This window comes from uncultured Stenotrophomonas sp., from assembly GCF_963519125.1.
In the GTDB taxonomy this organism is placed as follows: Bacteria; Pseudomonadota; Gammaproteobacteria; order Xanthomonadales; family Xanthomonadaceae; genus Stenotrophomonas.
This window is the reverse complement of the sequence record NZ_CAUQLJ010000011.1, coordinates 1-56,513: the sequence shown is the minus strand read 5'-3', so window position 1 is coordinate 56,513 and position 56,513 is coordinate 1. Positions and strand designations below refer to the sequence as shown.

Here is a 56,513-nt window from a genome sequence, read left to right as displayed (position 1 = left end):
GTCGTGCTGGTAGCCATAGGCACGCATCTTCGCTGCGATTCCGGTGCCGCGACCTTCCTGGTCCAGGTACAGCAGCACGCCGCCGCCCAGCTCCTTCAGCTTGCGCAGGCCGCGCCGCAGCTGGTCGCCGCAATCGCATTTGAGCGAGCCAAACAGGTCGCCGGTGAGGCACGAAGAATGCACGCGCACCGGCACCACACCGGAAAGGTCCGGCGACCCGACGATTATCGCGACCTGGTCGCGCTGGGCGACCCCGCCGCGGAACACCGCAAATTCGGTCATGCCCACCTCGCGCAGCGGCACCGGCGAGCGTGCCACCAGTTCGTAGGCGTGGGCAGCCTGCTCGGCGCCCTGGGCCAGGTCGCACAGCGAGACCTGCGCGCAGCTGTCGAAGCGCTCATCGCCGGGTGCCAGCAGCACCCCGACCATGGCCGGCAGCAGCAGCCCGAGCCGGGCGATCTCCACCGCACCGTCGTCCAGTGCCTGGCCGGCCGTCCACCCGGCCGGCATCGGCTCGGGTTCGCGCAGGTAGCTCAGCGAGGGCAGGGCATCGAAGTCGATCCCGGCCAGCGGCACCCGGGCGCCATGCTCGGCGGCCACGCCCAGCACCCGCGCGCGGGTGGCGGTGAGGAACAGGTAATGCTGCCCGGCGGCGACCTCGGCAAAGGCGGAGTAGCTGCTGCGCGTACTGCTGTCCAGGGCGATGAAGGCCAGGCGCTGGCCATGGCTGTCGTCGATCACCACCGGGCGGCCGGCGCGCAGTTCGGCCACCGCGCGCTCGCAGCGGATCGCGGCCGGATCGCCGAACGGGGAAGGTGCAGCTGGGGACATGGCGGGGGCCGTGGGGGACATCGTGGTTTCACAGTGGGGTCGGAAGGCGCCGATTCAATTGCGCGCGGCGCGACACAGCGTCGCAATCGGCGGGGCGGCTAGTGCGGGTGTTCCTCGGTGGCGTACGGGTCAACTTCATCGCTGTGTGGCGGGCGCAGCGTGTAGCGCTTGTAGGTCCACTGGTACTGGGCGGGGTCGCGGCGGGCAATCGCCTCGATCCCGGCGTTCAGCGCACTGGCGGCGGTACGCGGGTCCGGGTCGGCCACTGCCGGCGCGGCCGGGGTGATGTGCAGCGCGAACTGCATGCCCGGACCCACGCGCTCACACCACCCGTACAGCACGGTGGCGCCGGTGCGTTCGGCCAGCCGGTTGACCAGGGTCATGGTCAGCGCTTCCACCCCGAAGAACGGCGCGAACACGCCGTCGCCGGCCTTGGGCTGCTGGTCCGGCAGGATCCCGGTGGCGCCGCCTTCCTTGAGCACCTTGAACAGCTGGCGCACCGCCGGGCCTTCGGCGCGGACCTGCTGCACGTTGCTGCCGCCGCGCACCAGCTGCAGGAACTCGTCGCCCACGGCTTCATCGGGCGCCTTGTAGACGATGGCGATCGGCCCGCGCGAGGCCAGCCACTGGTTGAGCAGCTCCCAGTTGCCGTAATGCGGGGCGGCCACGATCACGCCCTTGCCGCTGGCCAGGGCCGCGTCGTACAGCGCTTCGCCGTGCCGCTCGGTGAGCAGGGCCAGGTTCTGCTCGCGCGGGCGGGTCCACAGGCGCAGGGTTTCCACCGCCTGCAGGGCGGTCGAGCGCAGCACCGCCTTGTGCAGGGCCGCGCGCTGGTCGGCCGGCAATTCCGGATAGGCCAGCTCCAGGTTGCGCCGGGTCACCCGGCTCTCGCGGGCGTTCAGGGCGATCCACAGCCAGGCGAGCGCATGCGCGAAACCGCGCAGCCAGGACCAGGGCAGGCGGGTGAACAGGGCAGCGGCGCGGTAGGCCAGGCGGGCGGTGGTTTGCGGTTTCATCGCGTCAAAGTCTAGCCGGTGCGCGCGCCCAACTACTAAGGTAGGCCGCCCCTCCCGTGGAATGCCCCCTGCCATGCTTGTCCTCATCCAGCGCGTTACCCAGGCCAGCGTCAGCGTCGACGGGGCCGTGGTCGGCCAGATCGGCCCCGGCCTGCTGGCCCTGGTCGGCATGGAGCCGGGCGACACCGACGCCCAGATCACCCGGATGGCCGATCGGCTGCTTGGTTACCGTGTGTTTGCAGATGACAGCGGAAAAATGAACCGATCCCTGGGGGAGACAGGGGGCGGCCTGCTGCTGGTCAGCCAGTTCACCCTGGCGGCAGACACCTCCAGCGGGATGCGACCGGGGTTCAGCACCGCCGCGCCCCCTGCCGAGGCTGAACGTGGATTCAACAGATTGGTGGAGATCTGTCGTCAAAAGCATGTTTCGGGGGTGGAAACCGGGCAGTTTGGCGCCCATATGGTTGTCAGCCTGGTCAACGATGGTCCAGTGACTTTCCTGCTCAGACCCTGACCCCGGGACCACCGCCCGGGCGCGAGAGGGCGCTGGGCTGGTATAATGCTAGGTTCTATTCCTCATCCCTGCCGGTGGCGCGAGCACTACATGGCCAACGAACGTCCTGCCCAGCAAAACGACATCAAGCTTCTGATCAGCAAGGGCCTGGAACAGGGCTACCTGACCTACGCCGAAGTCAATGACCATCTGCCGGACGACATGGTCGACCCGGAACAGATCGAAGACATCATCGGCATGATCAACGGCATGGGCATTGATGTCCATGAAGTTGCGCCGGATGTGGAAACCCTGCTTCTCAACGACGGCAACACCGGTAACCGCGAAGTCGATGACACCGCGGCCGAAGAAGCCGCCGCCGCACTGAGCGCGCTCGACACCGAAGGTGGCCGTACCACCGACCCGGTGCGCATGTACATGCGCGAAATGGGCACCGTCGAGCTGCTGACCCGCGAAGGCGAAATCGCCATCGCCAAGCGCATCGAGGAAGGCCTTTCGCAGGTCCAGGCCGCCCTGGGCCAGTTCCCGGTCTCGGTCGAGTCGCTGCTGACCGACTACGAAGCCCACAAGGAAGGCAAGAAGCGCCTGGCCGAAGTGATCGTCGGCTTCAACGACCTGACGGACGAAGCCCCGGCGCCGGCCGCAGCTGCCACTGATGACAGCGACGATGCCGACGCCGAAGGCGACGAGGACGAGGACGATGATGTCGAGGGTGGCGACGAAGAAGCCGCACCGACCGGTCCGGACCCGGAGGAGGTCGCTGCGCGCATGCAGGCGCTGAGCGATGCCTTCAATGCTTTCAAGAAGGCCGCGACCAAGGGCGACAAGAAGAACCTGCCGCGCCTGCGCGAAGAGATGTCGGCGGTGTTCGTCACCCTGAAGCTGCCGCTGCCGCTGACCGACGTGCTGACCAAGCAGCTGCGCGACACCATGGCGTCGATCAAGGCCCATGAGCGCCGCGTGCTGAACCTGGCCACCGTCACTGCACGCATGCCGCGCAAGGACTTCATCCGTTCCTGGGAAGGCAACCAGACCAACCTGGAGTGGGTGGAAGACGCACTGAAGCGCAAGCAGAAGTGGTCGTCGGCCCTGCGCGAAGTGAAGGACCAGATCATCGCCGAACAGCAGGCGACGATCGACATCGAGAAGCTGACCCAGCTGGACCTGGAAGAGCTGAAGGAAATCAGCCGTGCCATGGCCTACGGTGAAGCCAAGGCGCGCAAGGCCAAGAAGGAAATGGTCGAGGCCAACCTGCGCCTGGTGATCTCGATCGCCAAGAAGTACACCAACCGCGGCCTGCAGTTCCTGGACCTGATCCAGGAAGGCAACATCGGCCTGATGAAGGCGGTGGACAAGTTCGAGTACCGCCGCGGTTACAAGTTCTCGACCTACGCCACCTGGTGGATCCGCCAGGCGATCACCCGCTCGATTGCCGACCAGGCGCGCACCATCCGTATTCCGGTGCACATGATCGAGACGATCAACAAGTTGAATCGCATTTCCCGCCAGATGCTCCAGCAGTACGGCCGCGAGGCTACGCCGGAGGAGCTGGCCAAGGAAATGGACATGCCGGAAGACAAGATCCGCAAGGTGATGAAGATCGCCAAGGAGCCGATCTCGATGGAAACCCCGATCGGCGACGACGAGGATTCCCATCTGGGCGACTTCATCGAGGACACCAACGTGGAGTCCCCGATCGAGAACACCACCAACATCAATCTGTCTGAAACCGTGCGCGACGTGCTGGCCGGCCTCACCCCGAGGGAAGCCAAGGTGCTGCGCATGCGCTTCGGCATCGACATGAACACCGACCACACCCTCGAGGAAGTGGGCAAGCAGTTCGACGTCACCCGCGAGCGCATCCGCCAGATCGAAGCCAAGGCCCTGCGCAAGCTGCGTCACCCGAGCCGTTCGGAACAGCTGCGCAGCTTCCTGGACATCGATTGATTCCAGCGTTGTTGCGTTGAACGAAAAACCCCGCTTCGGCGGGGTTTTTTGTGGGTGAGGCCCTGTCACCAACTTTTGGTGCTGCATGCCGTTGGTAGGGTCGGTTCCCAAACGACGCCGTGCATGGATGCACAAGTGCTGCGTTCGCAGGATGCGAAGGAGCAGCCCGCCGACCCGGCCGATCGGCACGGTAACGCGTGACCTCCAAACGGAGAGGGCCCTTCCCCCGAATGCAACAAATTGCGTTCCCCGCCCCGGTGCGCATGTCCCACGCTGCCCACATGGCCGACGCTCCCCACAACCGACATTTCCCGCTCTTTCGCCTGAAAGAAGATGCCACCGTGGAGCGCCTGGGCCACCTCGAATCCCTGCCCGGCGACGCCTTCAAAGCGCATCTCACCTCCACGCGACCCAACCTCGCCCGATGCCCGGACGGCGACACATTCCCCGGCCTGCCCTGGTACCTCGAAGACCTCCGCCCGCAAGGTTTCCTGGGCAGGTTGCACGCGCAGCGCCACGCCCACCAGCCGGGTGTTGGCCTGCCGGGCGACCACTCCCCACCCACGACCCTGCTCAAGCACCTCGCGCTCACCGGTGGAACCGGCGTCGGCGACCTCCTTCCGGGAGAACCCGCGCTCCAAGCCGCACTGGCCGCGCTTGAGTGCCCGCCGGACCACGTGCAGGAAGTGGACCGAAGCCGCGCCTACCCCGAACGCGCGCAAGGCCTGACCATCGGCAGGGCGATAACTTCAGGACCAGGCGGAGAACAACCCAAATTCACCGCCACCGTTGCAGAGGACGGGCAGCGCAAGGCGGTGCTGGTGAAGTTCGCCAGGGCGGCCGACGGCGCCGCGGCCGAACGCTGGGCAGACCTGCTGGTATGCGAGCACCTGGCCCTGCAATGCCTGCGCGACGCCGGGGTGGCTGCCTGCAGCTCCCACCTCATCCAGAGCCGAGGGTATACCTTCCTCGAGCTGGAGCGCTTCGACCGGACCCCCGTAGTCCTTGGCCGCCGCGGCTTCGTCTCGTTGTTGTCGCTATCAAAAGCATTCGTCCGCGAGACCACCCACGACTGGGGCGCGGCGGGCGAACACCTGCAGGAGATGGGATGGATCACCGCCGACACCGCGCTTCGCATGGAGCAGCTGCATGCCTTCGGGCGGCTGATCGGCAACAACCACATGCATCACGGCAACCTGGGTTTCCAGCTGCACGACCATGGCCCACTGCCCCTGGCGCCGGTGTACGACATGCTGCCAAGTTCGCTGGCCCCATGCCGCAGCGGCGCGCTGCCCGCACTCGCGCCGATCCCGCCAGTCGCGCCTGTCCCTAGAGGCAGCTGCGACCCACTCCTCTGGGCCGCCCCACTGGCCATGGACTACTGGAACCGGGTGGCAGCCTCAAGCCTGCTGCGCTCGAAGGCACTGCGCGCGATGGCCAAGCGGAATGCCTGGCGGGCGGCGGCGATCGTGCAGGCGTCGGCATGAGTAGCGAGGCCCCGCTGGCGTCAACTACACTGTGCACCCGCGCAGGGCCTATAGCTCAACGGTTAGAGCAGAGGACTCATAATCCTTTGGTTCCAGGTTCGAATCCTGGTGGGCCCACCATTACCTCTTGTGCGACGCGTAATCCGTGGAAAGGAAACTGCCGGACTTGGTGCGCAGCGCTCTCATTTCCAGCACCCAGCGGCCTATGCCATGAACCTGACCACCATCGCCACTGCCCTCAATGGGCGATTCGTGCCCATCGGGGATCATCACGGCTTTATCGAGTCCAGCCTTAGTATCCCCCGTGATGGGACGCTTCTGGGTGCTTATTTGTTTGACTGCGGAAACGGGCAGCTGCGCATCACGGACGACGGCGACACCCTGTTCAATGTAGCCGCCGCAGGTGCAATTGTGGGCTCGGCAGGCCAGGTCTGCTAGGGCAGTCGGGGGGGGCATCCTGTGGTGGAGACTAACGGGCCAGATCCTGACTGGTTCAATCCTGGTCACTATTCTCCCTTCTACCCGCAATCGCCGGTGCCAAGATGAAACTAGTAATGCCCGTGGTGTTGCTTATAGCTGTTGCATTCGCCCTGGCTGGCTGTGAAGGCGAGCGAGGCGTCCCCGACGATAGTGAGATCATGAGTCCAAGTGATGCGCACATGATTCCGGAAGAGGAGCGTGCATTGGTGGAGGCGGCCGCGAAGAAGGGCGATCTCGAATCCGTGAGGCGATTGATCGCGCACTATGAGGCGCTCTCGGGGAGCGACGAACTTGCCGAGAAGTGGAAGGCAACCGCTCGCGAGCTTGGTGATTCGAACGAGCTGTACTTCTACGCGTCAAGTACTGTTTTGGCGGCAAGGCGGGAGAGCGATGCAGCGAAGCGACATGCAATGCTGCTTGATGCCTTGGAGGCGGCCAGGCGATCCGATGCAAGTAAAGCCAATGCAGCTGCACAACAGCTTATTCGTGAGGTAAGGCGGCAAATGGAGGTCGAGCCGTAGGTCCGCAATAGGCAGCCGCTCAGTGACAATGCGTTGATCACCCTAACTGGCGGTGCGACGGTTAACCTGATTGCGTGGCAGAGGCGATCAAGAGTGCATTGGACTGCGTACATTAGCTTGCGTGGGACCGCCAAAGTTCGCGCAGCGTTCACGAGGCTGGAGAGACATTCCGCCTCAGGAGCGCGGGAGGCACCCATCACCATTGCAGGAAGGTGGCTACAGCTGCACGCAGTGGGGGATGGATCAGCTTTGCGCTCACGTGTCCCTTCTGGAGTTGGACCGATGAGAGGATTCTGCTCAGTTCTCGTTCTGACGTTCTGCCTTGCGCCAACACTGACTGCACATGCACAGTTGCCTGCGGAGACCGCCAGGACGAAGGTGTCGGCGCAGACGTCTGATGGGATGGCGTGCGATAGCCCCGACCAGTCCCAGGCAGGACTCAACCAATGTGCAAGCGACAGCGCCCAGGGCGCCGATGCCGAGCTCAACCGTGTCTATGCGAAGGTGCTGGCAGCCAATGCAGGCGACAAGGTGTTCGTGGAGAAGTTCCGGGCGGCGCAACGTGCATGGGTGGCGTTCCGCGATGCGCAGATCGCGGCGCGGTACCCAGACCCTGCGGACTCCGGCAGCGTGTTGCCGATGTGCCAGAGCGGCGAGTATGAGCAGCTGACACGCGACCGCATCAAACAGCTTCAGCAATGGGTATCTGGCACTGAGGAGGGCGACGTGTGCGCAGGCTCCTATCCCACTGCGGGGGAGTAGGTGGAGCAAGGCGCCGGATCGGCGATCCGGCGCCTCGAACAGCGCTGCGACCCTGTCACATGGCCCAGGCTACTTCTCCTGCAGGAAAGCCAGCAGATCCTGGTTGACCTTGTCCTTGTGCGTTTCGGTCAACCCATGCGGCGCGCCGGGGTATTCGATCAGCCTTGCGCCCTTGATCAGCTTGGCCGACTGCCGGCCACCCACATCGATCGGAACCACCTGGTCGTCGTCGCCATGGATGATCAGGGTGGGCACATTGAAGCGCTTCAGGTCATCGCGGAAGTCGGTGGCGGAGAACGCGGCGACCGAGTCGTAGGTGTTCTTCAACCCGCCGGCCATGCCCTGCGCCCACCAGGCTTCGATCAACGCCTGGTTCGGTTTCGCGCCGGGACGGTTGTAGCCGTAGAACGGCCCACCCGGAACGTCCTTGAACAACTGCGAGCGGTTTTCCAGCTGGCCCTTGCGCATGCCGTCGAAGACCTCGATCGGCACGCCGCCCGGGTTGTCGGCGGTCTTGAGCATGAAGGGCGGCACCGCACTGATCAGCACGGCCTTCTTGACGCGGTCGGTGCCGTAGCGGCCGATGTAGCGTGCCACTTCGCCGCCACCGGTGGAGAAGCCCACCAAGGTCACGTCCTTCAGGCCCAGCGTGTTGATCACCGTAGCCAGGTCGTCGGCGTAGTGGTCCATGTCGTTGCCATCCCACGGCTGGCTGGAGCGACCGTGGCCGCGGCGGTCGTGCGCCACTACGCGGTAGCCCTTGCTGGCCAGGAACATCATCTGCGGGTCCCAGCTGTCCGAGTCCAGCGGCCAGCCGTGGCTGAAGGTCACCACGGGACCGTCTTTCGGGCCCCAGTCCTTGTAGTAGAGCTGCACGCCATCGGCGGTGGTGATGGTGCTGGGGGTGTGCGCGGCGGCAACCGGCGCGGGGCGCGACGGGCTGGCGGCGTCTGCAGAGCTGCCAGCCTGGACAGCGACGGCCAGGGCGGTGGCAGCGAGGGTGCGGGTGATCGTGTTCATGAATCCATCTCCTGCGGAAGGAAGGGAAGGGGAACGACGTGGGGGAGGACTCAGAAGTCCCAGAACACCGGCACCCAACGGAAGGCATCGCCGTCGGCGGAGACGCGGCCCACCGAGGGGAACGGCAGGTGGGTGGCGACCAGCATTTCGCCGGTGCCGGCCAGTTCGTTGAGCAGGGCGATGCGCACCTGGGCGGCACCTTCGGGGTCATGTTCGAAGCCGTTGTGCCAGTTGGGCTGTTCGAAGCCGACCGCGAAAATGGCGTCGCCGGCAAAGGTGAGCGCTTCGCCCTTCGAGCTCAGCCGCACCACGCTGTGGCCGGGAGTGTGGCCGCCGGTGCGACGAGCCGTGACGCCTGGTGCGATTTCCTGCGCGTCCTCGAAGGTGCGCACCTGGTTGCCGTATTCGGCCAGGAAGTGGGTGGCCGTGGCGCGCAGTGCATCCGGGAAACCCCGCGGCATGTTGGTGCGGGTGAAGTCGGGCGACTTCCAGAACTCCACTTCGGAAGCAGCGACGTGGATGCGCAGGTCGGGGCGCAGCTGCTCTTTCACGCCATCCACCAGCAGGCCACCGATGTGGTCCATATGCAGGTGGGTGATCACCACGTCGGTGATCTCGCGCAGGTCGATGCCGGACGCGCCCAGGCGTCGGATCAGCTGGCCGGCGCGGGGCAGGTTCAGATCGGGATCCATGCCGAGGCCGGCGTCGATCAGGATGTTGCGGTCGCCGCTGCGTACCACCATCACGTTCAAAGCCCAATCCAGCGCGTCCGGCGGCAGGTACATGTCCTTGAACCATGGCGCGCGCTCGGCTGCCGAGACGTTGTGGCCCAGCATCTGGGTGGGCAGCGGCAGCACGCCGTCGCTGACCACCAGTACGTCGATATCGCCGACCTTGAGTGCGTAGCGCGAAGGAACCAGTTCGTCGAGCGCGGGGGCCGGTGGTGCAACGGTTTCATCAAGACTGAACATGAGGGAATCTCCTGGAAAAGGGCGGGCTGGCAGGAATGCGTGGCTGGCGCTGCGTGGGCAGGACGAGGCGTGCCGGGCAGGGGGGAGTCGCCGTGCAGGCGCGGTGGGTTGGCCGTGCAGGATCAGCGTAGGAAAGCCGGGCAGCGGGCAGTAGATCCGCGAGGGGGCACACGGTGTTGCCGATCAGGCAGCAATGGCCCCGGGCAACTGGGGCACTGCAGGTTGCGCGATACTGAGGCAAGGCACACGACCCTGCAGGCAGCCCGAACGGTATGCACTGGCTCCGCGTCCACCTTGTTGTAATGGCCCACCGCCATGCGCACTGCCAAGGTCGCGCATAGCGCCGCGTCACTGCTGGGCGCCATGGCGCGCGAGCTGGGTTCGCGCGTGCGCTGGCGTCAGCGCGGACTGGACGAGGTTGAAGCGCTGCTTTCGGTGCTGCTCGCCATCGTGATTGCGCATGCGATCGGCGCAACCAACATCGGCTGGGCTGCGTTCACCGGCTTCATGGTGATGCGCACGCAACTGGCCGAGACCCTGTCCCGCGGCTTGCTCCGGTTGCTGGGCACGGTGGTGGGCGCAGCGATGGGCTGGGCCCTGATTACGCATGTGGCAGACACGCCGGTTGTGGTGGCGCTGGCGCTGCTGGCCGTAGGCGCCGTTACGCTGTACGCGGCGATCACCCGACGGCACAGCCATGCGTGGTTGTTTACCGGCCTCACCTTTGCAATGGTCGCGCTGGACAGCCTCAAGCAGCCACACGTGGCGGTGCATGCATTTGCATTGACCCGGGTGCTGGAGGTGGCCGCAGGTACCACCGCAGGCATGCTGGTCAATCTGGCCTCTGCGTGGACAGTACGACCGCGCATCCAGGGTGCCCAGCACCTTTTCTCAAACACCCTGGACGTTGCTCCGCCGGGGTGGCAGAAGGCAGCGGCCACGCATGCCCTGCTGGCAGGCGCCGTGTTGGGTGTGCTTCCATTGTTGTCGCCGCTGCTGGGCGCAAGCGCGTTGGTGCAGGCAGCGATCACGATCATGGCGGTCATGACGGTGCCGTTGATGTCGCTTGAGGGCGAAGGCGGCGCGGTGGGTACACGCATCGCGCACCGGTTTGCAGGCTGTGCGCTGGGAGCGCTGGCTGCCGCAGGTGCGCTTGCGGTCTCACACCACCACCTGCCATTGGCGGTGGCGCTGCTTTGCGTTGGGGTCTGGGCGGGTCGCCACATCGAGAACAGTGGCAAGTCGTTTGCTTACATCGGCACCCAGTTCGCGGTCGTCCTGCTGGTGGTGGTCGTCCCCGATGACATCCATCAGATCGCCAGCGCCCCGGGCTGGGCGCGTCTGAGCGGCATCGTGCTGGGCATCGCGCTGCTGGTGCCGGCGCGCGAGGCAGCGAAATGGGTGGGGCGCCGACGCCGTCAGCGGTCGGTGAGCGATTCCTGAAAGCGGGTGGCGTCGCACCGCGCTTCAATACGCCATCGCCGTGTGTGGCGAGAAACCCCCAATGCAGTCGTTGGCAACGGGTTATGGCTGTATGAAGCAGAGAGGATGCGTTGCGGACGCGGGTTCGATTCCCGCCAGCTCCACCACCTGTGCACCCATGCGGTGCCCAGCTGAAGGGGCTGCACTGGTTTCGACGTGGCGAGTAGTCAATGTGGACAGGCCGAGAGGCGACCGACGTAATCGGCGCAAAACCAAGTAAAGGCTAATGAACCTTACTTCAATCGGGACGAGCTTCTCGCCGCCTGATTTCACGCAAGCGCACGTGATCACCGAACGCGCAACCACCCCGCCGGCAACGGCGGGGTGGTTTTTGTGTGCTGTCAGAACTTCCAACCCACCCGCGCGTAATAGAACCCGCCGTTGAAGCCGTAAGGGGTGTGCACCGGGTACTCCGCGCCAGCTACGCCGGACCAGGGGTTCTTACCTGGTACGCGGTCGAAGAGGTTCTGCGCGCCGAGGCTGAAGTACAGGCCGGAGTCGAACTTCCAGCCCACTTCGGCATCCACGATCAATGCACTGCCGCCGTAGATCGGCAGGCCGCCGTCGGCTGCGGAGATCACGCCACTGTCCAGGTGGTCTTCGTAGAAGGAACCGTAGTAGTTGAAGCGCAGGTTGGCGTTGAAGATCTGCCGCTGGTGGTGGACGCTGAAATAGCCCTTGGTCTTGGGCAGGGATTTCTCCAACTTGTACACGCGCGCTTCGTCGATGAAGTCGGTGTCGAAGCGGTCGACCTCGGTCTTGTTCCAGTTTGCGGCCAGCGAGTAGGTGGTGGTGCCACCGAAGTGATCGCTGCGATAGCTGGTGACCAGGTCCACACCGGTGGTGGTGGTGTCGAAGGCGTTGCCGAAGTAGGTCACCTGCGAGATCGAGGCGGCCTCGGGGTTGCCGCCGGCCACAAGCGCCGCGCGTTCTTCCGGGGTCACCGCGAAGCTGGTACTCAGTGCGATGCGGTCTTCGACCTTGATCTGGTAGCCGTCGAGGGTGAACAGCCAGTCGCCCTCGGTCCAGACCGCGCCCAGCGACACGTTCTTCGACTCTTCCGGGGTCAGCGGTCGCGCGCCCTTGAGCTGCGCGATGGGATTGGTCGGCGGCAGGGTGGCGATGTCTTCCAGTGCGGTGCCACCGAACACGGTGCTGATCTGGCTGATGTTGGCCTGGCCGGGCGTGGGCGCGCGGAAACCGGTGTTGTACGCGCCGCGAATAGCGAACCGCTCGTTGAAGTCGAACCGCCCGGTGACCTTGCCGGTCGTGGTGCTGCCGAACGAGTCGTAGTCTTCAAAGCGCAGTGCACCGGCCAGCAGGAAGCGTTCGGTGACCTGTGCTTCCAGGTCGGCGTAGGCCGCCCAGTTTCGGCGGTCGAAGGTCCCCGCGGTACGGGTGCTGAACCCGTTGAAGCCGTTCGAGCCCAGCGCGAAGCCCTGTTCGGTCAGCGGACCAATGGCGGTGGAGGGGCCATCGCCCGGACTGATCTTGAAGCTCTCCTCGCGCCACTCCGCACCGGCGGCCAGGCGCAGCGGCTGGAAGGTGAAGCTCGTTTCAAAGTCGCGGGTGACGTCCACGTTGACGCTTTTTTCGGTCTGGGTATTGCCGCCGGGGCGGAAGTACAGGCCTTCCGGCTGGTCCGGTCCCAATGATGCGTTGACGGTGTTGTAGATGATGAATTCGATGTCGTTGCGGCCCCAGGACCCACTCACGTCCCAATACCAGTCGCCCCAGTTGCCCTTGGCGCCGGCAAAGATCGAGCTGTCTTCCAGCTTGCCGCCAAAGCGCGGGGTGAAGCCGCCGGGCAGGCCGGACAGGAAGGTGTAGCAGTTGGCCGGCAGCGCGGCTACGGCGCCGCTGACCGTGCTGTACGGCAGCAGGTTGCCGGCACCGTCGCGCAGCGCGATGGTGGGGCAGGCACCGGCACCGGTGAGGTTGCCGATCAGCAGGGTCTCGCCGCCATCGTTGGAATACACGCCCGAGCGCGAGGTGGGGTCGCGGAAGTAGAAGCCGCCGTCCACGTCGCGCTTGGCGTAGTTGCCGAACAGGTAGAAGTCCACCGCGTCGGTACTCAGGCCCAGGTTGGCGACCAGCTTCAGGTCATCGTCGATCTTCGGGGAGCCCCATACCTGGGCTGGATCGCCTACGCCCGGGTAGCCGGCGGCGATGGCAGCGGCGGCATCGTCGCGCTGCACGCTGCGTGAGGTGTCGTCGGCCTTGCGCCACTCGGCGGTGAGGGTGGCGAAGCCGCGTTCGGTGAGGGGCAGGCCGATCTGCGCCGAGTACTGGGTGGTAAGCCCGTCGCCCTTGTAGAACTGACCGGCGAACACCTCGGCGGCGCCGCCTTCGCGGATCTTCTTCAGGCCGAAGTTGATCACGCCTGCAATCGCATCCGATCCGTACTGCGCGGCGGCGCCGTCGCGTAGTACGTCGACCTGCTCCAGCGCGAGAGAGGGGAACACCGAGAGGTCCGGGCCCTGGGCACCGTCGGAAAGCCCGTGGCCCAGGAAGGTGATCACCGCAGCACGGTGGAAGCGCTTGCCGTTGACCAGCAACAGGGTGTTGTCCGGCGGCAGGCCACGCAGGTTGGCCGGACGGATCAGGCTGGCGGCGTCGTCGATGGGAATGGTGCTGACGTTGAACGAGGGAACCAGCACGCGGAGCTGGTCGAGCGCGTCGGTGGCGCCTTGGTTGCGGAATTCTTCGCCGCTGATGATGTCGATCGGAACCGCAGACGACGAGACGGTGCGGGGCTTGGTACGGCTGCCCAGGACCGACACGGTGTCGAGTGTGGATGTTTCAGGGGTACCCGGTGGGCCGCTGTCCTGTGCCACCGCGATGGAACTGGTGACCAGCAGCGCGGCAGCCAGTGCCGCCTTTACTGCAGATGCCAATGGCGAAATTGCTTTCGGAGCGTGAACACACTTGCCAATGCGGTAGTCCATGCATGCACCTTGCAGTCAGATTGTGGGTTTAGTCGTTCTCGTAAGTGCTCATCCGATTGGTTCTCCCTGCGTGCCAGAGGGGCTGGTGCGCTGCACAAAGAATTAACAGAACGTAAACAGTACTGCAACGTATCTTTCGTTTTCGTCTCACTTACGGGACGTGGAGCACACCGTGAGGCGAATAGGGGTATTATTCGCCTCATTCAATGAGGCGAATAACCGTAGTATTCGGCTCAAGCACCCCGACGGAGGGCTGGCCATGACTGCGCGCTGGATCTGGCAACACCCCGACTGGCCGGCGTTCCGGTGGCGGGACGCGGATCTGTTGCCGCTGCTCCGGGCGTGTGTGCAGGCGCAGGGACAGCTGAGCGGAATGGTCGGCGCCGAGAACGACGCCGAGCGCGCTGAAGACGCGCTCGATGCCTTGTTGGCCAACGTGATCACGTCGTCGGCGATCGAAAGTGAGCGCTTGAACGTCGCGTCGGTGCGCTCGTCCCTTGCGCGCCGTCTCGGCATGGATGCGCCGGTCGCCATCAGCGCCCGCAGCGAAGGTCTGGCTGACCTGACGCTGGATGCCATCACCGGACTCGAACGGCCCTTGGACCTGCAGCGCATGCTCCAGTGGCACAAATGGCTGTTCCCTGCCGATGACAGCTTTCTTCCCTCGCGGATCCGGGTCGGAACGCTGAGGGGCGACGAACCCATGCAGGTGGTGTCGGGGCGTATCGATCGGCCCACCGTGCACTTCGAGGCGCCGCCTCGCAACGGCCTGGAACTCCAGCTGGAAGCGTTCTTCAACTGGTTTTCAAACACCCGCCACGACGCGCAACTGGACCCGCTGCTTCGGGCCGGTGTCGCGCACTTCTGGTTGATCACCCTGCATCCATTCGATGACGGCAATGGGCGATTGACGCGCGCGGTCACCGACCTTGCCTTGGCACAGGCGCAGCCGCAGGTGATCCGTTTCCATGCGGTGTCCGCCAGCATCCTGCACGACCGCGCGGGATACTACCGGGTGCTCGAAGCCAGCCAGAAGGGCGACATGGACATCACGGCCTGGCTGCAGTGGTTCCTGGAAACGTTGCTGCACAGCCAGCTGCAGGCCACCACGCGCATCGATGCGGTGTTGGCCAAGGCGCGCTTCTGGCGGCAGCACCCGCAGTACGCCCTGGCCGCCGAGCAGGTGAAAGTGCTGAACGGGCTGCTGGATGGCGGCGAGCGCGGCTTCGACGCCGGACTCAGTGCCAGCCAGTACCGCGCAGTGGCCGGGGTCTCGCGCGCCACCGCGTCGCGTCACCTGGCCGACCTGGTGGAGAAGGGCTGCCTGCGCCGACTTCCCGGAGGCGGACGCAGCACCCGTTACGAGATCAACCTGTCGCAGTCAGGCACGGCACCCCACGAGGCGTGAATCGCTAGCGCGCCGCCAGCGATGCCTGCAACGCCTTTGCCAGCGCGGCATCGCCGTTGACCAGGTCCACCCAGCGCAGGTCCACGCCTTTGCGATGGCCTTTCAGCACCAGTTTCAATCCTTCCGGATCAAGGGTCAGCGTGTAGGAGTCGTCGCCGATCTGTACTTCGCGGCGCAGGGGCTTGTCGAGTGGCGTCATGGTCTACTCCGGAACGGTCGCGGCATCTACGACGGTGGCAATCATCGGGCGAAGCAATCCACGAACCTCGTCGGCGGAGAGGTCGGGATCACGCACTGCGCGCATCGCTAGGCCTTCCACGGTAATGCGGAACAGCAGCGTCCGGGCGCGCAGTGCTGCCTCGTCCACGGCCACGCCGCGCGCCTGGTCATGCGCGCGCAGCCAGGCGCAGATCCCCTCGTTGGTGTGCCTGTCGTGCCGGCGCAGGACCTCGGCGACCATCGGATCGCGCTGCGCCTCGGCGGTGATTTCGGCGTACAGCGACACGCTGGCAATGGCGGTGTCGTGCCGGCTGATCGACTCGCCGCGCGCCCAGATCTGGTAGCAGGCCAGCAGCCCGTCGACCAGGTCGCTGGAAGGGGCCATCTGCCCGATGGAGCGCTGGTCCGCACCAAGCTGGCGTTCGATGAGGGCCAGGATCATCGCGCGCTTGTTCTGGAAGTAGCGGTACATCAGCCCCTGGCTGATGCCGGCCTCAGTGGCGATGCCGCTGACCGACGCTGCATGGAAACCATGCGCGACGAAGCAGCGCTGGGCGGCGTCGAGGATGCGCTGGCGCTGGGCATCGGCGCGTGCGGCGGCCGCCGTCTCGGCGTTGGCAGGGGAAGTCTCGGGAGGCGTCATTGTCGGTCTGCGTGGTCGTCCATGCGCCTAGGGTAGTGCATTGGAAATGAGAATGAACGGTCATTCATTTGTCATGCGGGCTGCGCAGACTGCGCCGGCTTGCCCACCCTTCACGCGACCGGACCCCCATGCGTCTCTCCCTTTCCCGTGTTGCCCTGCGCCCGCAGGTGCTTGCCCTTTCGATCGCCGCGCTGCTGCCTTCGCTGGCGTTCGCCGAGACGACCCTTCCCGCTGACACGACCGCCGATGCCAACGCCGACGTGGTCGCGCTGGACCAGGTTGTGGTCACCGCGCAGAAGCGCGCCACCAACCTGCAGCAGACCCCGATCTCGGTCAGCGTGGTTGACGCCGGGATGCTCAAGGATCGCAGCGCGATCTCGCTCGGCAGCTTCGCCGACGGTGCCATTCCCTCGCTCCGGGTGACCCCGTTCGCCACGCGCAGTTCGGCGCTGAACATCGGTATCCGCGGCATCGGCGCCTCCGGCGATGCCAACCAGCCGGCGCGCGATGCCGGCGTGGGCATCTACGTGGACGGCGTGTTCCTTGGGCGCTCGCAGGGCCTGGGCACCATGCTCTACGACGTGGAGCGCATCGAAGTACTGAAGGGGCCGCAGGGCACGTTGTTCGGCCGCAATACCGAGGGTGGTGCGGTCAGCATCGTGACCAAGGCGCCCACCGGTGAGTTCGGCGGCACCGTCACCGCCGGGGTCGCCAACTACAGCGGCTACAACAGTGCGCTGCACCTGGACCTGCCCAAGGTGGGCGATGTCAGCGTCAAGATCGATGCGGTGCAGGCCAAGCGTGGCGGCACCACCGACAACCCGATGCGTGGCGAACAGGACTTCAACAGCTACAACAAGCGCGGCGCGCGGGTCAGCGCGCTGTGGGAGCCGAGCGATACGTTTTCCGCGCTCTACGCATTTGATCGTTCCTACGACGCCACCACGCCGTACCACACCCAGATTCTGGTCGCGGGCCCATACCTGAGCCCACTGCAGAAAGCGGGCGCCAGCGAGGACCGCCGGGACAGTTCCATCCTGGGTGGCCCACAGGAAGACAATATCGGGCGCACCAGCGGCCACCTGCTCAACCTCGGCTGGACGCTGGGCGAGCACCTGGAACTGAAATCGATCAGCTCGTACCGGGAGCTGGAGCAGGGTCAGTTCGACATGGGCCTGGTCGACGCGATCTCTGCCTATGGCGGCGCGAATACCCCGTTCGGCCGCTACAGCCTGGCGCAGGTCTACCAGCACCAGTACAGCCAGGAATTCCAGCTGATCGGCGAGACCTCGCAGGTGCAGTACCTGGTGGGCGCGTTCTACTACCATGAGACCGCGGGCGACAACGCTCAGACGCCGAACATGCTGCTGTGGGGCCCGGGTGGCAACAGCTACACGCTCAATCCGGCCACCAATCCCTTGAACCTGGCCAACGTGCGCATCGACCGCGCCAGCAAGGCATGGACCGACAGCCTTGGCATTTTCGGCCAGGCCACCTGGACCCCGGCCGCACTGGAAAACCTGCACCTCACCGCCGGTGGCCGTTACACCCGCGATGAGAAGAACGGCAGTCTGTACACCGTGAACGGCCTGGCCACCGACCTGACCTTTGACGATGCCTGGGGACGCTTCGACCCGATGGTCAACGTGGCCTACGACGTAGGCGACAACGCCATGGTCTACGCAAAGTACAGCACCGGCTTCAAGGCGGGCGGCGCGAACTCGCGCTCGACCACCTACACCGCGTTCGACCCGGAAGAAGTTACCGCGTTTGAACTCGGCTTCAAGTCGCAGTTCTGGGACAACCGCGCACGCTTCAACCTGGCCTTGTTCGATTCGAAGATCGAACACAAGCAGATGGACTTCACCCTGCCGTTCGACCCGAACAGCGGTGAAACCCGCACCACCATGGTGACCACCAATGCCAACGGCAGCACGAAGTCGCGGGGCGCGGAACTTGAGTTCAGCGTCATGCCGGTGGACAACCTCACCGTGGGCTTCACCCATGCCTACACCGACATCGATGCGCTGACCACGCAGGATCCGTTCGGCGCCGGTGTCGAAGTCACGGTGCAGCCGCTGCTGGCGCCGAAGCATGCCAGCAGCCTGGCCATCGACTACTGGGTGCCGTTCGCCAACAACGCAGCGCTCAAGTTCCATGTCGATGGCAACTGGTCCGACGGTTACTACACCAGCGAGTACGACCAGGAGCTCACCGACAGTTCGTTCGTGGTGAACGCACGCGTTGCACTGGTCGACATGCCATTGAACGCCGACGGCGCAACGCTGGATGTCTCGCTGTGGGCGCGCAACCTGCTCGACGAGGAACACCTGTTCTACAAGCTCAACAATGCCGCACTGGGCCAGTCCGGCATCTTCAACGACCCGCGTACCTACGGCCTGGAACTGGCCGTGCACTTCTGATCCCGGAGCCTACCCATGAATGTATTGCACCCGCTGTCCCTGAGCATGGCCATCGCGCTGACCCTCACCCCGTGGATGGCCACGGCCGCGCCGAAGACGGCCCCGGCCGCCGCGCCACAGGTGGCTGCAGCAACCGCCGACAACGTCCAGCCGGTTGCCGACGACGCCCAGCGCGTAATGACGCTGGAAGGCGCCTGGAACGTACGCACGTTCGCTGGCCTGCAGGGGCGCAACGGTCCCATTCCGGCGACGGCCTTCGTGCGCACCGCTGACCTTAGCCGGCTGACCGTGGCCGACCGTGACGCGCTGGCCGCGGCAGGGGTCAAGCTCGACATCGACCTGCGCACCGGCGATGAAGAGACGCAGTCGCCCGACCTGCTCGCCAACGATGCCCGCTTCGACTACCAGCGCATCTCGCTGATGGGCACCGAGAAGATGGATCTGCAGAAGATGATGACCAGCTTCCCGGATTCGCTGGGCGCGGCCTACGTGCAGTGGCTGGGCAGCAACCAGCCGCAGTTCCGCGAGGTGTTCCAGCGCATGGCCGCGCAGCAGGACGGTGCCGTGCTGTACCACTGCACCGCGGGCAAGGACCGTACCGGCATCATCTCCGGCATCCTGCTCGACCTGGCCGGCGTGCCGCGTGCGGACATCGTGCACAACTATGCGATCTCGGCGCACTACCTGGAAGGCCAGCCCAAGGACAGCGCGATGAACGTGCAGATGATGGCGCTGATCAGGCAGCACCCGGAGATCGCGCGGAAAATGGCCGGCATGGGCGGCACCGCGCCGGAGAACATGGAGATGTTCCTGGACGCGCTGCACGCGCAGTACGGCGGCGCGGCGGGCTACCTCAAGGCAGTGGGGCTGAGCGAGGAAGAAATCCGCGCCCTGCAGGTCCGGCTGGGCCAGGCGGGCTGATACCCGCCGCGATGCAGGCGAAGCCGCGCTAGGCGGCGGCTTCGTCCTGCAGCGAGCCCCTGATCGCGCCGGCCAGATCGGTGCGGGTGAAGGGCTTGGCCAGGATCGGAATGCTGCGCCCCACCGCGCCACTGGCGTCGATGTCGCGCGGATAGCCGGAGGTGAACAGCACGCGCAGTGCCGGCTTGTGCGACACGGCGCGCTTGGCCAGCTCCCAGCCCGACATGCCGGGCATCACGATGTCCGAGAACAGCAGGTCCACGCTGACGTCGGTACGTTCCAGCAGGCGCATGGCCGACGGGCCGTCGTGCGCTTCGAGCACGCGGTAGCCCAGCTGGCGCAGGGTATCCACGGTGTAGGCGCGTACGTCGTCGTTGTCTTCGGCCACCAGTACCGTGGCTTCGTCCTGCATTTCATAGCCGCCCAGGCCGCGCTGCTCGTTCTGCCCGCTCTGCGGCAGCTCAGCGTCCGAGCGGGGGAACAGCAGGGTGATCGACGTGCCGCTGCCCGGCGTGGAATCGACCAGCACGTGGCCGCCGGACTGCTTGACGAAGCCGTACACCATCGACAGGCCAAGGCCGGTGCCGCGTCCGACTTCCTTGGTGGTGAAGAACGGCTCGAATACCCGGGTCAGCGTTTCGGCGGACATGCCGTGGCCGGTGTCGCGTACCCGCAGCATGGCGTAGCGGCCGGGCGGCACATCGGGGTTCTGCGCGGTGAAGTCGTCATCCAGGTGGGCGTTGTCCACTTCGATGACCAGGCGGCCACCGTCGGGCATCGCATCGCGCGCGTTGACCGCCAGGTTGAGCACGGAGGCTTCGAGCTGGCTGGGGTCGACCTCCACGCACCAGATGTCAGGGTGGTGCACCATTTCCAGCTGAACCAGTTCGCCGAGCGAGCGGTGCAGCATGTCTTCCATGTCGCGCACCTGCGCGTTGAGGTCCACCGGCATGTTGCGCAGCGGCTGCCGGCGCGAGAACGCGAGCAGGCGCTGGGTCACGTTGGCCGCGCGCATCACGCCCTTGAGCGCGTTGTCCAGGGCCCGCGCCGAGCCACCGGCAGCGTCGCCCAGGCGGTCGGTGAGCAGCTTGGCGTACTCCACGTTGCCGGCGATGACGGTCAGGATGTTGTTGAAATCGTGCGCGATGCCGCCGGTCAGCTGGCCGACGGCTTCGATCTTCTGGCTTTGGCGCAGGGCTTCCTCCGCCTGGCGGCGGGCGGTGGTTTCGACCGCTTCGGCAACCACGGCGGTCACACTGCCCTGGTGGTCGAGCAGCGGCCGGAACGAGAACTCGAAACTGCGCTTGCCGGTGGGCAGGCGCAGGTCCAGTTCATGCCGCGAGGCGGTGCCGGCGGCGGCGTCGTGAACCGCGCCGGACACGATCGCCGGTACGCCGTCGGTATCGGCGAACCAGGCCGATTCGCAGTAGATCGCGTCGCGTACGTCGTCCTTGCCCGCGAGGATGGCGTCCAGCGCGGCGGAGTTGGTGTCGATGATGCGGCCGTCCAGGGTCAGCAGGATCTGATGCTGGAAGCTGGACTCGAACAGCGCCTGCAACCGGCTTTCGCTGCGATGCAGGGCAGAGGTGCGCTCGCTCACCTGGCGTTCCAGCGACTCGTTGCTGGCGGTCAGCTGGGCCTGGGCCTGCCTGAGTTCGCCGATGTCGCGGGCCATGGCGTACATGTGCAGTCGCTGCTGGCTGTCGCGCAGGTCGCTCTCGACCTGCTGCAGATGGCGTCGTTCCCGTGCTTCCTTGATCGCACGCACGACCGCATCAGGCAGGCGCTGCAGGCGCGCCTTGACCACGTAATCGCGCGCGCCACGCTTCAGGGCTTCGACCGCCAACTCTTCGGTCAGGGTGCCGGAGACGAAGATGAAGGGCACCTCGGGCGCCAGCTCGCACGCCAGCACAAGCGCGGCGTCGCCACTGAACCCGGGCAGCACGTGGTCGGCCAGGATCACGTCGAACGCGTCGGTGGCCAGCGCATCGCGCATGCCCTGTTCGGACCAGGTGCGGTCTGCCGTGAACGCTATGCCGGCGCGGCGCAGCTGCAGGCTGATCAGCTCCGCATCCAGCGCGCTGTCCTCGACCATCAGGATGCGGATCGAGGTGCCGTCCGACCGCTCAGACATCGCGACGACTCTTGGCGCCGAACAGCGTGCCCTGCGGCGGCGGCTGGTTGGTGATGCCCCAGAACATGCCCAGGCCCTGGATGGCTTCCAGGAACTCCTTGAAATCCACCGGCTTGACCACGAAGGCGTTGACGCCCAGTTCGTAGCTGCTGACCAGATCCGATTCCTCGCGCGAGGAGGTGAGCATCACCACCGGAGTGCTGCTGATCGCCGCATCGCTGCGGATCTCCTTCAGCACTTCCAGTCCATTGAGCTTGGGCAGCTTCAGGTCGAGCAGCACCACCACCGGGCCACCGTGCATGGCGCCCTCGTAGCGACCCTCGGTACGCAGGTACTCCAGGGCCTCCACACCGTCCCGCACGTGGGTGACATCGTTCAGGAGCTGGCAGCGGGCCAGTGCGGCCATCGTCAGCTCAGCGTCCTTCGGATTGTCTTCCACGAGCAGAATCGGCCGCAGATCTCTCATAGGTTGTCTCCAGAAACAAAGGGAATGGTGAAGTAGAAGGTGGCGCCTTCGCCGACCCGGCCTTCGGCCCAGGTCCGCCCGCCGTGGCGGGTGACGATGCGGTGCACGTTGGCCAGGCCGATGCCGGTGCCTTCGTACTCGTCCGCATGGTGCAGGCGCTGGAATACGCCGAACAGCTTGTCCACGTAGCGCATGTCGAAGCCGCAGCCGTTGTCCTTCACATGGAACACGTCTTCGGTATCGCCGCGCTGGTGGCCCACTTCAATGGTGGGCGCGGCGCTGTCGCGGGTGAACTTGATCGCGTTGGACAGCAGGTTCTGCCAGACCAGGCGGAGCATGCCCGGGTCTGCCTGAACGCGGGGAAGATGCGGTATCCGCCAGGTGATCGAACGCCCGGCGTACTCCATGTCCAGCTTGTGCCGTACGTCTTCGACCAGGGCGGTCATGTCCATCGAGATCTGACCCATCGTGGACCTGCCCATCTGCGAGAAGCTGAGCAGGTCGTCCACCAGCGTTCCCGCCGATTGTGCGGACTCGACGATGGTATCGAGGAATCTTTTCTCTGAATCGTTCAGCCGCTCCTCGGCCGAGGCCCAGAGCAGTTCCGAATACCCGACGATGTGGCGGAACGGCGCGCGCAGGTCATGGCTGACCGAATACGAGAACGCCTCCAGCTCCTTGTTGCTGCGCAGGAGCTGTTCGTTCAGCGCAGCCATTTCCTCGGCCTTGCGCAGCACGATGTCGACGATGGCGGTGCGCAGTTCCAGCGCGGCATCGCGGTCGACGTCATCCCACGGCAGCGACTGCAGCTGCACGGTTTCCTTCCACCCCTCGAACGAGGTACGCGGCGACAGGGGCAGGCCGGTTTCTTCCTTGCGCGGATCACCGCCCCAGCGCACGGTGCGGACCACTTCGGGACGGAACCACAGCACGAAGCTGTCGTGGATCTGCGAGATCGAAATCGCCAGCACGCCACTGGCGACGCCGGCGAAGGCGTCGGCGGGTTTCAACAGCAGCGGCAGCCGGTCGGTGCAGTACAGGTCGCCGTCGTGCTGCTGCACGCTGAGCCACTGCACCAGCTCCAGCACCTGCGCCTGGCTGGGGCACTCTCCATGGAGCAGGCATTCGCCCCGGTGCACGATCGCCGCACCGCTGGACTGGGTCAGGGCGAGCAGGTTGTGCTGGTCGCGGCCCAGGGCGGCCATGAAATCAGTGTCGCCCGCCATGCGGCCGAGCAGTCGCACCTGGATCGCGCGGCGCGCAATCCGCGCTTCCACGACCGCGGCGCGCTCCTTCAGCGAGATCTGCAGGGACAGGATCTGCCCGATGAACTCACACGCGGTGCGCACGTGATAGGGCACGCGCTTGGGCTGCGCGTTGTGGCAGGAGATCAAGCCCCACAACTCGCCTTCGCGCAGCAGCGACACCGACATCGAGGCGCCGGTGCCCATGTTGCGCATGTACTGCAGGTGCACCGGCGACACGCTGCGCAGCATCGCCGGGCTGAGGTCGGTCGGCCCTGCATCCGCGGTTTCGGGGCTGCGGACCAGCGGCACCGGCCGGTAGTCGCTGTCGGCGATCAGGCGCACGCGATTCTGCTGGTACAGCGCGCGCGCCTGGGCCGGAATGTCGGACTCGGGGAAACGCAGGTCCAGATAGCTGGGCAGCACGCCGTTGCCGTCCTCGGCGACCACCGCGCCGTTCCAGTCCTTGTCGAACTGGTAGACCAGGGTGCGGTCGAAACCGGTCAGCTCGCGGATCTGTACGGAGGCCAGCTCGCACAGCTCACGCGTGGTCTCGACCCGCTCGATCGCTTCCATGAAGCGTCGGATCGCCGGGTACAGGTCTTCCAGCGAACCCGGCTCGCCCGGGACCGGTTCTTCCAGCTCCACGATGAGGTCATCGCCGAGACGATGGGCCAGCGTGTGGTGGCCGCCATGGGTGCCGATGGGGTGTGCACCGAGGAACTGCGTGGTGTCGGGCTTGAGGGTTTCCAGCGCCGGCCTGCATCGGGCCAGGGCGCCACCCAATACCTCCTCGATGGAGCGTCCCAGCGGATCGCCGAACACCTCCAGCAGGTCAGGGCGCGCAACCGCGCGCTCCTTGACCACCAACGTGCGCGGGTCGAGGACAAGGATCAGGCCGTAGGGTTGGATGGCGCCTGGCGTGCGGATCGGTTCTCGCGCGCAGCCGGAAACATCCAGGCCGCGGTCACTCACATTCCAGGACGACATTCGTTGAACCCCCACCGGGTACCGTAAACAGGAAGCCACCCCATAGCTTCGCATATCGGCACCGCCCGCTCCGTGAGGAGCCGGGAATCAGGGCTTGGGTGGGCGCTCGTAATCCTCGGGCGTCGCGTTGTGGTCCTGTTCCGGCATGTCCTTATCCTTCCACGTCGCATCTTCGTTGCGCAGCGTGTCCGGGGTGTGGGCCTTCTGTTGGTCGTCCTTGCCTTCAAGCGGGTTGGATTTCGAATCGTTCATCGTGCGTCCTCGCAGGTCTGCGTCTGTCATCGCAGCTTGGGCGCGGCGCGGTGAGGGCAGCGTCCGCGTGCACTGCACGTCGTCCACACGCACCAGTCACCCACCCCAGACGCCGGGCAGGGTATCCCTTGGGCATGGACAGGCTCTCCGACCACGCTGCCCCCGCACTTGAAGCCGCTGCGCGGGAGGTATTGACCCGCCAGCCCGCGCTGCCCCTGCCCGGCCGGGGCCACACGCTGGAGCGCTGGCGCTTGCTGGCCGCGTTGGCCGGTCGCGACCTGTGCATTGCAAAGGTGCTGGAGGCGCACTACGACGCGCAGGCGATCTTGGCCGATCTGCACGCGACGTTGCTGGGCGAGGGCACCCTGGCAGCGGTGTGGGCCGCCGAGGGTCCGCAGGCAACGCTCCGCTTCGATGAAGACACCGGGACGGTCAGCGGCAGCAAGCCGTGGTGCTCGGGTGCGGGCCTGGTCGATGTGGCACTGGTGACGGCGCGCGATGGCGAAGGTTCCCGGCTGGTGTGCATCCGCACCGACGCGCCGGGCGTATTGCTGCAACCGCAGACCTGGCACGCGACCGGCATGGGCGGAATTCCCAGCGGCACGGTGCAGTTCGACCGGGTGCATGCGGAGCCGGTAGGCGCGCCCGGTGCGTATCTGGCGCGGCCGGGCTTCTGGCATGGCGGCGCCGGGATTGCCGCGTGCTGGTATGGCGCTGCGGTAGCGCTGGCATCGCCACTGCAGCGCTCGACCCGGGTGGAGGGTGATGCGCAGGCGGCCGCGCTGCTCGGACAGGTCGACATGGCATTGCAGTCGTCTGCCGCACTGCTGCGTGAACTCGCCGCGTGGATCGATGCGATGCCTGCGCGGTCCCACCAGCCCGACGTCATCCGTGTGCGCAGCGTGGTCGAACGCACCTGCACGCAGGTGCTGGACGCGATCGGGCGCACCTTGGGCCCGGCCCCGATGTGCCTGGACCCGGATCACGCCCAGCGCTGGGCGGACCTGACGGTGTTCATCCGGCAGAGCCACGCGGATCGCGACTGGGCCGAGCTCGGCAGGGCGGTACAGCGCCAGGAGGCGCCGTGGACGCTGTGACGGTGCGGATCGAAGGAAGGGGCACGCTCGAGTCCGAGTGGGAAACCTGCGCGTGGCTGGAGGCGCTGCCGTCGGTGCAGGCCGATACGGTGCTGCTCGGCGCACGACGCCTGGTCGTGGTGTCGCCGCACCCGGACGATGAAGTGCTGGCCTGCGGCGGCCTGATGCAGGCGGCGCTGGCGGAAGGGTGCAACGTGCAGGTGGTGTCGGTGACCGACGGCGAGGCCTGCTACCCCGATCATCCACGCTGGTCGCAGGCCCGGCTCCGCGACGCACGCAGGCGCGAGCTGGCCAGCGCGATGCAGGCGCTGGGCATGGACGCGACCCATGTCAGCGCGCTGGGCATTCCCGATGGAACCGTCGCCCGCCATGAGCCCGACCTGGCCGCGCATCTCGCCGGTCGCCTGTTGCCCGGCGATGTCGTGGTGGCGCCGTGGGTACGCGACGCGCACCCGGACCACGAAGCCGTGGGGCGGGCGTCCGTGGCTGCGGCCGTGAGTTGCGGCGCGCGTGCGCTGCAGTACCCGGTATGGGCCTGGCACTGGTTGGACCCGGCGGCGGCTGCAGGGCCGTGGCCCAGCGCGCAGCGCATTGCGCTGTGCGCCGATTCGCAGGCGCGCAAGCAGCAGGCAATGGCGGCATTCGCTACGCAGACCGGTGCCGTGGGCGACCTGGAGTGCGAGCCCATCCTGCCGGAGCACGTGCTGGCGCGTTTCCGCCGCCCTTATGAGGTACTCATTGGATGAGCGTTGCCGACTACTTCGAACAGATCTACCAGGAGCCGGATCCATTCCAGTACCGCAACCGCTGGTACGAGGCACGCAAGCGGGCGTTGACCCTGGCCTGCCTGCCACGCCAGCGCTACCGCAGCGCGTGGGAGGTCGGGTGCTCCAACGGGGTGCTCACGGCCGAGCTGGCCGGCCGATGCGACGAACTGCTCGCCACCGACCTCAATGCGGCCGCACTGGCCGACGCTGCCGAGACCACGTATGACCGGCCCAACGTGCGCCTGGCGCAGGCCAGTCACCCTGGCCAATGGCCGGAGGGGCGCTTCGACCTGATCGTGGTCAGCGAGGTGGGCTACTACCTGGCGCCGCAGGACGTGGTGGAAATGGCGGCGAAACTGCGGGCCAGCCTGACCGACGACGGGCTGCTGCTGGCCTGTCACTGGTTGCACCCCTTCGATGAGGCGCGCAGCTCGGCGCTGCAGGTGCACCGCACCTTTGCACGGGGGTTGGAAGAAGCCTTCTGCTACCAGGACGCGGATCTGCTGATGCAGGGCTGGGGCACGGGGCTGGCCAGCGTGGCGCAGCAGGAAGGCCTGCGATGATCGGCGTGATCGTGCCGGCTCACGATGAAGCGCTGGCCATTGGCAACTGCCTGGCCTCGATTGCCGTTGCGGCGGGCGATCCGCGCCTGGAAGGCGAAGAGGTGGTGGTCGTGGTGGCGCTGGATGCCTGCAGTGATGCCACCGCGTCGGTATGCAAGGAGTACGGTGTGGCTACCGTGGTGTTGGAAGCGCGTTGTGTTGGAAGTGCCCGCGCCGCAGCGGCCACGTTCGCATTGGCCAGTGGCGCGCGCTGGATAGCGAGCACCGATGCCGACACCGTGGTGCCGGCAGACTGGCTGTGGCGGCAGGTCAGCTCCGATGCGGATGTCTTCTGCGGCGTGGTCGGGGTCATGGATTGGCTGGACTATCCGGACGCCGTACGAAACGCATTTTCCGACCGCGAGGTCGCGCGCGACGGGCATCGGCATATCCACGGTGCCAATCTGGGCATGAGCGCGGCCGCGTACCTGGCGGTGGGCGGATTCCAACCCCTGCACACCGGTGAGGATGTGGCGCTGGTGGACGCGATGACAGCCAACGGCGCGCGGGTTGCATGGCTTGCGCGCCCCGCCGTGGCGACCAGCGCACGCCGGGCAGCCCGGGCCGAACACGGGTTCAGCGGGTTCCTGCGGGCGCTGGAGCGGGAAGTGATGGGGGCCGCGCTGCTTCCAGTACGGCTGGCGCCGGAATGATGGAGCAGCCGGCGGACCTGCTCGGCTGGGCGGCCACGGTGGTCCTGATCGCCACCCTGGCCCGGCAGATCTACAAGCAGCATCAGGACGGCGCGTCGGAAGGCGTGTCCACCTGGCTGTTCATTGGCCAGATGACCGCATCCGTACTCTTCATCATTTACAGCGTGGTGCTGGGCTCCACGGTATTCGTGGTCACCAACAGCCTCATCCTGCTGACCGCCATTACCGGGCAGGTCCTGGCAGTCCGCCGACGCAGACATCAGCGACCAGACCACCGGCGATGACACCAAGTTTCTGAATTAGTCAGAAATGTGCACGCCGTCTTCACGGTGCATCGGTTGTCTTGATGGTGCCTCTACCTGAATTCATTTAAGCTCGGGTCATCTCGAGCCCTGACGCCTCTTCGCGTCGGGGCTTTCTCACTTATCCCTGCAGGAACTACCCCCATGGCGGCATTGCAGCAGCGCACCATCGACCTTCTCCGTGGCCAGCAGGACGCCGTGCTGGCGCAGTGGTCCGAACAGTTGGCCGCCCAGGGCCAGGACGGCCGGATCGGCGCCCGGGAACTGGAAAACCAGACCCGCGAATTCTGGCGCCTGTACCAGGCGGCGCTGTCCACCGCCGGTGCCGGCGGCGTTGGCGGCGCGGAATGGCAGGAAATCCGTCAGTTCCTCGAGCAGCTCTCGCGTGATCGCGTGCTGAAAGGCTTCACTTCGTCGGAAACCGCCAGCTTCCTGTTCTCGCTCAAGCGCCCGTTGTTCGAGCTGGTGCAGAACGCCTACGTGGATGACGCCAAGGCACTGGGCGACCAGCTGTGGGCGATCTCCGAACTGATCGACGATCTTGGCCTGCACAGCGTCAAGTCGTTCCAGAAGACCCGCGAGGAAGTGATCCAGCGCCAGCAGGAAGAAATGCTGGAGCTGTCGACCCCGGTGGTGAAGCTGTGGGACGGCGTGCTCGCGCTGCCGATGATCGGCACGCTCGATTCGCAGCGGACCCAGGTAGTAATGGAGTCGTTGCTGGAGCGCATCGTCGAGACCGGTTCTGAAATCGCCATCATCGACATCACCGGCGTGCCCACCGTGGACACCCTGGTCGCCCAGCACCTGCTGAAGACCGTGACTGCGATCCGCCTGATGGGTGCCGACGCGATCATCAGCGGCGTGCGTCCGCAGATCGCCCAGACCATCGTGCACCTGGGCCTGGATCTCCAGGGCATCGTGACCAAGGCCAACCTGGCCGACGCGTTGGCCCTGGCGCTCAAGCGCACCGGCCAGGTGGTCACCAAGGCCGCCCGCTGAGATGGACCGCATCCCTATTCTGCGAATGGGCGACCTGCTGCTGGTCACCATCCAGGTCGACATGCATGACCAGCTCGCGATGACCCTGCAGGATGACCTGACCGAGAAAATCCGGTTGACCTCCGCGCGCGGCGTGCTGATCGACATCTCCGCGCTGGATATCGTCGACTCGTTCATCGGTCGCATGATTTCCACGATCTCCTCGCTGGCCCGGATTATGGATGCCACCACGGTAGTGGTCGGCATGCAGCCGGCGGTGGCGATCACCCTCGTGGAACTGGGCTTGACGCTCGACGGCGTGCGCACCGCGCTCAACGTCGAGCGCGGCATGGCGCTGCTCCAGCGGGCCGACGAAGACGAAGACGCCTCATGACCGCCATCAGTGGTTCGCTGCCGATCCGCGTCGAGCAGGACGTGGTGCTGGCCCGCCAAGCCGCGCGCCAGGCTGCCGTGGCCTGCAAGATGCGGTTGATCGACCAGACCAAACTGGTGACCGCCGCCAGCGAACTGGCCCGCAACGCCGTGATCTACGGCGGCGGCGGCAGCATGGAATGGTCGGTAGTGGAGAGCGGCGTACGCCGTGGCCTGCAGCTGGTGTTCTCGGACCAGGGTCCCGGTATTCCCGACCTGGCGCAGGCGTTGACCGATGGCTGGTCGTCGGGCAGCGGCATGGGCCTGGGACTTTCCGGCTCAAAGCGCCTGGTGGATGTGTTCGACCTCGACAGTGCGCCCGGCAAGGGCACCCGCATTGCCATCACCAAATGGATCTGAATTTTTCCGGCCGCGTCACCGAGGTCGTGGTGGTGGAGGAAGTCTCGCAGGTGGGCCAGGCTCGCCGGGCGGCCCAGTCCGTGGCCGACGCCATCGGCTTCGACGAGGTGGACGCCGGCCGCGTAGCGCTGGCGGCCACCGAGCTGGCCACCAACCTGGTCAAGCACGCGCGCGGCGGCCGCATGTACCTCTCGGTGGTCTGCGGTCGCGGTGGCAACGGTGTGGAGCTGTACACACTTGATGCGGGCCCGGGCTTTTCACTGGCCCAGTCCCTGCCGGATGGCTACTCCACCGGCGGCACCCGGGGCCAGGGGCTGGGGGCGATCAAGCGCCTGGCCACGCTGATGGATGCGTGGTCGGACGACAAGGGCAGCGTGGTGGTGGTGCGCATCTACGCCAGCCGGGCCGCGCGCAACGTCGACGTGCCCTACGGTGCGCTGCGCCTGGCAATGCGGCATGAGCTGGCCTGCGGTGACGCATGGTACCTGCGCGCCGATGCTGGCTCTGTCTCACTGAGCCTGATCGATGGCCTCGGGCATGGCCTGTCGGCGTCCGACGCCGCGCAGGCGGGCGTCGCCGCAGCCGCGCAGCGCGGAAGTGCTGCCCCGGCCGATGTCATTGCCGCGATGCACGCGGCGATGTCCGGTACGCGCGGCGGCGCCGTGGCCGTGGCCCAAGTGGACGTGGACAGTGGGGCGGTGCAGTTTGCCGGCATCGGCAACATTGCCGCTGCCCTGCACGAACCCACCGCCACCCGGGGCATGGCCTCGCACCCGGGGATCGTCGGGGTGCAGTTCCGCAAGGCACAACCATTCCATTTTCACGCGCCCGCAGGCACGCTGCTGCTCATGCACAGTGACGGACTGCAGGCACGCTGGAACCTGCGCGACTACCCCGGATTGTTACACCGCCACCCGGCCCTGATCGTGGCGGTACTGCAGCGCGACTTTGATCGTGGTCGTGACGACACCGGCATCGTTGCGCTGCGGCTTGGAGACCTGCATTGAACGCCCCCACGACCGAACAGGAAGTCCAGCAGCTGCGCGAACAGGCCGATGCCCTGCGAGCGGAGCTGGAAGAAACCAACCAGGGCGTGCTCGCCCTGTACGCCGAGCTGGACCAGCAGGCCGAGCAGCTGCGCGAGGTGTCCGAGCTGAAGAGCCGCTTCCTCTCGTACATGAGTCATGAGTTCCGCACCCCGCTGGGCTCGATCCTGAGCATGACCCGGTTGCTGGAAGACGGCATGGACGGCCCACTGACCGACGAGCAGCGCCGCCAGGTGCGCTTCATCAGCGGCTCGGCCGGCGAACTGCGCGAAATGGTCGATGACCTGCTGGACCTGGCCAAGATCGAAGCGGGGCGGATCACCATCTCGCCGGCCTGGTTTGAACTGATGGATCTGTTCTCGGCGCTGCGCGGCATGTTCCGCCCGCTGATCGAGGGCAACCAGGTCGACCTGGTGTTCGAGGATCCGCCGGAGTTGCGGAGGCTGTACACCGACGACAAGAAGCTGGCGCAGATCCTGCGCAACTTCATCTCCAATGCGCTCAAGTTCACACCCAATGGGCAGGTGATCGTCGCGGCGAAGCTGGTCGACGATCAATCGGTGTGCTTCAGCGTGCGCGATACCGGTATCGGCATCCCGCAGGACCTGTTGCCAACTTTGTTCGAAGATTTCGTGCAGGTCGATTCGCCACTGCAGAAGCGCCTGCGCGGTACAGGCCTGGGCCTGTCGCTGTGCAAGCGCTTTGCCGAGCTGCTGGGGGGCACGGTCGGCGTGACCAGCGAGCTGGGCGTGGGTTCGGAATTCCAGGTGACGCTGCCGATCAGGCTGGCCGCCGAAGGGACCGCCGATGCCAACGCGTGACCAGATCCTGATCGTCGACGACAACGCGGTGACCCGCTATGCGGTGCGCCGCGTGCTGGAGCACCATGGTTTCCGCGTCGAGGAAGCGGCCACCGGCGGCGAAGGCCTGGTCCAGCTGAAGGGACAGGAATTCGGTGCGCTGGTGTTGGACGTCAACCTGCCCGACATGAGCGGATTCGATGTGGTGCGGGAACTGCGCGCCGATCCACGCCTGCAGCTGTTGCCGGTGGTGCACGTGTCGGCTGCCTCCATCGCCACCGGCGACCTCATCACCGGCCTCAACGCCGGGGCCGACGCCTATCTGATCCACCCGGTGGACCCGGATGTACTGCTGGCCACGCTGCGCAGTCTGCTTCGCGCGCGCCGCGCTGAAGATGCGCTGCGCGAGGCCGAAGCACGGTTTGGGGAGATTTTCCGCCAGGTCAGTACGCCGATCGGCGTGCTCGATGGCCAGTTGCAGGTGCATGAGTCCAACGATGCGTTCAAGCGTCTCCTTGGCGACCACTTCGGCGAAGGCGACATCGAGTCGCTGCTGGATCACCAGGTTGGCGCGATGAGCGCCTTGAAGGTCGCGTTGGCAGAAGGCGAGCGCTGGCAAGGCACGTTCGCGCTGCCGCTGCTGGGCAGTCGGCGCATGACCGAGTGGCGGGTCACGCCCTACAGCGCGCCGGGCCTGGGCCTGGTCATCGTGGAAGACATCACCGAGCGCCATGTGCGCGAGCTGGAGCAGCGCCAGGAGCTGGCCAGTGCCAACAACGAGCTGGCGTTCCAGATTGCCGAGCGCGAACGTACCGAAATGGAGCTGATGCAGGCCCAGAAGATGGACTCGCTGGGCCAGCTCACCGGCGGCATCGCGCACGATTTCAACAATCTGCTGACCACCATCATTTCCGGCCTGGACATGATCGAGATGGCGGCCAGCAGCGGCAAGTGGGAAAAGGCCAGCCGCTATGTGGACATCGCCACCGCCTCGGCGCACCGCGCCGCGGGGCTGACCCAGCGCATGCTGGCCTTCGCGCGCAAGCAGCCGCTGGATCCGCAACCTTTCGACGTGGTTGTACGGATTCGTTCGCTGGAAGACATGCTGCGCCGTTCGATCGGCGAGAACATCGAACTGGAACTGGAGCTGGGTGCCGACACGCTGGTGGCGGTGGCCGACGCCAACCAGTTCGAGAACGTCATGCTCAACCTGGTCATCAACGCGCGCGACGCGCTGGCCGGGCAGGGGTTGATCCGGCTGCGTGCCGGCCGCGTGCAGCTCGAGCGCGACCACGAGCTGGCGGCCGGGCCCTACATCAGCGTCAGGGTGATCGACAACGGCAGTGGCATCCCACTCGAGCTGCGCGGCAAGGTGTTCGAACCGTTCTTCACCACCAAGCCGCAGGGCGAGGGGACCGGCCTGGGCCTGTCGATGACGTATGGCTTTGCGCGTCAGTCGGGGGGCAGCGCCCGCATCGCCAGCGAGCCGGGCGAAGGTACCGAGATCGAGCTGCTGCTGCCGGAAGGCCGCGAGCTCGCGGCGGAACTGCCGCCCGCACCGGCAACGGCGCAGGCACAGCGCGGCCACGCCGAACGCATCCTGCTGGTGGACGACACCGAGTCGGTGCGGATGATGGTGCGTGAGATGCTGGTTGAAGCCGGCTACCAGGTAGTGGAGGCCACCAATGCGCAACAGGCACTGCTGGAGCTGCATTCCGGCCGCGAGGTGCAGCTGCTGCTGTCCGATGTCGGCCTGCCCGGCATGAACGGTCGCGAGCTGGCCGATGCGGCCCGCGCGCTGCGCCCGGTCCTGCCGGTGCTGTTCATTACCGGGTACACCGAGAGCGCCGCCGTTCGGGACGAGTTCCTGGGCGAGGGTATGTCGCTGCTGCCCAAGCCGTTCAGCGTGCACGACCTGCTGCGCAGCGTACGGGCCATGTTCGGGTCGGTATGATGGCGCCCCTCTGACGTCGCGCTGCCTCCCTCATGTCCGTTTCCTACCCGCTGCGCCAGCAATGGCTCGGCAACATCCGCGGTGACCTGCTGTCCGGCACCGTGGTCGCGCTTGCGCTGATCCCCGAGGCGATCGCCTTTTCCATCATTGCCGGGGTCGACCCCAAGGTCGGCCTGTACGCCTCGTTCTGCATCGCGGTGGTCACCGCGATCGCCGGCGGCCGCCCGGGCATGATCTCGGCCGCTACCGGCGCGATGGCGCTGGTCATGGTCGACCTGGTCAGGGACCACGGCCTGCAGTACCTGCTCGCGGCCACGATCCTGGCCGGGCTGCTGCAGGTCGCGGCCGGCGCCTTGAAGCTGGGCGCGCTGATGCGGTTCGTGTCGCGCTCGGTGATCACCGGCTTCGTCAACGCGCTGGCCATCCTGATTTTCCTGGCGCAGATGCCCGAGCTGATCGGGCGCTCGTGGCAGGTCTGGGCGGTGTGCGCCGCCGGCCTGGCCATCATCTACCTGCTTCCCCGCATCACCCGGGCTGTGCCCTCGGCGCTGGTGGCGATCGTGGTGCTGACGGCGTTGTCGATCGGACTGCACTGGGACGTGCGCACGGTGGGCGACATGGGCGCGCTGCCCGACAGCCTGCCGGTGTTCCTGTTCCCGGACGTGCCGCTGACCTGGGACACCCTGAAGCTGCTGCTGCCGGTGTCGGCCACCCTCGCGGTGGTCGGCCTGCTCGAATCGATGATGACCGCGCAGATCGTCGAGGACATGACCGACACGCCCAGCCAGCGCAACCGCGAGTGTGCGGGGCAGGGCCTGGCCAACATCACCGCCGGGCTGTTCGGCGGCATGGGCGGCTGCGCGATGATCGGCCAGTCGGTCATCAACGTCTCTTCCGGCGGTCGCGGTCGCCTGTCGTGCCTGTGGGCCGGGGTGCTGTTGCTGCTGCTGGTCGTGTACGGCGCAGAGTGGGTGCGGCAGATTCCGATGGCGGCGCTGGTAGCGGTGATGATCATGGTCAGCATCGGCACCTTCCACTGGCGCTCGTTCGCCGAATTCCGCCTGCATCCGAAGAGCTCCTCGGTGGTGATGGTGGCCACGGTGGTGGTCACGGTGGCCACCCATGACCTGGCCAAGGGCGTGTTGACCGGGGTGCTGCTCTCGGCGCTGTTCTTCGCACGCAAGGTGGGTCGCCTGCTGGTGGTTGCCGATGACGTGGACGGCGACGGCGTACGCACGTACCGGGTCAGCGGCCAGGTGTTCTTCGCCTCGGCCGGTCAGTTCGCCGAAAGCATCGACTACCAGCACGTCCCGGCGCGGGTGGTGATCGACCTGACCCATGCCCACTTCTGGGACCTCAGCGCGGTGGGGGCGCTGGACCGGGTGACGGCCAAGCTGCGCGCGCACGGTGCGCAGGTGGAGGTGGTCGGGCTCAACGCGGCCAGCCAGACCCTGGTGGAGCGCCTGGGCCGGCCGCAGGCGGACGGTGCCACGCCCGGCGCTCACTGAGGTGTCCAAAGAAAAAGGCCCGGTCGCAGGACCGGGCCTTTTTCATGCAGGGTGTCGACCGGCTTACCAGCGCATGCCCTTGAAGGGATTCCAGCTGGTATCGCCCTTCACCTGTTCCAGGTAGTAGTTGTAATTGGTGGTCAACGCGATGAACAGCGACCACGCTGCAGCCAGTCCGCGTCCGATCGGGTCGGGCAGGAAGGCCAGCACCACGCCCAGCACCAGGGTCAGGCCGAGGATGGTCAGGGCCTTGCGCCACATGCCCAGGATGAAGAGGTAGATACAGCCGAAGAACAGGGCGAAGAAGTTGAAGTTGACCTTGATCTTCTGGCCGAACGGCAGGGCTTTGTAGGCTGCCTTGAAGGCGGGCGTGTTGGGCGCGCCGTGGGCATTGAAGAAATCGAAACGGAATTGCCACTTGGGGCTGTGCGATGACGCGATGTTGGAATCCATATCCACTTGCAGGTTGTGTAAACGTTTACATGATAGATGCAGCATATGGATTTGCGCCAGTTTTCTGGCGCAGCCAGGTGACCTGCATGCGGCGTCACACATTCGTCCATGAATTGATATAGGGTGCGCATTCCGCGCGGCACGGAGCCCTGCGGCGAACTGGAATGCACCGAGAAGAATCAGACCATGTCGAGCGTAGTGATGTCCCCTGAGCGACCCGAGGCTGGCCCGCGCATCCTGCCGTGCCCGGTTGCCACCCAGGCGCAGCACCTGTTGGCCCACCTGCAGTTTTCCCATGTCGGGCTGCGCGCACTGGCGCAGCCGCAGCTGGCGACCGACGTCGCCGTCGAGGCCGCCACGGCCTGAGCCGGGCGCGGCCGCCCTACCGTATTCCGGAGGGCTTGAACTGCGCACTCGGGGGTCGTGGACGACCTGGACCGGTCTGCGTCAGACGCTGCCTGCGACGCCCGGTTCCGGCGCGGCCCGAACATCCTGAATAGGCAAGCCCTTGTGCCGCAAGGGCTGCAGCGACTTGTCGCTGTTGACCCTATACGATCGCCTTCCACTTAGCTGAATGGGGAGAATCGACCGCAAGGCCCTTCGCGCCCGGCTTACATTTGCCCCCCTATGCTGGGCCGCATTTTTCGCCTCAGCGCCGTTGGAGAGTTCGTGGTTTCCGGTAGTCACAGACATCAGCCCGCCGCTGCCCATGGCCGCGCCGGCGCGCAGGATAGCCACGCATGAGTGTGCAGGACGTCAATATCGCCCTTGATGCAGGGCGTTCGGTGCTGCCTGCTGAAACCCCGCTGGGCATGCCCGAGCAGAGCTTCACTGACGGCAGCCTACGGGTGTCGCGCCAGCGCACCGCGCCGCGCATGATCGCGCTGCGCCGCTTCTACATCTTCGGCGGCACCGCCGCGATGACCGCTGCCGCCACCGCAATGATGTGGAAGGTGCTGGCGGTCAATGGCATCACCGTACTGGAAGGCTGCCTGCTGGTCCTGTTCGTGGCGCTGTTCGCCTGGATCGCGCTGTCGTTCGCCGGTGCGCTGGCTGGCTTCCTCACCGCCGTGTTCGACCGCGGCTACAAGCTGGGCATCGACCCGGACGAGCCGCTGCCGCAGGTGCATACGCGCACCGCGCTGCTGATGCCCACCTACAACGAAGACCCGCGCCGCCTGCTGGCCGGGCTGCAGGCGATCTATGAGTCGGTAGCAAGTACCGGGCAGCTGGAGCAGTTCGACTTCTACGTGCTCAGCGACACCCGCCGCGAGGACATCGGCGCGGCCGAAGAAGAAGCGTTCGCCGAACTGTGCGCGGCCGTGGGCGGGCACGAGCGCCTGTTCTATCGCCGCCGCGGCAGCAACAGTGGGCGCAAGGCCGGCAACATCGCCGACTGGGTGCGCCGCTTCGGCGCCGGCTATCCGCAGATGCTGATCCTGGACGCCGACAGCCTGATGACCGGCGACACCATCGTGCGCCTGGTCGCGGGCATGGAGCACAACCCGGACGTGGGCCTGATCCAGACCCTGCCGGCGGTGATCGGCGGTCGCACGCTGTTCGCACGCATGCAGCAGTTCGGTGGGCGCGTGTACGGCCCGGTGATCGGGCGCGGGGTGGCGTGGTGGCACGGCGCCGAGAGCAACTACTGGGGGCACAACGCGGTGATCCGCACCGAGGCCTTCGCCGAAAACGCGGGCCTGCCGCCGCTGCCGGGTCGGCAGCCGTTCGGCGGGCACGTGCTCAGCCATGATTTCGTCGAGGCGGCATTGATGCGCCGCGGCGGCTGGGCCACGCACATGGTGCCGTACCTCAAGGGCAGCTACGAAGAAGGCCCGCCGACCCTGACCGACATGCTGGTGCGCGACCGCCGCTGGTGCCAGGGCAACCTGCAGCACGCCAAGGTGGTGGGCTCGCGCGGCCTGCACTGGGTCAGCCGCATGCACATGATGATCGGCATCGGCCATTACTTCACCGCGCCGATGTGGGCGATGCTGATGCTGATCGGCATTGCCATTCCGCTGTTCCAGGGCGGCATCGACTTCAGCGAAGTGCTGCATCTCTCGCCGGGCGTGTACTGGCGTCAGCAGGACGAAACCCAGGTGATCCGCATGTTCGCGATCACCATGGCGGTGCTGCTGCTGCCCAAGGTGCTGGGCTACTTCGCCATGCTGCTGGATCCGGCCGAACGCCGGGGCTGCGGCGGCGGTATCCGTGCATTCGTATCGATGCTGCTGGAAACCGTGCTGGCCGCGCTGATGGCGCCGGTGGTCATGTACGTGCAGTCGCGTGGCGTGGCCGAAGTGCTGGCCGGCAAGGACTCGGGCTGGGACGCGCAGCAGCGCGATGACGGCGGCATTTCGTGGCCGGCGCTGATCAAGGGCTACGGCGGCCTGAGCGTATTCGGACTGTTCATGGGTGTGCTGGCCTATGCGGTGTCGCCGTCTCTCGCCGCCTGGATGGCGCCGGTGGTGGTGGGCATGGTGCTGGCGATCCCGGTGGTCGCGCTGACCTCCGACCGTCGTGCCGGCCAGCTGCTGCACCGCCTGCGGCTGATGGAAATCCCCGAAGAGACCAGTCCGCCGACCATCCTGGTACGCGCTGCGGAACTGCGCCGCGCGGCGGCCGAGCGCGCCGGACACTGATCCGGCCGCCGGTCTGCCCCATAATGCGGCCAGAACGTTCTGGAGCCGCTTGATGTCGCACACGCTGGAAACCGTAGTCAACGAAACCGCCGCCAACCCGCAATGGGCCGTGATCTGGCTGCATGGCCTGGGCGCCGATGGCCATGACTTCGCGCCGATCGTGCCCGAGCTGCTGCGCCCGGACTGGCCGGCGATCCGCTTCGTATTCCCGCATGCGCCGGTGCAGCCGATCACCATCAACAACGGCGTGCCGATGCGCGCGTGGTACGACATCGTCAGCATGGACTTCGCATCGCGCGCCGATGCGGCCGGTGTGACCGCGTCGGTGCAGGCACTGGATGCGTTGGTTGAAGCCGAAATCGCGCGTGGCATCCCGGCCGAACGCATCCTGCTGGCCGGATTCTCGCAGGGCGGGGCGATCATCCTGAGTGCGGTGCTGCGCTGGACCCGGCCCATCGCCGGCGTGATTGCGCTGTCCACCTATCTTCCCGACCCCAAGGCGGCCGCCGACGCGCGCGTGCAGGACGGCATCCGCCCGCCGGTGTTCATGGCGCATGGCGCGCACGACCCGGTCATTCCGCAGGGCATCGCGGTGGAGAGTGCCGGGATGTTGAAGACGCTGGGCTTCCCGATGGAATGGCATTCCTACCCGATGGCCCACCAGGTCTGCGCCGAGGAGCTGCAGGCGCTGGGCGACTGGCTGGACGTACGCTTCCGCGCGGCCTGAGCCATGAACGACCCGCGCCAGCAGCCGTGGTTGCCGGAGCTGTGCCGCCTGCCGCGGCTGGGCGCGATGCTCGGCCTGGCCGAGCTGGTCGTGGTGGTGGTGGCATTGGCGCCGGATGGTACCCGGCAGTGGAGCGTGTCCGACTTCCTGTCGGCCAGTGCGCTGTCGCTGTGGCTGGCGCTGGCGGTCACGGTCAGCCTGTGCGCCGCGCGCACCCTGCTGTCGAGGTTGCCGGAAGCGGTGGGCGCAGTGGTGGCCGTGGCGATGACGGCGCTGATCGCAGCGGTATGCACCGGCATCGTGCACGCACTGTTTTCGGCACTGGGTCAGACCGGTTTCGCCGGTGACGTGGGCTTCTGGCGGTTCACCCTGGGCTGCGCCACCGTCACCGCGTTGATCGTGGCACTGGCGCTGCGCTACTTCTACGTCAGCGATCGCTGGAGTGCGCAGACCGTGGCCAACGCGCGTGCGCAGGCCGACGCGCTGCAGGCGCGGATCCGCCCGCATTTCCTGTTCAACAGCATGAACCTCATCGCCAGCCTGGTCCGGCGCGATCCGGAAGTGGCCGAGCGCGCGGTACTGGACCTGTCCGACCTGTTCCGTGCCGCGCTGGGTGCGGGCGAGGGAGATTCCACGCTGCAGGCCGAGTGCGAGCTGGCCGAGGCCTACCTGTCGATCGAATCGCTGCGCCTGGGCGAACGGCTGCAGGTGGAGTGGCAGCGTGGAGACGCGCTGCCGTGGACCCTGCCGATGCCACGCTTGGTCCTGCAGCCGTTGGTGGAGAACGCGGTGCTGCATGGCATTTCGCGCCTGCCGGACGGCGGCAGGATCGTCATCGCACTGGCCTGCGAAGGCAACCTGCTGCATCTCCAGGTGCGTAATCCGGCGCCCGATCCGGAAGCGCGCGCGCTGCCGCTCATGCAGGGTGCCGGCCACGCACAGCGCAACATCGCGCACCGCCTGGCCTGGCGCTTCGGTCCGGCCGCGCGGATGACGGGGGCATGGGCAGACGGCTACTATGCCTGCGACATCTTCGTGCCCGTCCAGTGAGGAAGCCTGCTTGAGAGTGGTCATCGCCGACGACGAACCGCTTGCGCGCGAGCGCCTGCGCAGCCTGCTGGCGGAGCAGCCCGGTGTCGAGGTCGTGGCCGAAGCCGAGAACGGCGAGCAGGCCCTGCATGCCTGCGCCGAGCTGCAGCCGGACCTGGTGCTGCTGGACATCGCCATGCCCGGATTGGACGGGCTGGAGGCGGCGCGTCACCTGGCCACGTTCGAGCCGCGCCCGGCGGTGGTGTTCTGCACCGCCTACGATGCGCATGCGCTGTCGGCGTTCGAGGCGGCGGCGATCGATTACCTGATGAAGCCGGTGCGCAGCGAGCGCCTGGCAGCCGCACTCGAGCGTGCACGCATGTTCCTGGCCGGCCGCAACGGCCAGCCCGCTGCGCCCAGCCAGCAGGCGCGCACGCTGCTGTGCGCGCGCCTGCGCGGCAGCCTGCGCCTGATCCCGGTCGAGGACATTCATTACCTGCAGGCCGAGGAAAAGTACGTGGTGGTCCATCACGCGCGTGGCGAAGACCTGATCGAAGAATCGCTGAAGTCGCTGGAAGAGGAGTTCGCCAGCCGCTTCGTGCGCATCCACCGCAACTGCCTGGTGGCCCGGCACGAGCTGGTGGAGCTGCGACGCAATGGCGCAGGCCAGGTCCAGGCCGTGCTGCGCCATGGCAAGGCGCCGCTGGAAGTCAGCCGCCGCTGTGTGGCGAGCCTGAAACAGGATCTGAAGCATCTGTAGGCGATAATGCCCGCATGGACATCCTGCGCATTGCCACCCGAAAGAGCCCGCTTGCCCTGTGGCAGAGCGAACACGTTGCCGACCGCCTGCGCCAGGCCCATCCCGGGCTGGAAGTAGTGCTGGTGCCGATGAGCACGCGCGGCGATGAAGTGCTGGATCGTTCGCTGGCGGCCATTGGCGGCAAGGGCCTGTTCCTCAAGGAACTGGAGCTGGCCATGCTGCGCGGTGACGCCGACTGCGCGGTGCATTCGCTCAAGGACGTGCCGATGGAACTGGATGCGCCGTTCGCATTGCCGGCGATGCTGACCCGGCACGACCCTGCCGACGGCTTCATCTCCAATCTCTACGCGTCGCTGGACGCGCTGCCGATCGGTGCCCGGGTGGGTACCTCCTCGCTGCGCCGCCAGGCCCAGCTACGCGCGCTGCGCCCGGACCTGGAACTGCAGGACCTGCGTGGCAACGTCAATACGCGGCTGGCCAAGCTGGACAACGGCGGGTACGACGCCATCGTGCTGGCCGTGGCCGGGCTGGAGCGGTTGGGGTTGGGCCATCGCATCGTGGCACGGCTCAACGCGCCGGACTGGCTGCCTGCACCGGCGCAGGGTGCGGTCACCGTGGAATGCAACGGCGACGATGCGCGGGTGATGGGGTTGTTTGCCGCGCTGGACGATGCAGATACGCGCGCCTGCGTGGAGGCCGAGCGTGCGATGAACCGCGCGCTGCATGGCAGCTGCCACGTGCCGGTAGCGGGGTATGCGCAGTGGGAAGGGGACGATCTGTATCTGCAGGGCCTGGTCGGCGGTGTTGCCGACGGCCGTTTGGTGCGCGCTGAAGCGCGCGGACCTGGCCGCGACCCGGATGCGCTCGGGCAAGCCGTGGCGCAGGGGTTGTTGGATGGCGGCGCCGGCGAGTTGCTCGCCGGCTGACGCATCATTTGAATTTGTAGACGACGTTCATCGTGGTCAGGGTGTCGGTCTTGCGCTTGTCTTCGGCGACGTCGCTGTTGTAACGGGCCTGCCAGGCGGCTTTCAGGGCGAGGTGTTCGTTCATGCTCACCGATACGCCGAAGTCGTTCTGGCCGAAGGTGTTGTACGAGCCCGATTCGACCAGCAGGGTGTTGATCAGGTCGGTGTTGGGGGTCAGCGAATATTTCACGTCGAACAGGCCGCGGCCGATCAGGCCGGTGCGGGTCTCGTCGTCCTCGGTGTTGTGGGTGCGGCGCACACCGGGGCCGATCTGCGCGTCCATGTAGAAGCGGTCGCGGTCCATCAGCCGGGTGCCGTAACCCAGACCGAACGAGCTCTGGCGGTCGTAGGTGGCGAAATCGTCGCGCTCGTAACGCACCGTGGCGGTGATCTGGCGGTGTTCGCCCAGCTGCAGCGCGCTGCCGGCGCTGCCGGTGTAACGGTTGGCGGTGGTGTTGCTGCGCTTGGTGACGGTGCCGTCGACGTCGTTGGTTTCGGTGTATTCCGAACGCGAACGCAGGCCGAACAGGTCCATGCTGTGCACCCAGTCGTCATCGGTGTAGCGCAGGCGCAGGCGACCGTTGGCGCTTTCGGTGTTGCTGTTGCCGCGTGCCGAGGCAAAGCCGAGTTCGCCGCCGCTGCCGCTCCATGGCGAGGTCATCGCGGCCAGGTCGGTGGTGTCCTGGGCAAAGGCCACGGGGGCACTGAGCAGCAGGGAAGCAAGCAACGTCACGCGCAAAGACATCAACGGTTCTCCGGATCAGGCGGGGGAGGAGCAACGCGTGATGATACTTGATGCCTTCACGCGGTTTTTCCTTTCCGGACCCGTGCTTTAGGCGAGGTTCGGACTTGTCGCCTGTTCAGGGCAGGTCGATGCGCAGCGTCGGGTCATTGAAACGGCTGTAATCCACCGTGACCTTGAACGCCTGCCCCTGGGTCTGGCCCTGCCGTTCAATCCGGACCGGCAGCCCCTGCGCGCCGATCCAGTACAGCAGCCCATCGGGCGCGGCACTGGCGTGGCGCACGCGGTAGTGGCGCGCCATCTCGCCGCCGACGCGGTCATCGCCCAGGTCCTCGACAGACAGGTCGGCGGCCACCGCATCGGCCGGCAACGGGCTGCGCCACTGCGCCAGCAGGCCGGGTGGCACCGGGACCTGGCGGACTTCGCCGGCCCGCTGCAGGAAGAAGGTGTCGCCGATGATGGTCTGCACGCCCTCGTCGGTCTGCAGCCGGTAGCGGTCCGGCGCCACGAAGTCCATCGTCGCCTCCAGCGTACGCGGTCCCTGCATGTGCAGCGTGGCGTGGAAGCTGTGCAGCTGGCCGAACCGCTGGCTGGCGGCCAGCACCGCCTGGGCCGGATCCACAGCCGCCGGCACCGGCGGTTGCGCCGTCGTTGCAGGTGCGGCGGGGGCGGACGACTGCCCACAGGCAGACAGCAGCAGGGACAGCACGGCAATGGCGGGCAGCAGGCGCATGGTCAAGGGCAGGGGCGGCGGGCGAGGGGGTTCACGATAGCGGAAGTTCGGATCCAGGCCGCCACAACGGCGGCGACTCGGACATAATCGGGTCATGGACCGATATGAACGCATCAACGCCCTGCATCGTCTGCTGAAGTCCGCCCGCTATCCGGTCACGGTGGCGACCCTGCAGGAAAAGCTGGCGTGTTCACGCGCCACCGTCTACCGCGACCTGGCCTTCCTGCGCGACGCGCTGATGGCCCCGGTCGAGGGCGATGGCGAAGCCGGTTTCCGCTACCAGGACGACGAGAGCGCCCGCTTCGAGCTGCCCGGGCTGTGGCTCAGCTCCGAGGAACTGCACGCGCTGCTGGCCTCCCAGCATCTGCTGGCACGCACCGGCGGCGGCGTGCTGTCGTCGGTGCTGGCGCCGCTGCAGCAGCGCATCGAGGGCCTGCTGGCCGCGCAGGCCGGTGTGTCCAGCTGGCCGGTGGACCGGGTCCGGGTGATTCCGCACCGGGGTCGCAAGTTCGACGAAGCCAGCTTCCGCGCGGTGGCGTCGGCGGTGCTGGAGCGCAAGCAACTGGCCTTCGAATACCGGGCGCGCTCCACCGACGAGGCGACCAAGCGCACGGTGTCGCCGCAGCGGATGACCCACTACCGCGACAACTGGTATCTGGACGCCTGGGACCATGGCCGCGAAGGCCTGCGCAGTTTTGCGGTGGACCGCATCTACAAGGCGCGCGTGGTCGACACCATCGCGCGCGATGTCGACGACAGCGAGCTGGACGAGCAGCTCGGGGCCAGCTACGGGATCTTCTCGGGCCCGCCCAAGGGCTGGGCGACCATCGTGTTCAGCGCCAAGGCCGCGCGCTGGGTTGCCGACGAGCATTGGCACTCGAAGCAGCAGGGGCGGTTCCTGGCTGATGGCCGCTACGAGCTCAAGGTGCCCTACAGCGTCTCGCGGGAGCTGCTGATGGACGTCCTGCACTACGGGTCGGACGCGGAAATCATCGAGCCGGCGATGCTGCGCGAGCAGGCCAAGGCGCTGCTGGAGCTGGCGCTGACGAATTACCGGTGACGGGGCAGCCTACAAGTGCATGCTACGGGTGATGCGTCCCTTTCCGGGCGCGTGGCGACGCGTTCATCTAACCGGCGCACACCGTTCAAGCAGCGCGGCGTGGCTCTACCCGGGGCGGCTGCGGTAAGGTTGAGGGCTCGCAGCCTCCGGATTCGACCCCCCCATGAAGAATTACCTGTTGCTCCCGCTGCTGGCCGCGTCGCTGGCCCTGGCCGCCTGCGGCAAGCCCGCTGCCGACTCCGGCAAGCTGGTGGTCGCCGCTACGGCGGTGCCGCACGCCGAGATCCTGGCGGTGGTCAAGCCGATCCTGCAGAAGGAGGGGCTGGAGCTGGACGTGAAGGTCTTCAATGACTACGTGCAGCCCAACGACCAGCTGGTGCAGAAGCAGGTCGACGTGAACTACTTCCAGACCGAACCCTACCTGGACGCCTACAACCGCGACCGCAAGACCGACCTGACCAAGGTCATCGGCGTGCATATCGAACCGTTCGGCGCCTACTCGCGCCGGTTCAAGTCGCTGGCCGACCTGCCGGTCGGCGCCGACGTGGTGATTCCCAACGACCCGAGCAACAACAGCCGCGCACTGATCCTGCTGCACAAGGCCGGCGTGATCACGCTGAAGGACCCGAGCAACGCGCTGGCGACCCAGCGCGACATCATTGCCAACCCCAGGCAGCTCAAGTTCCGTGAGCTGGATTCGGCGATGCTGCCGCGCGTGCTCGACCAGGTCGACCTGGCCCTGATCAACACCAACTACGCGCTCGACGCCGGGCTCAACCCGACCCAGGACGCACTGGCGATCGAGAGCAAGGATTCGCCGTACGTGAACTTCCTGGTCGCGCGCCCGGACAACAAGGACGACCCGCGCGTCCAGCAGCTCGCCAAAGCCCTGACCAGTCCCGAGGTGAAAGCCTTCATCGCGGAAAAATACAAAGGCGCGGTACTGCCGGCGTTCTGATTCACCCCACCCGGAACCCCATCGTCGCTTCCACCGCCTGCTGCCAGCCGGCATACAGCGTTTCGCGCTGGTCGACTGACATCTGCGGCGTGAAGCGGCGGTCCACCGCCCACTGCTCGGCAATCTCCGCGCGGCTGCGCCAGAATCCGGTGGCCAAACCGGCGAGGTACGCCGCGCCGAGCGCGGTGGTTTCGGCCACCTGCGGGCGCAGCACCGGCACGCCGAGCAGGTCGCTCTGGAACTGGGCCATGAAGTCGTTGGCGATGGCGCCGCCGTCGGCACGCAGTTCGGTCAGTTCGATCCCGGCGTCGGCCTGCATCGCGGCCAGCACGTCGCGGGTCTGGTAAGCCATCGATTCCACCGCCGCGCGGATGAAGTGCTCCTTGGTGGTGCCACGGCTGAGGCCGAATACCGCGCCGCGCACGTCGCTGCGCCAATAGGGCGCACCCAGCCCGACAAAGGCCGGCACCATGTACACACCGCCATTGTCCGGCGCCCGTTCGGCATAGGCCTGGCAGTCGCTGGACTTGCCGAACATGCGCAGCCCGTCGCGCAGCCACTGCACCACCGAGCCCGCTACGAAGATCGAGCCTTCCAGCGCGTACTCCACGCGTCCGTCGATTCCCCAGGCAATCGTGGTGAGCAGGCCGTTGCGTGAATCCACAGGGCGCGTGCCGGTATGCATCAGCATGAAGCAGCCGGTGCCATAGGTGTTCTTGACCATGCCCGGTTCGAAGCACGCCTGGCCGAACAGTGCGGCCTGCTGGTCGCCGGCGATCCCGGCGATGGGGATGTGCTGGTCGAAGAAGAACTGCGCCTGGGTGGTGCCGTAGACCTCGCTGGAGCTGCGCACCTCCGGCAGCATCGCGCGCGGGATGTCCAGCAGCGCCAGCAGCGCGTCGTCCCACGCCAGGGTATGGATGTTGAACAGCAGCGTGCGGGCGGCGTTGCTGTAGTCGGTGACATGGGCGGCCCCGCCGGTGAGGTTCCAGACCAGCCAGCTGTCGATGGTGCCGAACAGCAGTTCGCCGCGCTCGGCGCGCGCCTGTGCGCCTTCGACATGGTCGAGGATCCAGCGGATCTTGGTGGCTGAAAAGTAGGCGTCCACCAGCAATCCGGTGCGCGCGTGGATCAGCGGCTCGTGGCCATCGGCCTTGAGCCGCTCGCAGATGGCCTGGCTCTGTCGCGACTGCCAGACCACCGCGTTGTGGATCGGCTGGCCGGTCGCCTTGTCCCACACCACGGTGGTTTCGCGCTGGTTGGTGATGCCGATCGCCGCGATCTGGCGCGGGTCGACCTGTTCGCGGTTGAGCAGTTCGGTCAGCGTGGTGTAGACGCTGGTGAGGATCTCGCGCGGATCGTGCTCGACCCAGCCCGGTTGCGGGAAATGCTGGGTGAACTCGCGCTGGGCAACGCCGACCATGCGTCCGGCGCGGTCGAACAGCATCGCGCGTGAGCTGGTGGTGCCCTGGTCGATGGCGAGTACGTAGTGCTTGTCCATGGGGTGGCCTTGCTGAACCTTCTGCAGGATAACGGGCTGGCCGGGCAGAGCCGGGCGCTACCCTGGCGTTGCGGGGTAGAGCGCGGCGGCCGTCGCCGTCCGAACGCGCAGGTAGTCTGCCAGTGCCTGCTGCTGCGCGCCGTCCAGGCGCAGGCCGACGTGCGTGCGCCGCCACAGCAGGTCCTCGGGTTCGCGGACCCACTCGTGTTCCACCAGGTAGTCCACTTCCAGCGCATTCAGCCCGGCGCCGAAATGCTGGCCCAGCTGCGCAACGGTCTGCGCCTCGCCCAGCACCACCTGCGCACGCGTTCCGTGGCGACGCGCCAGGGCCTGCAACAGGTTTTCAGGCAACTGCGGATAGGCCGCATGCAGTGCCGGCAGCAGCATGGCCACGGTGCCGCCGTCACCCCCGGGCAACGGCGGCCCGTTCGCGGTCCATGCCGGATCGCCGCGGCCGAGCGCGGCCGCCAGCTGATCGACTGCTTCTTCTGCCAGAGTCCGGCAGGTGGTGAGCTTGCCGCCGAGCACGCTCAGGATCAGCGCCTGCTGGTGATCCAGGTGCAGGCGATAGTCGCGTGTGACCCGGTCGGCGTCATGGTGGTGGTCGGCCAGCAGCGGACGCACTCCGCTGAACTGCCACACCACCTGCTCGGGGTGGACCGGTGTGCGCAGCCACTGGTTCACCGACGCGCACAGGTAGAGCACTTCCGCCGGCGAGGCGCGGACCCGGGCGGGGTCGTCCTCATAGTCCACATCGGTGGTGCCGATCAGGCTGTAGTCCTGGTCGAAGGGAATGACAAACACCACGCGCTGGTCCGGTTGCTGCAGCAGGTAGGCGCTGTCATGCGCGTAGAGGCGCGGCACCACGATATGGCTGCCCTGTACCAGGCGCAGGCCGATGGGCGCGTCCATGCCGGCACGCTCGAGCAGGTTGCCGGCCCAGGGGCCGGTGGCGTTGACCACCGCGCGCGCACGCATGCGGGTCACCGTGCCATCGGCCTGGCGCAGCACCGCCAGCCAATGGTCGCGGTGGCGGATCAGCTGGTCGCAACGGGTGCGCACCCGGATCTCCGCACCGCGCTCGCGCGCGTCCATGGCCGTGGCGACGACCAGCCGCGCATCATCCACGCGTGCGTCGGCATAGCTGAAGGCCGTGCGGTAGCGCGGCTGCAGCAGCGCGCCGCGCGGGTCGCGACGCAGGTCGACCCGGCGTGTGTGTGGAAACGCCGGGCCGGTGTCGGCCAGGTGGTCGTACAGCCAGAGCCCCGCGCGCAGCATCCAGGCCGGGCGCAGGTGCCGCGCATGCGGCAGCACGAATGACGTGGGCGTGACCAGGTGCGGGGCCAGTCGCTGCAGCACGCTGCGTTCGCGCAGCGCTTTGCGGACCAGCGCAAACTGGCCGAACTGCAGGTAGCGCAGTCCACCATGGATCAGCTTGGTGCTGGCGCTGGAGGTATGCGCAGCCAGGTCGTCCTGTTCGCACAGGGTGACCGACCAGCCGCGACCCGCGGCATCGCGGGCAATGGAGACCCCATTGATGCCGCCGCCTACGACCAGGACATCCCGGATGTCGTCCATCGATCCCCCCTGTGCATGGGGCGAGTATCGAGAGGCGGGCGCCAAGGCGGGATGAAACATCCTTGGCTGAAAACGACAACGGGCCCCCGAAGGGGCCCGTTGCAGGGGGTGATGCGATATCGCCGCTTAGAAGCGCGCGCCGATACCAAAGCCCACGGTCCACGGGTCCAGCTTGGCTTCGTCGCCGGTGCCGTTGCCGTTCACGGTCAACTCCGGACGCGAGTGCATGTAGCGGGCATCGGCGCGCGCGAACCAGGTGCTGTTGATGTTCATGTCCACGCCGACGGTGCCGATGGCGCCCTTGGCGGTCTCCAGCCCGATGTGGCCGACGTCGCTGGCCAGCTTTTCGTTGCTGAAGTTCGACTCGTAGTAACCCACGCCCACGAACGGGCGGAACACGTTGTCGGCCTGGCCGAAGTGGTACTGGCCGCTCAGCGCGATCGGCTGCTGCTCAACCGTGCCCAGCTTGGCATTGTTGGCACCGCGCACGCGGTGGTCGAACTTGTCGGCCGCGCCCCACAGCTCCACGGCCCAGTTGTCGTTGATGTAGTAGCTGAAGCTCAGCGTCGGTGCCGGGCCGCCGTCGACCTTGTCGATGCCTTCCAGCGGATCATTCTTCGGCTGCAGCAGCGCTACACCGCCGACAACGGCGAAGTGCTTGCCGGAGGCAGTGTCGGTGGTGCTGTCCTGCGCGAACGCGGCAGGAGCAAAGGCAAGGGCAGTCAGGGTAGCCAGGGTCAGGGTGCGGATGGAGCGCATGGGGGAATCTCCTCAGGGTATTTTTTTGTTCTGGGCCCCGATGCGTTGGGGCGAGGCAAACGTAGTCCCCGCAACATGAATCGAATCCGACGCACGTTAAAATTTAGTTTCCTTCGTTCAGCAGGCAGCGCGAAAACGCTGTGTTCCCGCGCTTTCAGGCACGCTGCAACATTCATCGATCTGGAGATGCCGTGACGAAACCCATGCAGTGCATTGGCCTGCCTGCGCAGGCAGCGACCGACTGTCGCGTACTGGTGCTGGGTTCAATGCCGGGTGCTGCGTCGTTGCACGCGGCCCAGTATTACGCGCACCCACGCAATCGTTTCTGGCCGCTGATGGCCGCGCTCACCGGCATCGATGCGACGCTGCCGTATCCCGAGCGGATGCAGGCGTTGCAGGCTGCCGGCGTCGGTCTGTGGGATGTGATCGGGCAGTGCGAGCGCACTGGCAGCCTGGATACGGCGATCGTGCGCGGCAGCGAGGTGCCCAATGCGCTGCCGACCCTGATTGCAGGCCTGCCTCGGCTGGCGGCGATCGCCTGCAACGGTGCCACGGCACACCGCGCGTTCGTGCGCTGGGTTCAACCGCAGCTGGACATGCGTCAGGCTGCGCTGCCGGTGTGGTCGTTGCCCTCCACCAGTCCGGCCAATGCCGCTTGGCCGCTCGCCAGGCTGCAGGCGGCATGGCAACCGCTGGCCAATGTCCTTGCCCACTGAGCGGAACAGCGGCGGGACAATACGGTACCGACTGGAAGCGGCTGCAACAGGCTGTCCCGGAACGGGGGAGGTGAAAGTTGCCCAAGCCGGTTGGCGCTGGCGCCTCCTGCCCTCACAATAGGCGATTCCCTACACCAGATTGCCGGAGTTATCCCCATGGCCGAAATCAAGGAAGCACTTGTCCCCGATATCGGTGACTACAGCGATATCCCGGTAATCGAGGTGCTTGTCGCCGTCGGCGACACGGTCAAGAAGGACCAGGGCCTGGTGACGCTGGAAAGCGACAAGGCGACCATGGAAGTGCCGTCGTCGGTGGCTGGCGTGGTCAAGGAACTGAAGGTCAAGGTCGGCGACAGCCTGTCCGAAGGCAAGGTCGTGGCGCTGATCGAAGTGGCCGAAGGCGAAGCCGCCAAGCCGGCCGCTGCTGCTCCGGCACCGGCCAAGGACGCTGCCCCGGCTGCCGCTACCCAGAGCGCGCCGGCTCCGGCCGCTGCTGCACCGGCTGCCCCGGCCGCCAGCGGTGGCGCGGTGGAGGCGCTGGTGCCGGATATCGGCGATTACTCCGGTATCCCGGTCATCGAAGTGCTGGTCGCCGTCGGCGACACGGTCAAGAAGGACCAGGGCCTGGTCACGCTGGAAAGCGACAAGGCCACCATGGAAGTGCCGTCGTCGGTGGCCGGTGTGGTCAAGGAGATCAAGGTCAAGGTTGGCGACAATCTGTCGCAGGGCAATGTGGTCGCCATCATCGAAGCCGAGGGCGCTGCCGCGCCGGCGCCGACCAAGGCTGCCGCAGCCGCCGCTCCGGCTGCCGCCGAGACCGCCACCAAGGTCGAGCCGGTCGCTGTGCCGGCGCAGCCGGACAAGCTGGCGGCCCGCGAGATCGCCTCGGCCGGTACCCCGAGCAGCCCGCCGGTGCAGTTCAACGCCGATGGCGTGCTGCCGGCCAAGGTGCCGTATGCCACCCCGGCGGTGCGTGTGTTCGCCCGCGAACTGGGCGTGGACCTGCTGCAGATCAGCGGCACCGAGAAGGGTGGCCGCATCACCAAGGGTGACGTGCAGAAGTTCGTCAAGGCCGCACTCAGCGGTGGCGTGCCGGCTGCCGGCGGTGCTGCTGTCGCTGCCGGTGGTGGCCTGAACCTGCTGCCGTGGCCGAAGGTCGACTTCAGCAAGTTCGGCGAGACCGAAGTCCAGCCGCTGTCGCGCATCAAGAAGATCTCGGGTGCGAACCTGGCCCGCAACTGGGCCATGATCCCGCACGTCACCCAGTTCGAGCAGGCTGACATCACCGATCTGGAAGGCCTGCGCGTGGCGCTGAACAAGGAAAACGAGAAGGCCGGCATCAAGCTGACCATGCTCGCCTTCCTGATCAAGGCCAGCGCCGCCGCGCTCAAGCAGTTCCCGGAGTTCAACGCGTCGCTGGATGCGGCCGGTGAGAACCTCACCCTGAAGAAGTACTTCAACATCGGCTTCGCCGCCGACACCCCGAACGGGCTGGTCGTTCCGGTGATCCGCGACGTCGACAAGAAGGGCGTGGTGCAGATCGCGCAGGAAACCGGCGAGCTCGCCAAAAAGGCGCGCGACGGCAAGCTGGGCCCCGCCGACATGAGCGGTGGCTGCTTCTCGATCAGCTCGCTGGGCGGCATCGGTGGCACCGCGTTCACCCCGATCGTCAATGCGCCGGAAGTGGCCATCCTGGGTGTGTCCAAGTCGTCGATCCAGCCGGTGTGGAACGGCAAGGAATTCGCGCCGAAGCTGATGCTGCCGCTGTCGCTGAGCTACGACCACCGCGTCATCGACGGTGCGCTGGCCGCGCGCTTCACCACCTACCTGTCGCAGGTGCTGGCCGACATGCGGCGCGTGCTGCTGTGATCGAGCGCGCCTTGGTTACCCGGCAGCGGGGCAGGGCCCCGCTCTACGCGGGGGTAGTGCTGGGCCTGCTCATTGCGCCCAGCGCTTTCGCGGCCTGCACCACCGAGCTGGGGCGCGGTTGGCCGCCGGCGGTGGGCAACTACGGCCAGGCGGTGGAAACGCTGTTCGTGGGCAAGGCGCAGCCGATGCTGTCGCTGGTCACCCTGCCCAAGGGCGGGGTGGAAACCGGCGTGGCGCTGCTGCCCGGCACCCAGGGCCAAGCGTGGACGCTGCGCTTCAGCAAGGCCGACAAGCGCGTGTACACCTGGAACAACAGCGCGCGCGGTGGCGGCGTTGAGCTGCGCGTGGACCAGGAGCCGGACCAGTACCAGGTCGCCATTCCGGCCGCCCTGGCCCAGCGCCTCATGCGCAGCTGGCGCAGTGCGCTCGATTCGGGCGTGCCGGCCGAGCGCAAGGCGCCGATCACCGATGGTGAAGTGCTGTCGTTCCAGGTCGATGGCGAGCGCTACAGCGGTCCGCGCTGGGAGTGCGGTGCCGGCAAGCTGATGATGAAACAGGTGGCGCTGCTGATCGAAGCCAGCGACACCAAGGAAAAGAAGCTCGACCGTCGCTGGCAGGATCTGGACGAGTCGCTCGACGAACTGCAGCAACTGCTCGCCGGCAAGGCCGGCTGAGACCCAGGAGAACACACATGGCCGCTATTGAAATCAAGGTTCCCGACATTGGCGATTACAGCGCCGTCCCGGTGATCGAACTGCTGGTCGCGGTGGGCGACACGGTGAAGAAGGACCAGGGCCTGGTCACGCTGGAGTCGGACAAGGCCACCCTGGAAGTGCCGTCCTCGGCCGCCGGCGTGGTCAAGGAAATCAAGGTCAAGCTGGGCGACACCCTGTCCGAAGGCGCCGTGGTGGTCGTGCTGGATGCTGAAGGCGCCGCCGAAGCCCCGGCCAAGGCCGCTGCGCCGGCTCCCGCTGCGGCCGCCCCGGCCAGCAAGCCGCCGGTGACCCCGTCGCACCGTGCCCCGGCCGAGCCGGCTGCACCGAAGCCGGCGCTGTCCAGCGGCAAGCCGGCCGACATCGAATGCGAAATGGTCGTGCTGGGCTCCGGCCCGGGCGGCTACACCGCCGCCTTCCGCGCCGCCGACGTCGGCCTGGATACGGTGCTGGTCGAGCGCTACGCCAGCCTCGGCGGCGTCTGCCTCAACGTGGGCTGCATTCCGTCCAAGGCGCTGCTGCATGCTGCTGCGGTGATCGACGAAGTGGCCCATGCCGGTGATTTCGGCGTCGAGTTCGGCAAGCCGACCATCACCCTGGACAAGCTGCGCGAGTACAAGGAAAAGGTCGTCAACCAGCTGACCAAGGGCCTGGCCGGCATGGCCAAGCAGCGCAAGGTCCGCAGCGTGCAGGGCGTCGGCAAGTTTGTTTCGGCCAACGAACTGGAAATCACTGCTGCTGACGGCAGCACCCAGCTGCTGCGCTTCCAGAAGTGCATCATCGCCGCCGGTTCGCAGGCGGTGAAGTTGCCGAACTTCCCGTGGGACGACAAGCGCGTGATGGATTCCACCGACGCGCTGGAGCTGGCCGAAGTGCCGGCTTCGCTGCTGGTTGTCGGCGGCGGCATCATCGGCCTGGAAATGGCCACCGTGTATGGCGCGCTGGGCAGCAAGGTCACCGTGGTCGAGTTCATGGACCAGCTGATGCCGGGCGCCGACAAGGACCTGGTCAAGCCGCTGGCCGACCGCCTGAAGAAGCAGGGCATCGAAGTCCATCTGAAGACCAAGGCCTCCGGCGTGACCGCCGACGCCAAGGGCATCACCGTGACCTTCGAAGCCGCCGAGGAAGGCCAGGCGCCGGCATTGGCGCAGGGCACCTTCGACCGCGTGCTGGTGGCCGTGGGCCGCTCGCCGAACGGCAAGAAGATCGATGCCGAGAAGGCCGGCGTGCAGGTCACCGACCGTGGCTTCATCCCGGTTGACCGCCAGATGCGCACCAACGTGCCGCACATCTTTGCCATTGGCGACATCGTCGGCAACCCGATGCTGGCCCACAAGGCCACGCACGAGGGCAAGCTGGCCGCTGAAGTGGCAGCTGGGCACAAGAAGGAGTGGGTGGCGCGGGTGATTCCGTCGGTGGCCTACACCAACCCGGAAATCGCGTGGGTCGGCGTGACCGAGACCGAAGCCAAGGCACAGGGCCTGAAGGTCGGCGTGGCCAAGTTCCCGTGGGCCGCCAGCGGCCGTGCAATCGGCATCGGCCGTACCGAAGGCTTCACCAAGCTGATCTTCGACGAGGAAACCCACCGCATCATCGGCGGCGCGATCGTGGGCGTGCATGCCGGCGACCTGCTGGCGGAGATCGGCCTGGCCATCGAGATGGGCGCCGAAGCCGAAGACATCGGCCACACCATCCACGCGCACCCGACGCTCAGCGAATCGGTGGCGATGGCGGCGGAAATCTACGACGGCACCATCACCGATCTGTACATCCCCAAGAAAAAATGATGCAAACAAAAAACCCGGCGAATGCCGGGTTTTTTGTGCGTGACCGAGGATCAGAACGAAACGCTGATACCCGCCACCGGACCCTTGAACTCCTGCTTCAGGCCGATGGTGCCATCGCGACCGCTCTGGTCAACGTCTAGGCGGAACCAGTCGTAGCCGGCGAAGATGCCGAAATTGTCGGTGAACTTGTAGTCCACGATGACATTGGCGCGGGTCAGGTCACCGTCGTAGTCGTCGAAGTTGCCCCACTCGGTGTTGAGGTACTGGCCCTGCGCGGTGATCATCCACTTCTCCGACGGGGTGATGGTGAAGCGTGCACCCACCACCGGCGCGACGCCGTCGGCCTTCTCGTCCAGGAACTGACCGTTGTACACGGTGCCCAGGTCGGCGTAGGCCTTGGTGCTCACTTTGGCGTACTCCGCACCCAGCTGCAGGCCGAGGTCGAACTTTTCGGTGTCCACCACCGAGTAGTCGTACACGAGGCTGGCCACCTGGTACTTCAGCTCACCCTTCACGAAGCTGCCCGCCGGGACGGTCTCACCGCCGAAGCTGATGCCGTCGTCCAGGGTTTCGCGGCGGTCCTTGTCGTACTTGAAGTAGTTGAAGATCAGGCGCTGGCGGTCGCTGATGCGGAACAGGCCGTCGATGCGCGGTTCCCACTCCTTGCCACCCAGGCCGAAGTCCTCGTCGAAGCCCACGTCCTGGCCCAGCACCGTCGTGTTGCCACGGATGGTGTTGTCCGAGTCGATGTTCATGGCGCCCAGGCGCAGCGCGAAGCGGTCGTCGCCCTCGGCCGCACTGGCCGACGTGGAATGGGTGATTGCAGCCATGGCCAGCGGCAGGGCGAGCAGCGGAAGCAGACGCATCGGGGTGTCCTTGCAGTGATTCGGGGGAATGGAATCACTCTGCCTTAGCCGCGCGTCCACCATTCGTGAACGTATGGTGCAGGGGGCGTGTACCGTTCATGCGTCGAAGCGCGCCGTCTGGGGCTCTGGCTGGCCGAAGCGCGGGGCGGATCCCGTAGCGGGCGGGCCGAGCCGGCCGCCCGGAAAAGAGCGGCCCCGGAGAGAGCTCGGGGCCGCTCGGTACCGGCCTGCACAGGGGCGTCGACGAGGATCGAATGGACAGGCCGAACAGTCAGACTGCCGACCGCGACGAAAGTTCAATATGCTGCGGCGCAAAATGAATTGGGGCCGCGATTGGCGGGTTCGACCCCCTGATCGCCGCAAAATCTGTGGCGATGCAGCAACTTGCGGCGTCCGGGATGAACGGGGGACGGTTGTCTCGCAAATTGTCCCGTTGCTATAATTTGGCGGCTCGACGAGGCAAAGCACTTGCTGCCTCGGCCACTCTTCCCACAACCATGCAGGACATACGTGTGCTGAACTCCGTTGACGCGGGTCGGCGACTGATGCTGCGCGCAGCGGTCTACCCGCTGGCCGCAGTGGCTGTCCTGGCCCTGGCCTTCCTGCTGCTGGCAGGTCCGAAGTACGCCCTCGGGGCGCTTGCGTCGGGTGTCGCGGTATCGGCAGGCGGTTGGGTCGCGGCACGGATGGCGCTGGGGGGCGGGGTGCAGGCGGCGGGTTCGGCCATGTCGCGGCTGATCCTGGCGGTGGTGGCGAAGTGGGCGCTCGTATTCGGTGTCCTGGCGGTGGGTTTCGTGGTCTTCAAGCTGCCTGCACTGGCGCTGCTGGCCGGAATCGCCGTCGGACTGATGTTCCAGGTCCTGGCTCTGGCCAGGCGCTGATCCAATTTATTTAACTCAAGGTTCCGGACACATGGCAGGCGAGGCGCTTACACCCACCTCCTACATCCAACATCACCTGCACAACCTGACATTCCACATGCAGGAAGGTGGTTTCTGGGCTATTCACGTCGACACCATTGTGACTTCGGTCGCGCTGGGTTTGTTGATGGTGTTTGGCTTCTGGATGGCCACCCGCAAGGCCACGGCCGGCGTGCCGGGCAAGTGGCAGGCGTTCGTGGAGATCTGCCTGGAGTTCGTTGACCGCCAGGCCAAGGACACCTACCACGGCACCAGCAAGCTGGTGACCCCGATCGCGATCACGATCTTCTTCTGGATCCTCCTGATGAACCTCATCAAGATGATCCCGGCCGACTTCATCGCCCTGCCGCTGGAAGCACTGGGCGTGCCGTACTGGAAGCCGGTTCCCACCGCCGACGTCAATGCCACCCTGGGCATGTCGATCAGCGTGTTCTTCCTGATGCTGTTCTTCGCGCTGCGTTCCAAGGGCCTGGGTGGCTTCACCAAGGAATTCCTGACCGCGCCGTTCGGCAAGTGGATGATGCCGTTCAACCTGATCCTCAACATCGTCGAGT

54 protein-coding genes and 1 tRNA gene (1 of these 55 running past the window's edge) are annotated in these 56,513 nt (G+C 66.5%); 37 read left to right on the top strand and 18 right to left on the bottom strand.

Features of this window, described 5'->3' with window-relative positions; genetic code table 11:
* Positions 1-831: the 5' portion of a GTP cyclohydrolase II RibA gene (gene ribA / locus RYM47_RS11245; protein WP_315387950.1), read on the bottom strand. The gene continues 285 nt to the left of window position 1, outside the view; 831 of the gene's 1,116 nt are visible here — the first part of the coding sequence; its start codon is at positions 829-831; its stop codon lies beyond the left edge, outside the window.
* Positions 832-929: 98 nt separating this feature from the next.
* Positions 930-1,847, bottom strand: coding sequence for a lauroyl acyltransferase (locus RYM47_RS11240; protein ID WP_315387948.1), 918 nt, complete (start codon positions 1,845-1,847; stop codon positions 930-932).
* 73 nt (positions 1,848-1,920) lie between these two features.
* Here RYM47_RS11240 and dtd point away from each other — a divergent pair, with 73 nt between their 5' ends.
* The 7 genes from dtd to RYM47_RS11205 all read left to right on the top strand — a co-directional run bounded on the left by dtd (position 1,921) and on the right by RYM47_RS11205 (position 7,558).
* Positions 1,921-2,361 (top strand): D-aminoacyl-tRNA deacylase, encoded by a 441-nt coding sequence (gene dtd, locus RYM47_RS11235; protein ID WP_315387946.1) that lies wholly within the window; start codon positions 1,921-1,923, stop codon positions 2,359-2,361.
* Between the two features lie 90 nt (positions 2,362-2,451).
* Complete coding sequence (gene rpoD / locus RYM47_RS11230; protein ID WP_315387945.1) at positions 2,452-4,308, top strand: RNA polymerase sigma factor RpoD; 1,857 nt, start codon at positions 2,452-2,454, stop codon at positions 4,306-4,308.
* Between the two features lie 281 nt (positions 4,309-4,589).
* Positions 4,590-5,795: a HipA domain-containing protein gene (locus RYM47_RS11225; RefSeq protein ID WP_315387944.1), complete on the top strand. Its 1,206-nt coding sequence runs from the start codon at positions 4,590-4,592 to the stop codon at positions 5,793-5,795.
* A 44-nt stretch (positions 5,796-5,839) separates the two neighbouring features.
* Positions 5,840-5,915: transfer RNA gene (locus tag RYM47_RS11220), tRNA-Ile, on the top strand.
* Positions 5,916-6,005: 90 nt separating this feature from the next.
* Positions 6,006-6,233 carry a hypothetical protein gene (locus tag RYM47_RS11215; protein WP_315387942.1) on the top strand — a complete coding sequence of 76 codons (228 nt, stop codon included), beginning with the start codon at positions 6,006-6,008 and terminating at the stop codon, positions 6,231-6,233.
* A 116-nt stretch (positions 6,234-6,349) separates the two neighbouring features.
* Entirely contained in the window at positions 6,350-6,796 is a 447-nt protein-coding gene (locus tag RYM47_RS11210; protein WP_315387941.1) for a hypothetical protein, read from the top strand.
* 282 nt (positions 6,797-7,078) lie between these two features.
* Entirely contained in the window at positions 7,079-7,558 is a 480-nt protein-coding gene (locus RYM47_RS11205; protein WP_315387939.1) for a lysozyme inhibitor LprI family protein, read from the top strand.
* Positions 7,559-7,627: 69 nt separating this feature from the next.
* On the opposite strand, the gene RYM47_RS11200 is transcribed toward RYM47_RS11205, so the two are convergent.
* On the bottom strand, positions 7,628-8,578 hold the full coding sequence (locus tag RYM47_RS11200; RefSeq protein ID WP_315387938.1) for an alpha/beta hydrolase: 951 nt from the start codon (positions 8,576-8,578) through the stop codon (positions 7,628-7,630).
* 50 nt (positions 8,579-8,628) lie between these two features.
* Positions 8,629-9,549, bottom strand: coding sequence for an MBL fold metallo-hydrolase (locus RYM47_RS11195; protein WP_315387937.1), 921 nt, complete (start codon positions 9,547-9,549; stop codon positions 8,629-8,631).
* Positions 9,550-9,864: 315 nt separating this feature from the next.
* Between RYM47_RS11195 and RYM47_RS11190 the strand changes: the two genes are divergently transcribed.
* Complete coding sequence (locus tag RYM47_RS11190; protein WP_315387935.1) at positions 9,865-10,992, top strand: FUSC family protein; 1,128 nt, start codon at positions 9,865-9,867, stop codon at positions 10,990-10,992.
* Positions 10,993-11,372: 380 nt separating this feature from the next.
* Here the strand turns inward: RYM47_RS11190 and RYM47_RS11185 are convergent, their stop codons facing one another.
* A complete protein-coding gene (locus RYM47_RS11185) occupies positions 11,373-13,928 on the bottom strand; it encodes a TonB-dependent receptor (RefSeq protein WP_315387934.1) in 2,556 nt (851 codons plus the stop codon).
* A gap of 310 nt (positions 13,929-14,238) precedes the next feature.
* Here RYM47_RS11185 and RYM47_RS11180 point away from each other — a divergent pair, with 310 nt between their 5' ends.
* A complete protein-coding gene (locus RYM47_RS11180; RefSeq protein WP_315387932.1) occupies positions 14,239-15,387 on the top strand; it encodes a Fic family protein in 1,149 nt (382 codons plus the stop codon).
* 4 nt (positions 15,388-15,391) lie between these two features.
* Here the strand turns inward: RYM47_RS11180 and RYM47_RS11175 are convergent, their stop codons facing one another.
* Positions 15,392-15,586, bottom strand: a complete 195-nt coding sequence (locus RYM47_RS11175; protein ID WP_315387931.1) for a hypothetical protein — start codon at positions 15,584-15,586, stop codon at positions 15,392-15,394.
* Between the two features lie 3 nt (positions 15,587-15,589).
* On the bottom strand, positions 15,590-16,249 hold the full coding sequence (locus RYM47_RS11170) for a TetR/AcrR family transcriptional regulator (protein ID WP_315387928.1): 660 nt from the start codon (positions 16,247-16,249) through the stop codon (positions 15,590-15,592).
* Between the two features lie 128 nt (positions 16,250-16,377).
* On the opposite strand from RYM47_RS11170, the gene RYM47_RS11165 reads away from it, so the two are divergent.
* Together RYM47_RS11165 and RYM47_RS11160 are read left to right on the top strand one after the other, a co-directional pair.
* The gene (locus RYM47_RS11165; RefSeq protein WP_315387926.1) at positions 16,378-18,672 is read left to right on the top strand and encodes a TonB-dependent receptor; all 2,295 of its coding nucleotides are present in this window, start codon (positions 16,378-16,380) and stop codon (positions 18,670-18,672) included.
* A 15-nt stretch (positions 18,673-18,687) separates the two neighbouring features.
* A complete protein-coding gene (locus RYM47_RS11160) occupies positions 18,688-19,593 on the top strand; it encodes a tyrosine-protein phosphatase (RefSeq protein ID WP_315387924.1) in 906 nt (301 codons plus the stop codon).
* A 28-nt stretch (positions 19,594-19,621) separates the two neighbouring features.
* On the opposite strand, the gene RYM47_RS11155 is transcribed toward RYM47_RS11160, so the two are convergent.
* From RYM47_RS11155 to RYM47_RS11140, 4 genes are all read right to left on the bottom strand, one after another.
* Entirely contained in the window at positions 19,622-21,727 is a 2,106-nt protein-coding gene (locus RYM47_RS11155) for a response regulator (protein ID WP_315387922.1), read from the bottom strand.
* Positions 21,720-22,193 carry a response regulator gene (locus RYM47_RS11150; RefSeq protein ID WP_315387920.1) on the bottom strand — a complete coding sequence of 158 codons (474 nt, stop codon included), beginning with the start codon at positions 22,191-22,193 and terminating at the stop codon, positions 21,720-21,722. Before RYM47_RS11150 ends, RYM47_RS11155 begins: the two co-directional genes overlap by 8 nt.
* Positions 22,190-24,427: an ATP-binding protein gene (locus tag RYM47_RS11145; RefSeq protein WP_315387919.1), complete on the bottom strand. Its 2,238-nt coding sequence runs from the start codon at positions 24,425-24,427 to the stop codon at positions 22,190-22,192. The genes RYM47_RS11150 and RYM47_RS11145 overlap by 4 nt, the downstream gene beginning before the upstream one ends.
* An 87-nt stretch (positions 24,428-24,514) precedes the next feature.
* Positions 24,515-24,679, bottom strand: coding sequence for a hypothetical protein (locus RYM47_RS11140; protein WP_315387917.1), 165 nt, complete (start codon positions 24,677-24,679; stop codon positions 24,515-24,517).
* 134 nt (positions 24,680-24,813) lie between these two features.
* On the opposite strand from RYM47_RS11140, the gene RYM47_RS11135 reads away from it, so the two are divergent.
* The 12 genes from RYM47_RS11135 to RYM47_RS11080 all read left to right on the top strand — a co-directional run bounded on the left by RYM47_RS11135 (position 24,814) and on the right by RYM47_RS11080 (position 35,178).
* Complete coding sequence (locus tag RYM47_RS11135; protein WP_315387915.1) at positions 24,814-25,776, top strand: acyl-CoA dehydrogenase family protein; 963 nt, start codon at positions 24,814-24,816, stop codon at positions 25,774-25,776.
* A complete protein-coding gene (locus tag RYM47_RS11130) occupies positions 25,764-26,522 on the top strand; it encodes a PIG-L family deacetylase (protein ID WP_315387913.1) in 759 nt (252 codons plus the stop codon). Before RYM47_RS11135 ends, RYM47_RS11130 begins: the two co-directional genes overlap by 13 nt.
* Positions 26,519-27,106 (top strand): methyltransferase, encoded by a 588-nt coding sequence (locus RYM47_RS11125; protein ID WP_315387912.1) that lies wholly within the window; start codon positions 26,519-26,521, stop codon positions 27,104-27,106. The genes RYM47_RS11130 and RYM47_RS11125 overlap by 4 nt, the downstream gene beginning before the upstream one ends.
* Positions 27,103-27,798, top strand: coding sequence for a glycosyltransferase (locus RYM47_RS11120; protein ID WP_315387910.1), 696 nt, complete (start codon positions 27,103-27,105; stop codon positions 27,796-27,798). The genes RYM47_RS11125 and RYM47_RS11120 overlap by 4 nt, the downstream gene beginning before the upstream one ends.
* Positions 27,798-28,082, top strand: a complete 285-nt coding sequence (locus tag RYM47_RS11115; RefSeq protein ID WP_315388071.1) for a PQ-loop repeat-containing protein — start codon at positions 27,798-27,800, stop codon at positions 28,080-28,082. Before RYM47_RS11120 ends, RYM47_RS11115 begins: the two co-directional genes overlap by 1 nt.
* 162 nt (positions 28,083-28,244) lie before the next feature.
* Positions 28,245-29,099 carry an STAS domain-containing protein gene (locus RYM47_RS11110; RefSeq protein ID WP_315387908.1) on the top strand — a complete coding sequence of 285 codons (855 nt, stop codon included), beginning with the start codon at positions 28,245-28,247 and terminating at the stop codon, positions 29,097-29,099.
* Position 29,100: 1 nt separating this feature from the next.
* Positions 29,101-29,472 carry an STAS domain-containing protein gene (locus RYM47_RS11105; RefSeq protein WP_315387906.1) on the top strand — a complete coding sequence of 124 codons (372 nt, stop codon included), beginning with the start codon at positions 29,101-29,103 and terminating at the stop codon, positions 29,470-29,472.
* Positions 29,469-29,870 (top strand): ATP-binding protein, encoded by a 402-nt coding sequence (locus tag RYM47_RS11100; RefSeq protein ID WP_315387904.1) that lies wholly within the window; start codon positions 29,469-29,471, stop codon positions 29,868-29,870. Before RYM47_RS11105 ends, RYM47_RS11100 begins: the two co-directional genes overlap by 4 nt.
* Positions 29,861-30,877, top strand: coding sequence for an ATP-binding protein (locus RYM47_RS11095; RefSeq protein ID WP_315387902.1), 1,017 nt, complete (start codon positions 29,861-29,863; stop codon positions 30,875-30,877). Before RYM47_RS11100 ends, RYM47_RS11095 begins: the two co-directional genes overlap by 10 nt.
* Positions 30,874-31,737 carry an ATP-binding protein gene (locus RYM47_RS11090; RefSeq protein ID WP_315387900.1) on the top strand — a complete coding sequence of 288 codons (864 nt, stop codon included), beginning with the start codon at positions 30,874-30,876 and terminating at the stop codon, positions 31,735-31,737. Before RYM47_RS11095 ends, RYM47_RS11090 begins: the two co-directional genes overlap by 4 nt.
* Complete coding sequence (locus RYM47_RS11085) at positions 31,724-33,670, top strand: response regulator (protein WP_315387899.1); 1,947 nt, start codon at positions 31,724-31,726, stop codon at positions 33,668-33,670. The genes RYM47_RS11090 and RYM47_RS11085 overlap by 14 nt, the downstream gene beginning before the upstream one ends.
* 32 nt (positions 33,671-33,702) lie before the next feature.
* Complete coding sequence (locus RYM47_RS11080) at positions 33,703-35,178, top strand: SulP family inorganic anion transporter (protein ID WP_315387898.1); 1,476 nt, start codon at positions 33,703-33,705, stop codon at positions 35,176-35,178.
* A 63-nt stretch (positions 35,179-35,241) separates the two neighbouring features.
* Here the strand turns inward: RYM47_RS11080 and RYM47_RS11075 are convergent, their stop codons facing one another.
* Positions 35,242-35,631 carry a DUF2628 domain-containing protein gene (locus RYM47_RS11075; RefSeq protein WP_315387897.1) on the bottom strand — a complete coding sequence of 130 codons (390 nt, stop codon included), beginning with the start codon at positions 35,629-35,631 and terminating at the stop codon, positions 35,242-35,244.
* Positions 35,632-35,817: 186 nt separating this feature from the next.
* On the opposite strand from RYM47_RS11075, the gene RYM47_RS11070 reads away from it, so the two are divergent.
* The 6 genes from RYM47_RS11070 (at position 35,818) to hemC (ending at position 41,718) form a co-directional block, all read left to right on the top strand.
* Positions 35,818-35,997, top strand: coding sequence for a hypothetical protein (locus RYM47_RS11070; protein ID WP_315387896.1), 180 nt, complete (start codon positions 35,818-35,820; stop codon positions 35,995-35,997).
* A 374-nt stretch (positions 35,998-36,371) separates the two neighbouring features.
* A complete protein-coding gene (mdoH, locus tag RYM47_RS11065; RefSeq protein ID WP_315387894.1) occupies positions 36,372-38,276 on the top strand; it encodes a glucans biosynthesis glucosyltransferase MdoH in 1,905 nt (634 codons plus the stop codon).
* Between the two features lie 52 nt (positions 38,277-38,328).
* Positions 38,329-39,003, top strand: coding sequence for an alpha/beta hydrolase (locus RYM47_RS11060; RefSeq protein ID WP_315387893.1), 675 nt, complete (start codon positions 38,329-38,331; stop codon positions 39,001-39,003).
* Between the two features lie 3 nt (positions 39,004-39,006).
* Positions 39,007-40,053 carry a histidine kinase gene (locus RYM47_RS11055; protein WP_315387891.1) on the top strand — a complete coding sequence of 349 codons (1,047 nt, stop codon included), beginning with the start codon at positions 39,007-39,009 and terminating at the stop codon, positions 40,051-40,053.
* Positions 40,054-40,063: 10 nt separating this feature from the next.
* Positions 40,064-40,792, top strand: a complete 729-nt coding sequence (locus RYM47_RS11050; RefSeq protein WP_070208705.1) for a LytTR family DNA-binding domain-containing protein — start codon at positions 40,064-40,066, stop codon at positions 40,790-40,792.
* 14 nt (positions 40,793-40,806) lie between these two features.
* Positions 40,807-41,718, top strand: a complete 912-nt coding sequence (gene hemC / locus RYM47_RS11045; RefSeq protein ID WP_315387888.1) for a hydroxymethylbilane synthase — start codon at positions 40,807-40,809, stop codon at positions 41,716-41,718.
* A gap of 4 nt (positions 41,719-41,722) precedes the next feature.
* Here hemC and RYM47_RS11040 read toward each other — a convergent pair whose 3' ends face one another.
* Complete coding sequence (locus tag RYM47_RS11040) at positions 41,723-42,502, bottom strand: DUF481 domain-containing protein (RefSeq protein ID WP_315387887.1); 780 nt, start codon at positions 42,500-42,502, stop codon at positions 41,723-41,725.
* A gap of 115 nt (positions 42,503-42,617) precedes the next feature.
* The gene (locus RYM47_RS11035; protein ID WP_315387886.1) at positions 42,618-43,232 is read right to left on the bottom strand and encodes a hypothetical protein; all 615 of its coding nucleotides are present in this window, start codon (positions 43,230-43,232) and stop codon (positions 42,618-42,620) included.
* 94 nt (positions 43,233-43,326) lie between these two features.
* Here RYM47_RS11035 and RYM47_RS11030 point away from each other — a divergent pair, with 94 nt between their 5' ends.
* Complete coding sequence (locus RYM47_RS11030; RefSeq protein WP_315387885.1) at positions 43,327-44,292, top strand: YafY family protein; 966 nt, start codon at positions 43,327-43,329, stop codon at positions 44,290-44,292.
* Positions 44,293-44,455: 163 nt separating this feature from the next.
* Complete coding sequence (locus RYM47_RS11025; RefSeq protein WP_315387884.1) at positions 44,456-45,250, top strand: MetQ/NlpA family ABC transporter substrate-binding protein; 795 nt, start codon at positions 44,456-44,458, stop codon at positions 45,248-45,250.
* A 1-nt stretch (position 45,251) separates the two neighbouring features.
* On the opposite strand, the gene glpK is transcribed toward RYM47_RS11025, so the two are convergent.
* The 3 genes from glpK to RYM47_RS11010 all read right to left on the bottom strand — a co-directional run bounded on the left by glpK (position 45,252) and on the right by RYM47_RS11010 (position 49,088).
* Positions 45,252-46,751, bottom strand: coding sequence for a glycerol kinase GlpK (gene glpK / locus RYM47_RS11020; protein ID WP_315387883.1), 1,500 nt, complete (start codon positions 46,749-46,751; stop codon positions 45,252-45,254).
* A gap of 57 nt (positions 46,752-46,808) precedes the next feature.
* Positions 46,809-48,329 (bottom strand): glycerol-3-phosphate dehydrogenase, encoded by a 1,521-nt coding sequence (gene glpD / locus RYM47_RS11015; protein WP_315387881.1) that lies wholly within the window; start codon positions 48,327-48,329, stop codon positions 46,809-46,811.
* A 126-nt stretch (positions 48,330-48,455) separates the two neighbouring features.
* The gene (locus RYM47_RS11010; protein ID WP_315387879.1) at positions 48,456-49,088 is read right to left on the bottom strand and encodes an OmpW family outer membrane protein; all 633 of its coding nucleotides are present in this window, start codon (positions 49,086-49,088) and stop codon (positions 48,456-48,458) included.
* Positions 49,089-49,291: 203 nt separating this feature from the next.
* Between RYM47_RS11010 and RYM47_RS11005 the strand changes: the two genes are divergently transcribed.
* From RYM47_RS11005 to lpdA, 4 genes are all read left to right on the top strand, one after another.
* A complete protein-coding gene (locus RYM47_RS11005) occupies positions 49,292-49,804 on the top strand; it encodes a DNA-deoxyinosine glycosylase (protein WP_315388070.1) in 513 nt (170 codons plus the stop codon).
* Positions 49,805-49,960: 156 nt separating this feature from the next.
* A complete protein-coding gene (aceF, locus tag RYM47_RS11000; protein ID WP_315387877.1) occupies positions 49,961-51,673 on the top strand; it encodes a dihydrolipoyllysine-residue acetyltransferase in 1,713 nt (570 codons plus the stop codon).
* A 56-nt stretch (positions 51,674-51,729) separates the two neighbouring features.
* Complete coding sequence (locus RYM47_RS10995; RefSeq protein WP_315387875.1) at positions 51,730-52,347, top strand: hypothetical protein; 618 nt, start codon at positions 51,730-51,732, stop codon at positions 52,345-52,347.
* Positions 52,348-52,364: 17 nt separating this feature from the next.
* Positions 52,365-54,173, top strand: coding sequence for a dihydrolipoyl dehydrogenase (gene lpdA / locus RYM47_RS10990; RefSeq protein ID WP_315387874.1), 1,809 nt, complete (start codon positions 52,365-52,367; stop codon positions 54,171-54,173).
* Positions 54,174-54,223: 50 nt separating this feature from the next.
* On the opposite strand, the gene RYM47_RS10985 is transcribed toward lpdA, so the two are convergent.
* Complete coding sequence (locus RYM47_RS10985) at positions 54,224-55,039, bottom strand: hypothetical protein (protein ID WP_315387872.1); 816 nt, start codon at positions 55,037-55,039, stop codon at positions 54,224-54,226.
* Positions 55,040-55,551: 512 nt separating this feature from the next.
* Between RYM47_RS10985 and RYM47_RS10980 the strand changes: the two genes are divergently transcribed.
* Both RYM47_RS10980 and RYM47_RS10975 read left to right on the top strand, forming a co-directional pair.
* Positions 55,552-55,920, top strand: a complete 369-nt coding sequence (locus RYM47_RS10980; protein ID WP_171966783.1) for a hypothetical protein — start codon at positions 55,552-55,554, stop codon at positions 55,918-55,920.
* A 31-nt stretch (positions 55,921-55,951) separates the two neighbouring features.
* Positions 55,952-56,513 (top strand): FoF1 ATP synthase subunit a (locus RYM47_RS10975; protein ID WP_315387870.1); only part of this gene is annotated, 562 nt, incomplete at its 3' end.

Coding starts and splice junctions, on each gene's coding strand:
- lpdA (WP_315387874.1), top strand. CDS start 52,365: ATGGCCGCTATTGAAATCAAGGTTCCCGACATTGGCGATTACAGCGCC.
- dtd (WP_315387946.1), top strand. CDS start 1,921: ATGCTTGTCCTCATCCAGCGCGTTACCCAGGCCAGCGTCAGCGTCGAC.
- glpK (WP_315387883.1), bottom strand. CDS start 46,751: ATGGACAAGCACTACGTACTCGCCATCGACCAGGGCACCACCAGCTCA.
- glpD (WP_315387881.1), bottom strand. CDS start 48,329: ATGGACGACATCCGGGATGTCCTGGTCGTAGGCGGCGGCATCAATGGG.
- RYM47_RS11030 (WP_315387885.1), top strand. CDS start 43,327: ATGGACCGATATGAACGCATCAACGCCCTGCATCGTCTGCTGAAGTCC.
- RYM47_RS11095 (WP_315387902.1), top strand. CDS start 29,861: ATGGATCTGAATTTTTCCGGCCGCGTCACCGAGGTCGTGGTGGTGGAG.
- RYM47_RS11170 (WP_315387928.1), bottom strand. CDS start 16,249: ATGACGCCTCCCGAGACTTCCCCTGCCAACGCCGAGACGGCGGCCGCC.
- RYM47_RS11215 (WP_315387942.1), top strand. CDS start 6,006: ATGAACCTGACCACCATCGCCACTGCCCTCAATGGGCGATTCGTGCCC.
- RYM47_RS11110 (WP_315387908.1), top strand. CDS start 28,245: ATGGCGGCATTGCAGCAGCGCACCATCGACCTTCTCCGTGGCCAGCAG.
- aceF (WP_315387877.1), top strand. CDS start 49,961: ATGGCCGAAATCAAGGAAGCACTTGTCCCCGATATCGGTGACTACAGC.
- RYM47_RS11125 (WP_315387912.1), top strand. CDS start 26,519: ATGAGCGTTGCCGACTACTTCGAACAGATCTACCAGGAGCCGGATCCA.
- RYM47_RS11140 (WP_315387917.1), bottom strand. CDS start 24,679: ATGAACGATTCGAAATCCAACCCGCTTGAAGGCAAGGACGACCAACAG.
- RYM47_RS11060 (WP_315387893.1), top strand. CDS start 38,329: ATGTCGCACACGCTGGAAACCGTAGTCAACGAAACCGCCGCCAACCCG.
- RYM47_RS11155 (WP_315387922.1), bottom strand. CDS start 21,727: ATGTCTGAGCGGTCGGACGGCACCTCGATCCGCATCCTGATGGTCGAG.
- mdoH (WP_315387894.1), top strand. CDS start 36,372: ATGAGTGTGCAGGACGTCAATATCGCCCTTGATGCAGGGCGTTCGGTG.
- hemC (WP_315387888.1), top strand. CDS start 40,807: ATGGACATCCTGCGCATTGCCACCCGAAAGAGCCCGCTTGCCCTGTGG.
- RYM47_RS11160 (WP_315387924.1), top strand. CDS start 18,688: ATGAATGTATTGCACCCGCTGTCCCTGAGCATGGCCATCGCGCTGACC.
- RYM47_RS11075 (WP_315387897.1), bottom strand. CDS start 35,631: ATGGATTCCAACATCGCGTCATCGCACAGCCCCAAGTGGCAATTCCGT.
- RYM47_RS11205 (WP_315387939.1), top strand. CDS start 7,079: ATGAGAGGATTCTGCTCAGTTCTCGTTCTGACGTTCTGCCTTGCGCCA.
- RYM47_RS11175 (WP_315387931.1), bottom strand. CDS start 15,586: ATGACGCCACTCGACAAGCCCCTGCGCCGCGAAGTACAGATCGGCGAC.
- RYM47_RS11010 (WP_315387879.1), bottom strand. CDS start 49,088: ATGCGCTCCATCCGCACCCTGACCCTGGCTACCCTGACTGCCCTTGCC.
- RYM47_RS11200 (WP_315387938.1), bottom strand. CDS start 8,578: ATGAACACGATCACCCGCACCCTCGCTGCCACCGCCCTGGCCGTCGCT.
- RYM47_RS10985 (WP_315387872.1), bottom strand. CDS start 55,039: ATGCGTCTGCTTCCGCTGCTCGCCCTGCCGCTGGCCATGGCTGCAATC.
- RYM47_RS11100 (WP_315387904.1), top strand. CDS start 29,469: ATGACCGCCATCAGTGGTTCGCTGCCGATCCGCGTCGAGCAGGACGTG.
- RYM47_RS11150 (WP_315387920.1), bottom strand. CDS start 22,193: ATGAGAGATCTGCGGCCGATTCTGCTCGTGGAAGACAATCCGAAGGAC.
- RYM47_RS11195 (WP_315387937.1), bottom strand. CDS start 9,549: ATGTTCAGTCTTGATGAAACCGTTGCACCACCGGCCCCCGCGCTCGAC.
- RYM47_RS11055 (WP_315387891.1), top strand. CDS start 39,007: ATGAACGACCCGCGCCAGCAGCCGTGGTTGCCGGAGCTGTGCCGCCTG.
- RYM47_RS11180 (WP_315387932.1), top strand. CDS start 14,239: ATGACTGCGCGCTGGATCTGGCAACACCCCGACTGGCCGGCGTTCCGG.
- RYM47_RS11165 (WP_315387926.1), top strand. CDS start 16,378: ATGCGTCTCTCCCTTTCCCGTGTTGCCCTGCGCCCGCAGGTGCTTGCC.
- RYM47_RS11085 (WP_315387899.1), top strand. CDS start 31,724: ATGCCAACGCGTGACCAGATCCTGATCGTCGACGACAACGCGGTGACC.
- RYM47_RS11120 (WP_315387910.1), top strand. CDS start 27,103: ATGATCGGCGTGATCGTGCCGGCTCACGATGAAGCGCTGGCCATTGGC.
- RYM47_RS11105 (WP_315387906.1), top strand. CDS start 29,101: ATGGACCGCATCCCTATTCTGCGAATGGGCGACCTGCTGCTGGTCACC.
- RYM47_RS11115 (WP_315388071.1), top strand. CDS start 27,798: ATGGAGCAGCCGGCGGACCTGCTCGGCTGGGCGGCCACGGTGGTCCTG.
- rpoD (WP_315387945.1), top strand. CDS start 2,452: ATGGCCAACGAACGTCCTGCCCAGCAAAACGACATCAAGCTTCTGATC.
- RYM47_RS11070 (WP_315387896.1), top strand. CDS start 35,818: ATGTCGAGCGTAGTGATGTCCCCTGAGCGACCCGAGGCTGGCCCGCGC.
- RYM47_RS11040 (WP_315387887.1), bottom strand. CDS start 42,502: ATGTCTTTGCGCGTGACGTTGCTTGCTTCCCTGCTGCTCAGTGCCCCC.
- RYM47_RS11210 (WP_315387941.1), top strand. CDS start 6,350: ATGCCCGTGGTGTTGCTTATAGCTGTTGCATTCGCCCTGGCTGGCTGT.
- RYM47_RS11225 (WP_315387944.1), top strand. CDS start 4,590: ATGGCCGACGCTCCCCACAACCGACATTTCCCGCTCTTTCGCCTGAAA.
- RYM47_RS11025 (WP_315387884.1), top strand. CDS start 44,456: ATGAAGAATTACCTGTTGCTCCCGCTGCTGGCCGCGTCGCTGGCCCTG.
- RYM47_RS11145 (WP_315387919.1), bottom strand. CDS start 24,427: ATGTCGTCCTGGAATGTGAGTGACCGCGGCCTGGATGTTTCCGGCTGC.
- RYM47_RS11035 (WP_315387886.1), bottom strand. CDS start 43,232: ATGCGCCTGCTGCCCGCCATTGCCGTGCTGTCCCTGCTGCTGTCTGCC.
- RYM47_RS11005 (WP_315388070.1), top strand. CDS start 49,292: ATGCAGTGCATTGGCCTGCCTGCGCAGGCAGCGACCGACTGTCGCGTA.
- RYM47_RS11080 (WP_315387898.1), top strand. CDS start 33,703: ATGTCCGTTTCCTACCCGCTGCGCCAGCAATGGCTCGGCAACATCCGC.
- RYM47_RS11135 (WP_315387915.1), top strand. CDS start 24,814: ATGGACAGGCTCTCCGACCACGCTGCCCCCGCACTTGAAGCCGCTGCG.
- RYM47_RS11190 (WP_315387935.1), top strand. CDS start 9,865: ATGCGCACTGCCAAGGTCGCGCATAGCGCCGCGTCACTGCTGGGCGCC.
- RYM47_RS11240 (WP_315387948.1), bottom strand. CDS start 1,847: ATGAAACCGCAAACCACCGCCCGCCTGGCCTACCGCGCCGCTGCCCTG.